Raw genomic sequence first — 43,448 nt, 5'->3', positions numbered from 1 at the left:
ATCGCGTCGCTGCCGGTGTTGTCGGTATGGCCGATGATGTTGACCGAGGTCACCGGGTTTTGCTGCAGCGTGGCGGCCAGCTTGTCCAACACCGGCTTCAGGCTGGGCTTCAGCGCGTAGCTGCCGGTATCGAAGGAGGCGTCGGCGGGGATGTTGAGCTTCAGGCGGTTGTCGGCAGTCTGACTCACGCCGATGCCGGTGCCCTTGGTCGCCTGCTCCATCGCTTCCTTCTGCTTCTGCATGTGCTGCGACCACAGGTAGCCGCCGCCCGCGCCCAACAGGCCGCCGATCGCGGCGCCGGTGGCCGCGCTGCGTCCGCCATGGCCGCCCGCGGTCAACGCGCCGATCGCCGCGCCCACGCCGGCGCCGATGGCAGCGCCGCCGCCCACGCCCTTCTGGGTGTCGCTCATGTTGGCGCAGCCGGACAGGCCGGCCACGCTCACGGCAACCAGCATCGATACTATTGTGTTCTTCATCATGTCATCATCCTTTCAACAAACCCATGACAGACCGCCGCGGACCGATACAGTTCCCCGCTCGCGGCCAAGCGCATCATTCCAGGCGGAAACCCTTCAGCTTGCGCCGCATCCGGAACAAAGCAAAGCCGATTGGCGTGTATAATACGGCCCATTCGCCAAACCTGCCCCGACACCCAGTCCGCCCGCTGGCCTTTGTGCAAGCGCCCAGCCAGAAAATCCGTCTTCGCGGTAGTATGGATGGCTGCGGCAACGCCGCCTCCGCGCGGACAACGGGAAGCAGACGCGCCGCCATTCGGGCCTCGCTCGCGGCGCAGGCCAAGCAGCTTGAACTTATCCGGAGAATTGAATGAACAGCATCACCTTTGACGGCCGCCTGGCCGCCGACGCCGAACTGCGCTACACCCCGAGCGGCGAGCCCGTCCTGTCGTTCCGCGTGGCCAGCGACATCGGCTTCGGCGAGCGCAAGAGCACCAACTGGTTCAGCTGCCAGGTATGGGGCAAGCGCGGCGAGTCGCTGAAGAACTACCTGGCCAAGGGCCAGCAAGTGACCGTGTACGGCCAACTGACCCTGCGCGAATGGCAGGACAAGGACGGCAACAAGCGCCTGTCCCCCGACGTGCGCGTCAACGAGCTGAGCCTGCAAGGCGGCCGCAGCGAAATGGGCGCCTCGTCCGGCGGCGGCATGGGTGGCGGCATGGACGACGGTTACGGCTACAGTGCCCCGGCCCCGCGCCAGGAAGCCCCGGCCGCCCCGCGCCGCCAGGAGCCGAAAGCGGCCCCGCGCATGGACGACATGGACGACGACATTCCGTTCTAACCGGAATAAAATGTTAGAGTATTAAATTAGACTGGAAATTCTCTGTGCAATCAGTAGATTGCACTTGGTTTTCCGGTCTTTTTCTTTGCGTTCAAAATTTACATCACCGGAACCGTGCAGCTGTCGTAAAGTCCCCCTATCTGACTCGACAAGAGATGCACGGTAACCCAGTTTTCCATTCGAGAAGTACGGATGCAGTCCGGTGAGCGCATACTCATGCTCGTCTCCGGTGGCCCCCTCGGACTGCCGGCCCCCCTCGCCACCCGTTACGTCCTGACCCAGTTCCGTCCCAAGGCCTGAAAGTCAGCCGCATCCGCCAACGGCTCTCCGCCTTAGCCAGTGCCTACACATTCTTTGCCAAGCATGGCATCCAACTCGATGAGCGGGCGGCCAAACGTCAGTTCTTAAGCCAGGAGGAATTGGTGGCCGATCCCATCATTGCGCGGATCGTTGACGACTCGCGCCGGGATGCCGCATTGGAGGCCTTGCAGAGCTTCCTCCTGCGCGCACGTACCGTCGCACCGGCACCCAGCCGGCCCGATGCTTCAGTTGTCCCTGGAGAACGCCTCGGCTTCACGCCAGAGCAACGTGCCCTGTTCTTACGGGTCATTCAGCCTGGCTGTTGTGACACACCATTCATCGCCGTCACGATGATCCGGAGAATCCGCGCACCTCGGCACCGGCTACCAAGATCCTCGGGCGCCTGCTGCTCCTTGATGCCAAGCTGCGTGATTCGCTCGATGAATGGATTACCCGCCACCGGGCAAATCGACAGCAGTTTCCCGCGGCAGCCAAGCATCCTTACCTCTTTGTCAATTATCGTGGCGAGCCGCTAGGCAGCCGGGGGCTCCGTCTAATCGTTGAGACGCTACGTCGCCATCATCCTGTCCTGGCAAGACTATGCCATCACCTCTTGCGTCACGACTGGAACGATCGCTGGGTCGAATTGAATGAGGAAGAAGGCGGTGATCCGGAAATAAGTCTGCGCGATCAAAAATATGCGATGGGCTGGAGCCCCACTTCAGCGATGCCATTCCGCTATGCCAGACGCGCCATCCGGTATGCCGCCAACAAGAAACTATTGCGAATACAACAGAAGGGTTGGAAGAAATGAGTCATCCCGTGCAATCCACATTCAATTTCACCGATCCCTCATGGGAGGTCAGTGACTAGACTACGGTCTTGGCCCTTTCAGGTGCAAGCATCGATACCTCGGGTACGCAATGGCGGTTGAGTGCGACGGAAGTCTTAAACTGGGACTTGATGCCATTACAACAGGGCTCGGCATTAGTATCCACCCAAGCCTATTTCTGAACTTCATCCGCCGAAGCAGCCCACGCTATGCTCATGGGCAATTCAATTGACTAAAGGCATGCTTCATTTCCGCAAATAATGTAATCACCAATATTAATGACTCCGAAAAATATGGTTTCGCATTATTTGAAGCTCTGCATATATACCTGAGAGAAAGCTTTTCCGAAGGTACAGTTTCTAATTATCTAGACGCCTACCGGCGCTGGCATCTGTGGTGCACCGATGCCCAATGCGAAGGATTCAATGAGGAAATCGCGGCGGAACTGGAGAGCCGTACTATCGGTGGCAGCTTGAAAGGCGCGGCAGTATTACGCGACGACCCCAATGAAGGCCCTCTGCGCCAAATTGAAATAGAAGCTCTGATAGCACATCTGCACCGTGCTGGCGAGACCACCGCACTGGATATTGAGCAGCTTGCCGCAGCATGGTTGTTTCTTGCCTTTGGTACAAATCCCAAAAATCTCATCCTTCTGAACGAGGAGGATTTGCTTAAAACAAAGCAGGGTGACGAAAGCACCATCTATGAACTCCGCTTGCCACGAATTAAGAAAGGCCAAGCCAATGAACGTAACGGTTTCAAAACTCGCTCGTTGCTGCCTGAAATCGGTCGCTTAGGCGGAAGTCCGTTCGAGTGAGACGACCGATAAAATGCAAAGTGACAGCTGGGCTCTGGTGTTGGTCATGAATCGCAGCGATTTTGAGCTCTGGTAGATCGAACCCTTCACCGCTCACGACGGCATGATCATCTACGGTCGTTCCGATGCGGTACTCAACCCCGGCGGCGTGCGCATCGGCACGGCGGAAATCTATCGTCAGGTGGAAGCCTTCCCGGAAATTCTGGAAAGTCTGGCGGTAGGACAAAACTGGCAGGCCGACGAGCGCGTGGTGCTGTTCGTCAAGCTTCGTCCCGGCGCCGTGCTGGACGACAACCTGATCGGCCGCCTGCGCAACCAGATCAAAAACGGCGCCAGCCCGCGCCATGTCCCGGCCAAGATCATCGCCGTCGCCGACATTCCCAAAACCGTCAGCTGCAAAATCGTGGAACTGGCTGTGAAGAACATCATCCATGGCCGCCCGGTCAGCAATGTCAGCGCACTGGCGAACCCGGAGGCATTGAAGCTGTTCGAGGGATTGGAAGAACTGAAGTCATGACAGGAAACCCGGATGCGCACTCACGTGCTTATCCGGGCGACTCACCACCCTATGTTTTACGCCGGTCTGCAGTTAAAGCGACCGACATCGCCCACCGCATTCAGAAAACCCTCGTCGTGCGAGATCAGCAGCATCGCCCCTGGGTAGGACTGCAGCACGTCGATCATATGGCCGCGCATCGTGGTATCGAGGTTATTGGTCAACTCATCGAGAATCAGCAGCTGGGGCGGATTGGCCGCAATGCAGGCCAGCGACAGCCTGGCCTTCTCTCCGCCGGACAAGGCTCGCACCGGCGTCTGCACCGCCTCGTTTTGACGGAACAGAAACGAGGCCAGATGCGTGCGCAGGTCGCCCAGCGACCAGTCCGGCACGGTTTTAGCCAAGGTTTCCAGTACCGTTTCGTCGGGGATCAGGTTGTCATAGTGCTGGTCGACATAGCCGATCTCGCTGGCAGCCGGCGTCAGCCAGTCTCCGCCCAGACGCAAGCCCGCATCGCCCAGGATGGCCCGGGCCAGAGTGGATTTGCCGCTGCCGTTATCGCCGATCAGCGCCAGCCGCTCGCCCTGCATCAGGCTGAGATGGATGCCATTCAGCACCGGCTGACCAGCGTAACCCACCGTACCGCCGCCAATCTGCAGCACCACTTGCCGGGCGCGGGCGCCATGCTTGAGGTGGAATTGCGGCACGATGACTTCCGGCGGTCGCAAGCGGGCCAGCTGCTCCGCCAGGTCCCGCTGCTCTTCGCGGATGTCGGCCTGCTTGCGGCCTGCGGTCGTATTGCCGCGCCCAAGCTTGGTCGGTGATTTGACGGTCGCCCACTTGCGGTTCTGAATGCTCTGGATGCCGCGCTGCCGCGCATGGGCCGCGCGTTCCTGCTCCTGCATCAGGGCCTCATGCGCGTCCTGCTTAGCCCGCTTGACCGCCGACAGCTGCTTCTCCAGTGCATTGCGCTGGAGCTGCTGTTCTGCGAGATAGTCGGCATAGCGTCCTTCGAACACTTCCACGCCGCCATGGCCGATATGCCACAGGATGTCGCAGGTTTCGTTCATCAGCGCATGATCGTGCGTCACCATCACCACGGTGCCGTAATAGCCTTGCAGCATACGCGACAGCGAACGGCGGTTGCTGGCGTCCAGGTGGTTGGTCGGCTCATCCAGCAGCAACAGATCGGGCGCTTGCGCCATGGCCTGGCTCAAGGCGCGGTTGACGCGCTGGCCACCGCTTAGCCCGCTTTGCGCTTCCTGAATCTGGGCGACATAGCCGATCCGCAAATCCGGCGCAGTCACAATGCTGCCATCGCTGGGCGGGAGCTCGCCCAGCAGCATGCGCAGCAATGAGGACTTGCCCGCACCGTTGTCGCCGACGATGGCGATGCGCTGCCCCCACTCGATCACAGCATTGAACTGCTTGAAACAGATTTTCTGGGGAAACGTCAGGTCGACGCCTTTTAGTTGAATCAAATGCATAGGCGCGCCTCCTGTGGAAAATCAGGGCGGCGGTGCCGCCCTGCGTTGAAAATATAGGGAAAGCCGGTCACGCGACCGCGACAGCACACTGCTCAGACAGCACCGACTCGACAAAGTCGGCAACCTCATCCGCCTGCTGCTTGATGAAGAAATGATCGCCATCGAACCAGCGTACGTCGCATGTCGCTGTGGTTTCTCCTCGCCAGGCCTCGACCTGTTCTGGCGTCACATGCCCATCGCCATGTCCCGCCAGAACCGTCAGCGGCGTATCCAGCGGCGCAAGCGGCCGATAGGCGTAGTCAGCCACCAGTTGGAAATCCGCTCGAATAACCGGCAACACCAGTTCCATCAACTCGCGGTTATCCAAGACTTCACGCGGGGTGCCATTATAATGCCGCAATGCCGCGATCAGGTCGTCGTCATTCAGCAGATGCAGGCGCTGCGCGCTGCGCTCGCACCGCGGCGCGCCGCAGCCCGAGACCAGAAGCCGGGTCGGCATGGGCCGTCCGAGCAACTGGCAACGCCGCGTGAATTCGAACGCCAGCAGCGCGCCCAGACTATGCCCGAAACAGGCGAACGGCGCATCGAGATACGGCTGAACCGCTGACAGCGCGGCGTCGACGACAGCATCGGGAGAGCGGAGCGGCGCCTCCCGCAATCGCGCGCCCCGTCCCGGCAATTGCACGGGGCACACATCGACATCGGGTCCCAAACGGTCGCGCCAGGCCAGGAAATCCGCTGCGCTGCCGCCAGCATAGGAAAAGCAGAACAGCCGCAAGCGCGCCTCGGGCTGCGGCGGCCGAATGAGCCATGGCGTCGTGGTTTTCATGGCATTGCCTCCAAATTCAAGGAAGAGAACGCCCTGTCGCCCGCCAGTGCCGACAAGGCAATGGCAGAGCGCGGCAGCGCGGGCTGAAAGACATGCCGGGTCGTTTTGTAGGGCAGCAGCCGCCGCGCGCCGACGGCTTCGAAAATCCGCCCGATGTCATAGGGCAAACCGGTTCGCCAGTCCGATACGGTTACGCGCGAATCATCGTAGTCGAGCAGAATGCACGGCACATGGGTCAAGCCCAGCAAACCCGCGGCGTGCAGGCGATGATTGCCGTCCATGATGATACCGGTCCGCCACTCCACCGGTAGCGGGGCCAGCCAGAGACCGGCGTCGGCGATCTCTCGGGCCAACGCTGCGGCGGCCGGCTTGTCGACCTCTTCGGACGGGCGCAAAAACGACAAACGGCGGATTTCAATCTCGTAAGACATAGACATGAAACTCCTCAATGCGGGTCAGGCCGGCGAGCATTCCAGAATCACGAAACCCGCCGTCGTCTCATGCCGGGCGGCCAGCGCCAGCCCCGCCGCCTGGATCAATGCCTGATATTCGTCCAGCGTGCGCTCCCGCCCGCCGCACACCACCATCATGTTCAGGTCCATCCAGCGGCCGGGCGCCAGCACTTCATCCGGCGGCAGCGGGTACTCCAGAATCAGCAATGTCGCACCCGGCGCCATCGCCCGCCGACAAGCGGTCAGCACCGCCCGCGCCTGGCCATCGTCAAAACGATGCAGGATCTGCGACAGCAAGTAGACATCCGCCTCGCCGGGCGGCGTATCCCGCACATCGCCCTCGACATAGCGCGCGCGGCCGTCCGCGTCGCCCTGAAAATGACCCTGTTCGGGCCCGAACAGGGTCGCGCGCATCGCGGGGCAACGCTTCAGCAGCGCCGAGAGGAAGCGGCCGTCCCCACCCACATCGACCAGATGCCGCCTGGCTGAAAAATCGTAGGCGTCCAGCAGGATCTGCGATCGTTGCGCCGCATCGTGCGCCATGTACTGCTGCAGTTTGCCGGGCGCTACGGACTGTTGCTCGAGGTAGGAAAAGTACCCCGTCCCATACCACTTCTCGAAACAGGCTTCACCGGATTTCACGCAGTCATAGAGGTCCGCCCAGGCGCGGTAGTGCTCATCGCCATAGATACAGGCGGCAAAGTCCTGAGAATCCGGTGCGCTGCTAATCAGCAGGCGCGACATCTCGGTGTGCGCATAGCCGTCCTCGCCTTCGCGCCGAAAGACGCCCAGCGTCTCCAGCGCCCGCAACAGCCGCCGGAGGGCATCGATGTCACAGCCCGCCTTGCGCGCCAACTGGCTGCAATCCAGCGCTTCCTGCGCCAACAGATCCGGTAGGCCCAGCCTGGCCGCGACATGTATGGCCTGGGCGATCTGATAGCCATAAATCCACTGTCTCAACTGCCGCACATCTGCTTGTCGCACTTCGGTTCTCCTGTTCAATTCGACGCCTGCGGCGCTACGACGCCCTGTACATCACCCGTTTTCTTGAGGAATCTCGCAAACATCAGGCCTGCCCCCAGCGCAAAGGCAATCAGCAAAGCCAGATTGACGCCCAGCAGGCCAAATTGAAGGGGAAAAGCCAGCACATAGGCCAGTGGCAGCCCCCCCACCCACAGCAGGGCCATGTTCGTCCACATCGGTCGCCATACGTCGCGCACGCCGCGTAGCGAAGCCAGCAGCTGGTTGCGCGCCCCATCGACCAGCTGGGTGACGGCGATCAGCAACAGCAGCTTGCTCGCCAACTGGACCTGTTCGGCGTTCCGCGCCGCCCCGACATTCAGATAAAGACCGATGACCGCCTTGGGCGCAAGCACGTAAACCAGACCCATGCCGCACACAATCGCGGCCATCACCGCAAGGCCGGTCATGCCGATCCGGCGGGTCGTTTCCTGCTCCCGCTTGCCTGCTGCGATGCTGATCAGGATGGAACTTGCCTGCCCCACCCCCATCGGAATCATCAGGGCGACCATGGAGCACTGGATCAGGATCTGCTGCACGCTCAGTGCGCCGACGCCCAGCCAGCCAACCATCAGATTGATCACGCTGAACGCCAGCAGCTCGCTGGAAAACTGCAGGGTGATCGGAACGCTGATATGGAAAAAGCCGGCCAGGCGCGACCATTGCCACCCGCCCCGGCCCGCGAATAGCCGGTATGGCGCGAAATCGCCGGCCAGCCGCAAGTAGACGGCCATGACAATCATCAGCAACCAGTTCACGATCGAAACGCCGTAGGCCCAGCCAGCCATGCCCAACGCCGGCAGACCCCAGCGTCCTTCGATCAGCGCGTAGCCCAGCCCCAGCGCCAGCAGCAGATTGAGCGCACTGAACACGAACACCAAGTGGCCCTTGCGTATGGGAAAGAAGATTTGGTGGCAACTGGCCATCAGCAAGGACGGAATGATGCCCCAAGCCATCGCCCGCAGGTAGTCGCTGACCAGCGGCAACAGCGCTTTGGGCTCGTCCAGCCAGACCAAAAGCGCCGGCAGCGACAGCAGGACGGCGGACGCGACGACACCGACGCCAATGCTGACCAGCCACGCTTGCCTGACCTCGAGCCCGACCTCGGAGGTCTTGCCTTCCCCCAACAATCTGCCGACGATGATCCCCACGGCCAGCAACGGCGACATCGCCACCACCGTCACGGTATTGCACAAGGCGGTGACCAGCGCACCGGCGGCCAGTTCATGCGTACCCAGGCGGGCAATGAACAGCATGCCGATGAAATTGACCGCCACATGCAGGATGCGCACCCCAAGAATGGGGGTCGCCAGCCGGATGATCTCGCCGCAGTAGTAAAACCGATGGGTGTGTACTTTCACAGTTCGCTTTCTGAAAACACTTTTCATGACTTTGGCATAAATGACTTCGTCATTAACAGATTAACAAGCTCCGTGCTTTTCGGGCAGGTGTAATTCCTCATGGTTTTCCACCCCCGCCGCCATGGTTCGCGCAGCGGGAACGATGATGCGCACCAGAGTGGGTCCGCCCTTGCGCGAGCGCACCAGCGCCGAATACTGCAGGCAGGCGCACAGCCGCTTTACGATCGCCAAGCCCAATCCCACGCCGGTCATATCCGCACTTGAGTCGTTGCGGCCATTGACGCCCTGATAGTACGCATTGAACACTTGATCGCCCTCTTCCTCGGCAAACCCCTCGCCGTTATCCCATACATCAATCAGGCAACCGCCGCGGTGCTGTCTGGCTGCTACCAGCACCCGGCCACGAGAAAATTTACAAGCGTTCGCCACGATATTTTCGAGTATCCGCAACAACAAACGCTCATCCGTCGCCAGCGTGATAGCCGTCGTGCGAAACCGCAGGTCCAGTCCGCGCGAGAACGCCACCTCCTCGAACTCCAGCTCCAGCCGCTGAAACAGGTCCTGCAATGGGACCTCGCGGATGGTCGGCTCGATCGCCGCCATGCGCAGTGGCGCAAACTCCAGAAAATCGCGCAGAAATTTCTGCAGATCAAACACGACGTACAACACTTTGGACAACAACCGCCGATCATCGCGCTTGCCGTCCCGCTCAATGGCATGCACCAATAACTGCAGCGCATGCAGCCGTTGACGAAAATCGTGCGAAACCTCCTGAAAAAACTGGAAATTGCCATCGGCCTGCGAGGCGAGCCGCACCTTTTGCTCCGCGATCTGCTCACTGCTGCGCTGGAGCGCGACAGCCATCCGGTCCATCCGCCGCGCACCGTGGAGAATCGACAGCCAGGCCAGGAGCGGGAGCGCCAGGCCGACCCAGGGCAACAGCCGAAACAGGCGATCCTGCGCGGCCTCCGCCGGCCGCATAACGGCGCCCTCCGGCTGCGCGACGCCCACCGTCCAACCTGTCGCCTCCAGGCGCCTGAAGGTCATCAGCCAGGGGCGACCATCCGGCCCCGCGCCGATGCTGCGGCCGCTCTCGCCACGGCGAACGCGTATCGTCCAGGACACGGGCGCCAGCAGCGGGCGTCGCCCGCCACCCGGCACATCGAGTAACGAAGCCATCACCCGGCCATCCCGATCGAATAGCAGGAAGTCCTCTCCCCCCGGCATCAGGCACACGCTCGGGGCCGCCCCTCGCTGCCCCAGCGAGGCGGCCAGCCGAACCGCTTCGTCTTGCTGATGCGACCAGGCATCCTCTCGCAACGCGGTGCGAAATACGCCCAGCGCGCCCCAACCGGTCGCCACCGTCGCCAACAACGCCAGCAAGGCCGCCCCCGCTGCCAGCCGAACAGACTGCATGCTTTGAATGCACATTCGCATGGTTCCCAGTCCGCCTGCCGTCAAGCGATGCCATGCGCGTGCAGATACCCCAGGTCCATGGCTCGGGAAAGCGCATGCGTCCGGTTATTCACCTTCAACACTCTCAGCAAGCCGGTGACATGGTTGTTGACCGTGCCGATGGTCAGCCCGAGTTGAGCGGCGATCTCTTTGGACGACAGCCCACGATGCAGCAGGCAAAGAATGTCCTGCTGCCGCCGCGTCAGACAGCATGCCGCCGGCGCCTGCCCGTCTGCCATGGAAAACACCCGGCGGCCATGCAGGACGTTGCGGATCGACAGGGAAAAATCGTCCAGTTGCGCGGCTTTGACGATGTAGCCGAGCATGCCCATCGCCTGGACCTCTGCCCGCCACTGCGCATTGTCGGAGGCCGTGACCACCGCGCAGCGTTCCGCAACGCCGAAGCGATGAAACATCCGCACCAGGGACAAGCCATGGGCATTGGGCACCCCTATGTCCAGTAGGATGCGATACCAGTCGTCTGCTTCTCGGAAAGTCTGGACGGCGTCCTCCATCGTGCCGCGGATATGAATCTCGAGATTCAAGTCCAGCTGCAGCAGCAATGATCGTGTGGCGTCCGCCACCAGGGGGTGATCCTCGACCATCAGAATCCTTTTTGCCGCCTGCTGCATCGTTTTACTCCGCATTGAGTCGCCCAGGCCGATTGGATCAGCGCCGGATAGGGTTGAATGATTATTACTTGAAATAGAAACCGCTATCCCGGCTGTTGCGTACGAGATCGGGCAACGGCTGGGACGTTATAGGGCGTCAGAAAAACCGGGTTTCAGGGCAGGAAGAAACGCGGGCTGCAGCAGCCTGCGCGGCTTGTTCCAAATGGCGCTGAGACGTATTGGGACAATCCATCCGGCGCGGCAGTATATTGGGTGAGTTGAGCATGGGTTATCGCTGATACAGGTCACAAAGGGGGAAGCTGCCATATAAAAAGGCTCTGTTCGCGTTACCTGTTGATCAGCTGCCGTCCGAGTGAGGAGGCAATAAAATCCTCTTCGCTTGGTTGATTATGAAACCACGCCAGCAAGCGCTGCCAGGCCAAATAGTTCTCAAGATACTTCGTGGCGACGCCCCGGAATTTTCCATTGAGCCAAGCCTTAAGCCGCGAGTGATAGTTGTTCACGGTGTGCACATGGAAGGCCGGATTCAACGCAGAACCATGCTTTGACGCCTTGAAATACTTCAAAGTCACGCCCAGCTCACGGGAGAGTGCGAGGTAGGCAGTGTTGCCATCGGAGCAAACCACCGCGTCGGGTTTCAGCACATCGCGCAGTGTTTGAACTAGCTCTTTGCCTTTCATGCCTGGCGTCATCACCTGATCCGCGATGAAGCCCTGCCCCCTGGCATTGGCCACCAGTACCGGCACTTGCTCTTTAGATACGCCACGCTTTTTGGCCCGACCACCGCGCTTGCGGTGTTCCTGCAACTGACGCTGGCCTTTGCGGGAATGCAAGAAATAGGTTTCATCCGCCTCAACCAAGCCTTCCACCACAACAGGCTGCTGCGGGACGATGGCCTTAAGGAAGCGGTGACGCCAGCGGAAGGCCGTGGAAACGGCAATGCCGCATGCCCGAGCGGTTTCCCGAGCCGTCATGCGGCGAGCCATGCAGGCGCTGTTGGCGGCAAACTTTTCTTTCTGATGGAGGCCAGACAAAGGCATTCCAGTGATGGCGCTGGAAGTGCGCTGGCATTGCTTGCATCGGTAGTACTGTAAACCCCGGGTGTGGCCATAGCGAACAACCATCTTGCTGCCGCAATGTCGGCAGCAAACATTGCCGCGCGCGACATCCAGCGCTCGGTAGGAGGTTCTGGCCGTTTTATGCGCGACAACAGCCGCCTCAAACTCTACTAGTTGGGCATCAGATACCGATTTCAGTTGCCGGAGGATTCTCTGAAAACGTTCTGCTCTCATAGTCAGGCTCCTTGTCTGGCTTGAGCATGGTCGATATCAACACGTTGCGCGAAGAAAGCCTATAAAAAAGCGCAGGGACTGAACAATGGAATCGAGTCATCTCAACCCCTGCATTTCAATCACTGAGATTTAATTTTACGTGATTATTTTACACATTATGCATTATGTCATTGGCACGAACAATAGTTATGTCATCACTCACATTATGCGTTTCATGACAAAAGCATAACAAGATCCCGCCCGTGGTCACGATCCCCGTCGGGAGCCCTCTTCCGCCAACTCAGTCGATCCAGCTGCCATTGACGAATCCGCGATAGTCCTGCGGCACAAACCAGAGCAGCAGAATGCTCAGACGGCCATCGTCGTGCTGTTTGTCTCGCCAATGCGGCATCTGCGGATCGATCACATGTCCGTCGCCGGCTTGCAGCATGGCTTTGTGCACGGCGGTCGGCGTTTCGACGTAGATCGGCCACGCGTTCTCCTTGTGGTCTTCAGGCCGCGTTTCCACCGGCAGCGACATCACCCAGGTAAACGCCAGCACATCATCCTGGTGCCGCGGCAAGGTGGCGCCCGATTCGTAGATGGTGAGGGCGTTATGACCCGGCTTGACCGGAACAGGCAGAACCTGGTTCAGCAGCGCGCTGATCTGGCCCTGCAGATAGAAGGTGAATTCGTCGCGGTGGGTCCAGAACCGCTGCTCAGTGGCGCCGTTGTTGCGGTCCAGCAGCAGGAATTTCTTCTCTTTCATGAAGCGCAAGTACTTGCGGCTGATCGCCAATTCGATCGGCGGCAGGATGTTTTCGAAGGTGAAGCAGCCATTTGCCCCCAGCTGCCCGCTCAAGCCCGTCAGGCGCGCCTGCCACTCGGCCTTGGCCGCCATGGTTCGTTGCGGGTCATGCAACAGGGCGCACCAGACGAACAGCCGCAGCATGGCGGCGTCGAGTTCGCGCGGCTGCCGCTGCGCGCGCATCAGCGCCTGCAGATCCTGCAACTGGGCCGCTGTCAGCCAGTACATCGAAACGATGCCCTTCACCGGATCCTGTACCCATACGCTGGGTTTGCAGGCGTCGGCCCAATCCGGATCGGGAATCCGCGACCGCAAATCGGCGGGCATCTCGCGACTCGAAAAGAAGATGGCGTCGTTCAGGCAGTACGCGTCGGCTGCGCGGTCGCATGGCGGCAGGTTCTTGCGGTAAAAATCCGGCAACTCATCCAGCAATGTTTCGCTCAAGCTGCAATGCTCGCCAAAGAAACGCTCCAGGAAGGGTTGTTTGTTCGCCGGCGTCACCAACCCATGCTTTTCCAGCCGTTTGCGCATGCCAGCGGGCAGGGCCAGGAAAACCTGCTCACTGATGCCGTTCCTGACGATGTCGAACACCTTGTCCGCAAACTTGCCCGCCCAGGCCGGCAGCACCACAGTCTCCCGCAGGTAATCGTCCCCCTGCTGTGAATAGAAGGCCATGAACACCAGCGACGCAACGTAATAGCGCCGGCCCTGGAAAACGATAGTGCGGAAACGGCCGGCGTGCAGCACGCTGAAGCCGCGCTTCAGCCGCTCGCGAAGCGTCATGCCATCCACCGAGCGCAAGAAACCGTAATCGATCAGCTGTTCCAGCAAAAACGGCGGATAGCTGGCTGCCTGGTTGTCATTCAGGCGCCCTCGGGCCAAACGAATCAGCAGCTCGCACATTTGCGGCTGTTCCTTGACGGCGAACGACACATATTTGGAACGCGTCGCATGGGTGGTGTGGTTGCGGAATCCAACGATGACTCTGCACAGATCGTTCACGATCCAATTCGGTTGCGTATGACGGTGCTGCATTACACATTTCTCCTGAATGACTTCAACTTTTCCATCAGCAAGCGTGAGCCGCCCAATGCGTGGCGGATGAAATACACACGCAGCTTCCAGCGCCGGGGCCGCGCCACGCGCCCGGTCAAATGCCTCTCCATGCCATCCAGCAAGTCCCCGATCAGGGCGTCGTGCACCCAACGCACCACGCATTGCCACATGCAAAAGTGGTAAGGGCTCAAGCGCAAGCGGGTGAAATGGGTGATCACCGCCCCACCCTGCCGCGCCGCGACACGCAAACCGTGCACGCCCTCGAATCCAATCGGCGACTCGAAGCGGAACACCAGTTCCTGCTCCGGCAAATAGCGCACCACCCGATAGCGGGTGGCGCCATGGCCGCCCGTCGCACCCACCCTGACCGGCCCCTCGAACACATCGCGCGGCCAGACCGCGTGCGGCCAACAAGGCGAAAGGGGTTCGTCGAAACGGGCCAGCAACGCGCCGACCCGCGCTGGCGGGCAGGCGACGAAGGTCTCATGCACGCTGACGACATTGGCGCGCTCAACCCAGTCGCTTGAAGCGGACGATGTCGGCATCGCTCCGGCCCTCCCTGTTGCGCATACTGTCTCTGCGGACGTCCAGCCGCGACTGCAGCGAGGCGGCGAGCCGGTCCAGATCGGCCAGACCGGGCAGCTTGCGCGCCGCGGCGATGACCTCGCGCAAAGCGGCGTCGTCCTGCAGCGTGTCGAACTGCTCATGCATTCGCGTCAGCCACTGCTCCGCCAGGCAATGCAACTCCTTGGCGATGATGCTGAAGCTGACCCGGCAGCCGTCCATCGAGCGGACCGGCTGCGTTTGCAGCGAGACCGAGCGGATCACGGTGTTTTCATTGTCTTTGGCTACATTGAGCCGCACCGGCTGCCGCATGGCGTGGCCGCCCATCATCACCGAGTAGATCCCGGACTTGACGTAGCCCCCACCACTGGGCAGTGCGCCAGGCAGCCAGTACACCGCCACATGGCGGGCGTTGAAGAAGGCAATCTCGCGCCCGCGATAGCGGATGAAGTCCGGGTGAGTGAAATTTGCGACCAGGAAGCCGCGCTCCATCGGATGCGGCATGACGGTCCGTAGCGGGCGCGGATCGTACTGGTACATTTTCTCGAACAAGAGGTAGAGCGGTTCGTCGGAAAACGTCAACCAACGGTATCCGGCCTGGCGGATCTTGCTATGAACAAAGGCAAACATCGGGTTCCTCCGCCTTCAGCTTGCTGTCGCCAGCGTGGCCAGATGCCGGATGGTCGGCTGCCGGTAAAATGCCTGCAGCCGCACCTTGCGCCCGAAGGCCTGCTCCACCTTCGCCAGCATCTGGATCACCTGCAGCGACTGGCCGCCCAGCTGGAAAAAGTCGTGCTCGATCCCGACCCCCGTCTGCTTCAGCGTCTCCTGCCAGATATCGACCAGGCGCGCCTGCACCGGATTGGCGGGCGACACCGGCGGCCCCGCTTGCTCGGCTTCTTCACCGGCCAGTCGTCGCATGTCGATCTTGCCGTTTTCGTTCAGTGCGATCGTCGGCACGATGTGCAGCGTATCCGGCAACATATAGGCTGGCAGGCTCTGGCTCAGGAACTCGCGCAGCTCCGCTCGACCGACATGCCGCTCAACGCCGTGGGCGCGTTGCAAATCGTGGTGGGCGGCCCAGATCGACGGGTCGTAGTAGCAGGCCCGGCCCGCTTTCAGGTCGACGTCCACCGGCTGCAGCAATTCCGGCAGGATGCAGGGGCCGTCCGTATCGAAGGTCGCCCCCGTCCACGCCTGCCACTCCGCCAGCGTCCCTTCCACCCGTTGCGATTTCGCCGCCACGCCCAGGTTTTTGGCACCGAGTCGTTCATGCACCCGTAGCCAGAAATCCAGCGGCTCGCCATTGGCGTCACGGGACTGCGCCCAGGCGTGCACGTCGGTATCGCCGCGCGCCAGCATGCCGACCGGCCGGACAGGGCCAAGGAAGTGATCGAGCCCGTGCATTTTGGCCAGACTGCGGAACCCCTCCACGATCTTGTTGCTGAGCCCCAAACCCTGGCAGTGACTGGCGACGATGCCGGCCATCCCGAGGATGGCATTGGGCGCGACGCCCTCGTCATGCTGCCGGAACGCCAGCTCCACCCCCTGGTCCCAGCCCTCGGGCGCGGTCTCGTCGCGGCCGTCCCAGTACAGCGGCACGCCGTTCGCGACGCAGGCCACTTTGTCGTCTTCGTCCAGCAGGCAAAACTGGTAGGACGGGAACGCTGCGTACAGGCTCTCCCAATAGCGCGCCAGCACGGGACTGCCGGCGAAATAGCGCGGCCAGGTGTCGTGGTGGATCAAGTTCATGTGCTGCCGCATGCTGGGACGCTGGGCGCAGGTGAACTGCCGGTAGCGCCGACCTTTGGCCTGGAAGACGTTCAGCGCGCTGTCGCGCAGCTCGACGAAGGCCTTGAGGCTGCCGCCGCCCTGTTCTTGCCAGACCACCGCGGCTTTGGCGACGGCAGGGTGGCGCGCCAGCGCGCTCTCGATGTCGCCCAGCTCAACGCGGTTGCCGCGCACTTTGACCTGATTGTCGATCCGGCCGATGTAATGCAGCCGGCCCTGATGATCCAGCCGGCCCAGATCGCCCGTGCGGTACAACCGCAGCGCGGGCCCGCCCGATGGCGGCGTCCACTCGAAAAAGGCCGCAGCGGTCAGCTCGGGGGCCTTCCAGTAACCCGGACTGAGACCGGGCGACGCAATGCAGATCTGCCCCACTGCGCCAGCCGGCAACGGCTGGTCGAACCGGTCCAGAACGAATGCTTTGACATTGGGCAGCGGGCGGCCGATCGGCGTCATGACGCCCTCTACGGCCTCATCGCAATCGAAGCACAGCGCATCCACCGTTGTCTCAGTCGGACCGTAATGGTTGGCCAACCGGCAGGCGAAGGCGGCACGCGCCCGCTCCCTGACCTCGCGGCTCATGGCCGCTGCGCCGCAGATGATCAAACGCAGCGCGCTGGCCGACGCCGGCTGCGCCTCGCGCGCCTCGCTCAACGCATCCAGCATCAAGGGGACCGTCTGCACCACACTGATGCGCTGGGCGTCCATCCATTCCAGCGCCTGCTGCGGCGCCTTGGCCTGGCCCTGCGGCCAGACCACGATGCATGCCCCGCAGGCCAATGGCCACAGGATGTCCAGCATCGCAGCGTCGAAAGTCGGCGACGTCCAGTACAGCATCCGGTCGCCGGCGGCCAGCGTATAGCGTTCCTGTGTCGAAACGATCAGATTGTGCAGCCCACGATGCTGAATGGGAATGCCCTTGGGCCGCCCGGTGGTGCCGGAGGTAAACAGGATGTAGGCCAGGTCGTCGGGCGCTGCGCCGCCGGACATCGGCGGCAGCGGCTCGCCGCCGATGTCCTCTACCACCAGCGTCGCCACGCCCAATGCCGCCGCTCTCTCCCGCAACGCGCTGGAGACCACCATCAGCCGGCATTCGACTTGCTCGGCCACATCGGCCAGCCGGTTGGTCGGCCATTCTTCGTTCAGCGGCACATACACCGCACCCAGCGACATCAGCGCCAGCATCGCAGCAACCTGCTCACGGCCAGCCGCCATCAACACCGCCACGCGATCGCCGTGACCGACGCCTGCCTGTCGCAACGCCCGCGCGACCTGCCCGACTCTGGCCGCCAGCTCGTCATAGCGCCAAACCACGCCGTCCTCTTCCACCGCCGGAGCGTCCGGCTGGCTGCGCGCTTGCTGCAGGAATCTATCACACACCGTCAGGGCGTCCTCGCGCGGCGCGTCCGTGCGATTGAAATCTTCCAGCACGCGCCTGGCGGCCTCCGGCGCCATCAGCGCATAACGCTCCAGCGGCTGACCCGCATCGGCGATCACCTGACCAAACAACGCCTCCAGGTCGCCAAGCATGCTGTCGATGCTCGCCTGATCGTACAAATCTGTGTTGTAAGTGCAGAAGAATTTGACGTCGCTACCCACCGGATCCAGTCCGATCGCCAAGTCGAACCGCGCACCGTGGTTCTCGGCGGCGAACACTTCCTTGGCGTATAGATTGCCGCTGCCGAGGGGAATGCTGACGAACTCGGACTTGTTGTTCTGCACCCCGGCCATGACAGAGAACAGCTTGGGACGCGACAGGTCTTTCTGGTGGCTGAGCTGCTCGATCATAGAAACGCAGGGATAGCGATAATGCTCGAATGCGCCCAGCACAGTCGTCGACACCTGGCGCAGCAATGCATCGAAAGACATGCCCGGCTCGATGCGGCAACGAATCGGCATCGGCACGGCAAAGCAGCCCAGCAACGGCTTGTCCTGGCTGTCCCGCCCCGCGATCGGGCAGCCCAGCACGAAGTCGGACTGGCCGCTGACGCGGTAGAAATACAGATCGAGCACTGCCAGCAGCAGCATGAACAAGGTGGTATTGCCGCGCGCGCAGAAGGCGCTCAACTCGCGAGCCAGCTGCCGCGGCAGCCAGTTGTTCACCGTATTGCCGTTGTAGGTCTGAATCGCCGGCCGCGCGCGGTCGGTGGGCAGCTCCAGCGGCGAGGGAACCTCGCTGAACTGTGTCAGCCAATATTGGCGGTGGCGCTCCAGCCTGCCCGCAGCCAAATCGCCATTGATCCGGTCGGCATAGTCCAGGAAGCCGACGGACAGCGGCGGAAGCGCCAGCTTGTGCCCCTCGCACTCGGCGCTGTACAGCGCGGCGAACTCTCTGATCAGGTTGAGCGTGCTGGTCTCGTCCCAGATGATGTGATGCACGGTGAAGATCAGCTGGCATTCGTCGCCGGGGTAGATCACCAGATGCAGCCGGAACAGGTTCTCGCGTTCGAAGTCGAAAGGCGCCAGCGCAAAGGCGCGCGCCAGCTGCTCCTGCTCGCCGGCCACCGCTTCCGGCGCCAGACCGCTGCGGTCGATGAACAGCGTATCGGCATCCAACTGGATCGCCGCGCCGAGATACTGCTTGGGACGCCCGTCAGCGTACGCCATGCGGATGCGGAAAACGTCATGGCGCTCCACCAGCGCCTGCCAGGCGCGCAGGAACGCACCCCGGTCCACCTTGTTCAGGAAAAAGTGGTTGAAGCTGATGTTATAGACCGCGCTGTCCGGATTGAACTGGTAGGCGTACCACTCCGGAATCTGGCTTGGGGCCAGGTCGTGCAGCGGCATATCGGATGCATGGTGGTTCATACAGACTCCTCGACGCGGACCGCTTCGGCCAGCGCCCTGATGGTGGGATGTTCGAACAACTGGGTCAGCGACAACTGTTCGCCCAGCACGTCGCGGCACTGGTTGACCACTTCCACGGCCAGCAGCGAATGCCCTCCCAGCTGGAAAAAGTTGTCGTCGATGCCGACCCGGTTGACGCCCAGCGCCGCCGCCCACCGCGCGCAGAGCGCCTCCTCCTGCGCGTTGCGCGGTGCGGCGTAGGATTGCGCGGAGCCGATTTCGAACGACGACAGCGGCGGCAGCTGCGCGCGGTCGATCTTGCCGTTGGCTAGCAGCGGCAGTTCGTCGAGCAGACAAATGCCGCTCGGCGTCATGAAGTCCGGCAAGCGCTCGGCGCAGAACTGGCGCAGCGCGCCAGCGCTGGGCGCGGGACGCTGCCGCGACACCACATAGGCGGCCAGCCGCATCTCGCCAGTCCAGTCCGGGCTGCCCATCACCAGACAGTGCTCGACAGCCGGATGCTGGCGCAGCGCCGCTTCCACCTCGCCCGCTTCGATGCGGCATCCGCGGATCTTGAGCTGGAAGTCGACCCGGCCCAACAGCTCCAGCGAGCCGTCGGTGCGATACCGCCCCAGGTCGCCGCTCTTGTACAGCCGGGCGTGAGGCGCATCGGAAAAGGGGTCGGGCACGAAGGCGGCGCGCGTGCGCGCCTCATCCCGGAAATAGCCAGGCCCGACGCACAGTCCGCCAATGTGGATCTCTCCGACCACGCCGATCGGCGACTGCCGCATTTGAGCGTCCAGCACGTGCAGCTCGGCATTGGCGATGGGCCGTCCGATGGGCAGGTAGGGATAATCCCAGCCCGGCTTGCCATCCAGACACAGGTGAGTCACGTCGTCCGAGCATTCGGTCGGTCCATAAGCGTTCATCAGCCGCGTTCCAGGAAAGACGTCGAACCAGCGCTCAGCCAGCGCCCGCGCCAGCGGTTCGCCGTTACTGATCATCCAGCGCAGCCCGGACAGCGGCTGCCCCGCCGGACGCCGCTGCGCTTCGTCCAGCAGAATTTCCAGATGCGAAGGCACGGTCTCCACAATCGAGACGTCGCGCGCATACAGCTGCCCGAGCAGCGGCGCCGGATCCCAGGCGTCGGTCCCGGTCAGCACCTCGGTTCGTCCCCCGACCAGCAACGCCGCCAGGAACTGCCACACCGAAACGTCAAAGGTCTGCACGGCGATCTGGGCGACCACATCGTCTTGACGCAGCCCCAGGTCGTCCACCTTGGCCAGCAGATGATTGATCATGCCCAGATGTGTCACCATCGCCGCCTTGGGTTCACCGGTGGAACCGGAAGTGAACAACAGGTAGGCGACCGCCTCGCCGTCGAATGGCGCGTCCTCGCACCAGCGCGACGGCAGGGACGCCAGCCCTTCGCGTTGCAGCGTCAGCACCGGCGCGCCATCCGCAATCGCGGCCGCGCCTGCCGCACTCCCCGCATCAGCCAGCACCAGAGCGGGCTGCGCCCGGGACAGCATTCGGGCGTTGCGGCTGGCGCTCTGCTCCGGATTAAAGGGAACGAAGGCCGCGCCCAGTTTGAACGCCGCCAGCATCGCGGCCAGATAGTCGACACCCCGCGCCATGTACAGTGCGACGCGATCGCCACGACGCACGCCCGCATTCGACATCGCATGCGCCAGCCGGCACGCGCGCTGCTCCAGCTCCAGATAGGTCAGCTGTTCATCACGGTGCTGTACCGCCACGGCATGAGGCCGGTCCGCTACCCAGGCGGACAAAGCGTCCAGCACACCGCAGATCACCGGCCGGGCGCGCCCCTGCCGGGACCAGCCGAGCAAGCGCGCCGACTCGTCCTGCGGCAGCATGCGCAAGCTGCTGATCGGTTGCGCCGGGTCGGCCAGGATATCGTCGAGCAGCGTGGTCAGATGGCCGGTCATCCGCCGGGCGAAATCCGCGGAAAACAGGTGGCGGTTGTACTCGATCAGTCCCGGCATCTCAGCCGCGCCATCCTCCAGCGACAGGGTGAGATCAAACTTGGTGTAACTGCTCTCGCCCGCCATCGCCTCGGCGTTCAGCTCGCCCAGCCGGAAACGCCGCCGCAGCGGCTGCTGCAACACGAATTCCACCTGGAACAACGGACTGTGGCTCGGGCTGCGCTCAGGCCTCAGACGCTCCACCACCAGGTCGAAGGGCACGTCCTGATTGGCGTAGGCGGCCAGCGCCGTCCGCTTCACTTGCTGCAGAAAGTCGGCGAAACGCATCGCCGGCGCAGGCCGACTGCGCATGGCCAGGGTGTTCACGAAGAATCCCATCAGCGGCTCGGTCTCGCGCGGGTGTCGGTTGGCGACCGGCGAACCGACGACGATATCCTCGACGCCGCAGTAGCGGGACAACAGCACATTGAACGCCGCCAGCAACAGCATGTAGGGCGTTGCGCCGTGCTGGCGGGCCAGGGCGCGCAGCCGTCCGGCCTGCCCGCTCGCCAGCATGAAGCGATGCACGCCGCCCTCATAACGCTGACGCGGCGGACGCGGCCGTTCCAGCGGCAACGGCAGCAGCGCCGGGGCGTCGCGCAGTTGCGCTTCCCAAAAATCGAGCTGCTGGCTGACCCGGCCATCGCTCAGCCACTGCTGCTGCCATGCACTGTAATCGGCGTACTGGATCGGCAAGGCCGCCAGCTGCGGCTCATGCCCGCAGCAGTAGGCCTCATAGGCCGCCGACACTTCCGTCGTCAAGACACCCAGCGACCAGCCGTCCGACACGATGTGATGCATGGTCAAAAGCAGGATATGGTCATCCTCGCCCAGTTGCAGCAGACGGCTGCGCAGCAACGGCGCCTGCGCCAGATCGAAGGGATGGTCGGCCTCTTCCCGCATCAGCGGCTCCACCTCATCCTGGTTCGCGACCTGCGTCACTGGCAGCGCGACCTCGCCCACCGGCTGTTGCTCCATGACCGGCTTGCCGTCGCGCTCTACCACACGGCTGCGCAACACTGTATGGCGCTCAAGCAGCAGGCCGATGGCGCGGCGCAGCGCCTCCACATCCAGCCGCCCCAGCAGGCGCAGCGCGCACGGCATGTTGTACACCCCGCCGGCGTCCTCCATCGTCTCGTGCAGCCACAGCCGGCGCTGGGCCAGCGACAGCGCCGCCACGGCCCCTGCCGCCGCGCGGGGGGCGATGGCGGGCCGTTGGGCGGACGCCTTTTTGGCCATCAGGACCTGCTCCAGCCGCCGCCTCTTCTCTTCCGGGCTCATTGCCTCGAAGGTTTCAACCATCTCCATTGATCTTCTTTCTTTTTGACGCCAGGCATCCTGAACCGCCTGTTAATTGCGCATGAGTGATCACCGCCGCCGTCAAACCGGCGCGCCGGTCTCCGCCTGATAGGGAGACGGGAAAAAATCGTCAACGGCCAGTGCATCGCCGGGACCTGCAGTGCGCAGGATTTCGCGCGCCACCGCCAGATCCAGCACCCCCATGCCGAATGGTGAATAAATACGCGGACGGCCAACGTCGGGCACGATGCGGCCCTCGATGGCGTCTGCGATGCCGCCCGCGATGAAATCGTGGCAGCCGGCCTGCCGGGCGGCTACGTCGAGCGATGTATTGGCCTTCAAGCAATGGGATACGTCGTCCGCCACGTTCTGCCCCCCCATCACGATTTCTGGGGACAGATCGCGCAGGGACAGGTGCAGCACCGTCGGCGCATGCGCAAACCATGCCGGCGCGTAGGGGCCGGGAGTGACGGCGGAGGTCGCGAACAGGATCATGTCGCTGCCCGGCAAGGCCGAAGCGGCATCGACCGCCGCGCCGGTCAGGCCCAGCGCGCCGCACTTGGCCAGGAACAGCGCCGCGCGTTCTTCGGACAGATCGCACAAGGCCAGCTCGCCGATGCGCCAGCCCAGTCCAATCAGCATACGGATGGTGCGGTAGGCGATCAGTCCGCACCCCACCACACCCAGGCGCTCGATGTAACCGGGCGTCGGATGCAGGCGGCAGGCGCCGACCGCCGCCGAGGCTGCTGTGCGCGCCGCACTGATGGCGCTGCCCTCCAGGCAGGCCAGCGGGTAGCCGGTCCGCCTATCGTTGAGCACCAGCATCGCCGAAGCGCGATCGCGGCCGCAGGTGACGTTGTCCGGGAAGCTGGAAATCCACTTGATGCCCGCGATCGGCTGATCGTCCTCCAGTACTGCCGGCAGCGCGATGATGCGGTTGCGGTCACTGTCGGCAAAGCGCAGGAAATAGCTGTCCGGATTGAAAGCCCGACCACGAGCATGGTCTAGATAGGCTTGTTCCACCAATTGACATACCTGCTGGGAATTCGCATCCAGCCAGCGTTCGATGGGCTTCGCCCCAATGATTTTCAGTGTGGGAAGGGAGGGGGATTGCAAGATGTTCTCCTGTCGAATGAAAAGCGTTCAGGCGGGCGCGCCGACCTTGTGGACGCTGGGCTTCGCCATGTGGTTTTCGTCCAGACGCGGATAACGGCTGGCCACCCAGTCTGGGTTGTAAACGGTATCGACATAGCGATCGCCCAGATCGGGTGAGATCGCTACGACGCAAGCGCCAGGCCCGATGTGCTCGGCATACTGTTGAACGCCACGCAGCACCGTGCCGGACGAGCCGCCGAGCAACAGCCCGGTGCGCGCCAGTTGATGGCAAGCCGACAGCGCGTCCTCCTCCCGCACCATCACCAGATCATCGAAACGGGCATGGCGGCGGATTTCGGGCGGCGTACTGGTGCCTAGGCCGGGAATGTGCCGTGGACCGGCCGGCGGGCCGAAGGTGACTGAACCGACGCTGTCGACGGCGATCACCTTGGCCGTCGGGGCATACCGCCGCAAATAGCGCGACACACCGCCCAGGGTGCCGGTGGTGCCGGCGCCGACGAACACATAATCCGGCGTAGGGAATTGCCGCAGGATGGCGGGGCCGGTCGTCAGGGCATGGGCCTCGATGTTGTCGAGATTACAATACTGGTTGAGCCAAACCAGCTTGCTGTCGCTATCCAGCATGCGCTCGATCAAGGCGATGCGGCTGCCCAGGAAGCCGCCGTTGCCGTCACGCTGGTTCACCACAATCAACGTGCCGCCATAGGCCTCGATCAGCCGGGCGGTCTGCGGCGCAATATTGGGATCGCTGACGCAAGTGAAGGGATAGCCCTTCATGGCGCAGACGACGCTGAGCGCCAGCCCCAGATTGCCGGACGAACTCTCGATCACCGCGCAGCCCGGCTGCAGACGGCCGGCGCGCTCCAGGCCTTCAATCATGCGCATGGCGGCCTTGATCTTGATCGAGCCGCTGATCGAGAAGCCCTCCAGTTTGACGTGCACCGCCGTTTGCGGCAGCCAGTCGCGCAATTGCAAAAATAAGTCGTCGAACACGAGGTCGAGGGGGGACGTGATTACCATCGTTGCTCTCTTTGATTTTCAGTGGATTGACTTGGCGGCCGCCTGGCCGGCGGCCTCCATCGCCTCAAACAAGGCTGGCGCTGCGTTCCATTTCCTCCAGCTGCCGCTGCAACAGCAACTCGGCGGTTCCAGCCACCGTCGGGCTGTCGAACACATCCTCCAGATCCAGCTGAATGCCGAAGGTCTCGTGGAGGCGCGTATTGAGCTGCGTCGCCAGCAGCGAGTGGCCGCCCAGATCGAAGAAGTCATCGGCGGCGCCGATGTCGGCGATGCCCAGCAGCGCCGACCAGATGGCGGCGACTTCGCACTCCAGCTCGCCGCTCGGTTCTTGATAGGGCGTATTCAGCGCAGGACGGGGCTGAAGCGTCGGCCCGGATGCCGGCTGCACACGCGCGGACTGCAACGCCGGTTCGTCCAACCAGTGTCGGACCGGTTCGAACGGATATGCAGGCGCCGCTACCCGCTGCCAGCCCTCACCGTAAAATCGCCGCCAATCCAGCGGAACGCCGCCCTGCCACAACGCTGCCGCTGCGGCGGCCAATTGCGGCAGACAGACGTCCGCCTTAACCTCACCGAAACAGCGCGCCTGAGCCGACGCCGGCAGCAGCGTCCGCCACTGGCTGTCCGCCATGCCCAGCAACGCCCAGTCTCCGGTAGCGACGGTCTCGCGCAATGCGGCGGCGAAAGCCTCTGCCCCGCCACTGCCCGCCCCTGGGCGGCGCGTGCGGATCTGCTGCACCGCCTCCGCGAAGCTCAACGTTCCATTCAGACACGCAGCGACGCATGCGCCGATTTCATCGCAGACGATCGTCGCCGGCAGAATGCCCCAGTGACGCCACAACGCGGCCAGTCCATGCAGCGCCGCAAAGGCGGCGACCTGCGGCTCGCACCCGGGTGCGCTCGGGTCCAGCAGCGCCACAGGGTCGATACCCAACGGCTGCAGCCCGGACAACAGCGTCTGTTGGAAAAAAGCCTGCTTGTCATACAGCACGCGCGCTGCGTCCAGCAACGTCGCTCCGCTGTCATTCAATACGAAGGCCACGCCGCGCCATGACGGCGCGGCCGTCTCGCCGCCGCGCAATTGCGCGATCGCCGCCTGACGGTTCGTCGCCACCATCGCAAAACGGCAGGCGTAGCGACTACGACCGATGCTGGCGGTGTAGCAGGCGTCGACCAGGCTCGCCTCCGGCGCAGCGGCAAGGAAGTCTGCCCATTCGCGCCGCATCCGCGCCAGCGCCTGCGGCGTCTTCGCCGACAGCGCCAAGGTCAGCGGCATGTCAGGGATCGGAGCGCGCGGCGCCGGCGCATGGGACTCCAGCACCACGTGGGCGTTGGTGCCGCCGATACCGAAGGAACTGACTGCGGCGCGCGCGGGCTGGTCGACTGCCGGCCAGTCACGCAAACAGTCGTTGACCGCCAGCCGGCCTCCATCCAGCTTGACCTTGGGCGTCAAACTGGAAAAGTTCAGCGAAGCTGGAATCTGGCGCTGGCGCAGCGTCAGCGTCGCCTTGATCAAGCCCGCCACGCCGGCGGCCGAGTTCAGATGGCCCAGGTTGGTTTTCAGCGAGCCCAGATAGCATGGCGCATCGTCCGGGCGGCCGCCGTACACCTCGGACAGCGCGGTCAGCTCGATCGGGTCGCCCAACGCCGTTCCGGTGCCATGGCACTCGACGTAGCCGATCTGCTCCGGACGCAGCTCCGCCGCCGCCAGCGCGCGGCGCAACACGGCGACTTGGCCATCTACGCTCGGCGCGGTGTAACCCACCTTGTTGGAGCCGTCGTTGTTGATCGCGCTGCCGCGAATCAACGCATAGATCGTGTCGCCATCCTGCAGCGCGTCCTCATAGCGCTTGAGCAGCACTAAAGCCACGCCCTGCCCGGCCACAACGCCAGAGGCCGCTGCGTCGAATGCGCGGCAATGGCCGTCCGGCGACAGAATGCTGTCCGGCCGATACGGATAGCCCTGCGGCTCCGCCGCCTGAACCGAGGCCCCGCCAGCCAGCGCCATGTCGCACTCGTACAGCAGCAGGCTGCGGCACGCCAGATGCACCGCCACCAGCGAGGTGGAGCACGCCGTATTCACATCCAGCGCCGGCCCTTTCAGATTAAGGCGGTAGGCGATCTGCGTGGCCATTGACGAGTTAGCGTACAACAACTGCACCTGATCGCCGGACGCCATCACCTCTGCGTTCGGCAGAATGTTGCGCATAAAGTAGCTGCTGACGTCCGCACCGACGAACACGCCGGTCTCCGCCTCCAGTTGATCCGGCGCATAGCCGCCATGCGCCAACGCGCAGTAGGCGCCTTCCAGCAGCAACCGCTGCTGGGGATCCATCAGGCTGGCCTCCCGTGGGGAAATACCGAAAAACCGGGCATCGAACAGCTGGCGTCCCGGCAGGCGGACGCCAGCCTTGACGTAATGCGGATCGGCCAGTTTCTCCTCCGGCACGCCTTGGGCGCGCAAGGCGTCATCACTGAAAAACTCGACGGCCTCGACGCCGTCGGCCAGAGCTTGCCAAAACTGCTCGGGGGTATCGCCGACCGGCAGCTTGCAAGACATGCCGACGATGGCGATTGCGTTTTCAAGCGGAGTACTCATTTGAACTGCTCCTTGCTGGTATGGCGTTTCAGCCGCGCCCGCTGGGCCGCCAACCCTGCCGCCCGGCGCGCGTGGTCATCGGCTTGAGCCGTCGCGGCGGCCGGCGGCGAGTCCAGACGGCCCGCCATGGCCTCGATAGTCGGATAACGGAAGACATCGACAATCGGCAGCGTGATATGGAAGGTCTGGCTGATGCGGTGCTGCAGCTGCATCGCCAGCAGCGAATCGCCGCCGCATTCGAAAAAGTTGTCGTCGGGACCGATCCGGCCCGAACCAAGCAGGCTGCGCCAGATGTCCAGCAACTGTCGGCGAACCGGATCGGTTGGCCGGTAGTCATCGCCGGCGTCACTGACTGACACCGCCGGCAGACGGGCAGCGTCGATCTTGCCGTTCCGGTTCAGCTCGAACGCCTGTACCGGTGCGAAATGGGCGGGCAGCATGAAGGACGGCACGCGTTCGCGCAGCTGCGCGCGCAGTTCATCGACGCCAAGGCCGCCGGTGAAATACAGCGCCACTTGCCGCCTCTCGCTCGATAGCACGACGGCGACGCACTGTTCCACGCCAGGGCAGCTGCGGGCGGCCGCTTCCAACTCGCCCAAATCGACGCGGAAACCATTCAGTTTGACGGTGCGGTCCAGCCGGCCAAGCAGGTCAAGCTCGCCGCTGGGCAGCCAGCGGGCAGCGTCGCCAGTGCGATACAGCCGGCGCAGTCGGGGCGTTGCATCGGCGGCGTCAGGCAACGCCAGCTCGATGAAGGCCGCGGCCACGCGCGCATCTGCGTCAAGATAGCCGCGCGCCAACCCCGTACCGGCGATATACAGCTCGCCGGTCACGCCGATGGGCGCTTGCCGCAGAGCCTCGTCCAGCACATAGAGCTGGGTATGGTCGATGGGCTTGCCGATCGGCACTCGCCCCCCGGCCAGACTGGCTTCGCTAATGACATGCATCGTGGTGAAGGTCGTGTTCTCGGTCGGGCCATACACATTGCTCAGATGTTGCGGCCGTCCCTGCGGGCAGCGCCATACGGCGGCCACCGTGGCAGGATCCATCGCTTCCCCGCCGATCATCAGATAGCGCAGCCGGTGGAACATCGAAGCGTGACCGGTCGCGACATAGCGGTCGAACAACCGGGTGGTCAGGAACAGCGTGTCCACCTGCTCATCCAGCAGGAAACGTTCGAACCGCCCGCTATCGAGCACGGTGTCCGCCGGCGCCAGCGTCACCGTCGCCCCGTTGAGCAGCGCGCCCCACACTTCCAGCGTAGCGGCGTCGAAACTCAGGCTGGCCGCCTGGGCCACGACATCGCCGGGCCGGAACGCGATGTAAGCGGTATCGACTACCAGGCGGATAATGCCGGCCTGCTCGATCATCACGCCCTTCGACTGGCCGGTCGATCCCGAGGTGTACATGATGTAGGCCAGATGGTCGGCCGAGGGCGTCGGCTGTGGCGCGACCGCTTCGCCCCCTTGCGGCCATGCAGGCAGCGTCAGCACGGCGGGGAGACCTGGCGTCGCCTGCAGCCACGGCTGCCGGGCCAGCGCGTCGGCGCTGCCGACCACCAGAGCCGGCGAGGCATCCGCCAGCAGACGCGTCAGATGGGCCTGCGGATAGCTGGGATCCAGCGGCACGTACGCCGCACCCAGCTTGACGATGGCCAGCATCGCCGCAATGGTGGCCGGCTCGCGGCTGGCCAGCAGGCCGATCCGGCCGCCGGCGAGCGCATCGCCATGCCGGTTCCGCATCGCTGCCGCCAGGCTATCGGCCCACTGATCCAATTCGCGATAGCGCAGTTGACGACCATCCGCCCGTAGCGCGGCATGGTCGGGATAGCGCCTGGCGACCGCCGCCGCCCGCGCCGCCAACCCGTCCGTCCCCAATGCCGCACCGCCGCCGTCCAGCCAGGCGCGCGGCGGGAAGCAGGCTTCCAGCGCCTCGGCTTCCGCAGCGGAAGCCTCGATCCCGCAGAGCCAGCGCAACGCATCCAGGAACAGCAGACCGAAACACTCGGCCTGCGCCCGCGCCAGCCGGTCGGTTCGGTGCACCAGCTCCACTTGCAGCGCGCCGGTTTCCGGATCGACGCCCGCTTGGTTGACCAGCGTGAAATTGGTCTCCTCGTAGCAATACCCCTGCGAGACCGACAACCGCTCCAGATCGCGCAGCTGGCCGAACACATGAAAATTGACGAAGTTGAACAAGGTGTCGAATAGCGGGCCCCGGCGAAGCTGGCGCTGTAGCTCACTCAACGGGAAATGGCCATAGGGCTGAACCGCAGCCTTGTACTCCACCAGCTGCCGCAACACGGCGTCAGGCGCGTCCTCCACCGCCAGCGACAGGCTGCAGGCCGCGGTATTCAGGAACAAGCCCAGCATGCCGTGATCGGCATCCTCGGCCAGCCGGCCGTGACTGGGCATGCCGGTCGTCACACGCTGCTGTCCGGTACTGCGGCTGAGCGCCAGCAGATGTGCGGCCAGCAAGACGACATCCAGCGACACGGCATGCGCCCGCGCCGTCTCGACGACCGCCTGCTGCATCGCGGTGTGAAGGGGCACGCGATGCCGGTTCAGCGCGCCGCCGCCCGTTTCGGGCACGTCTCCCGCCAGCAGCGTCGGTTCGCGTTCTTGCCAGTGCGCCAGCCAAAAATCCAGCGCGGCGCGGTCCTGCCGCAGACGGCTCGCCTCCGCCACATAGTCGCGGAACGCCCATTCCGGGCGGGCGCGCAGCGGCAACGGCCCCGCCAGCGCGGCATCATAGTCACGCAGCAGCGCGGTCAACAACGTCGCCACGCTCCAGCCGTCCAGAATGGCGTGATGGCAGATCAGCGTCAGATGGAAGCCGCCGTCGAAGGCATGAATAGCGATCCGCCACAGCGGCGCGGCATCCAGATCGAAAGGCTGTTGCAGCGCCTCCCGGAAGAAAGCCGTCAGTTCGGCGTCTATTGTTTCCGGCTCGGCGTCCGCGATGCGGAACAACCGCAACGGCAGCGGCACACCCGTCTTGACCTTCTGCCAAGCGCCAGCGGCGTTGCGCAAAAATCGTGTCCGCAGCACCGGCTGGACATCCATCAACCGCTGCAAGGCCTCCACGAACGGCGTCTCCTGAAACGGCCCCTGCACCCGGCACGACATCACATCGAGGTAGGCAGCCCCCTCTGCTTCCAGCTGCGAGTGGAACACCATGCCTTCCTGCAGCGCGGTCAGCGGATAGATATCCTCGTCGTCAGACTCGCGCCAGGCCGCCGCCTGCTCCGGCGTCAACAGCGAGAACGGGGCGGTCCGCTGACGCGGCGCATCCTGCTCCACAGGCCGCAGCACACTGGCCAGTTGGGCGATGGTCGGATGACGGAACAGATCGCGCGGGCTGAAGGTATATCCCGCCTCGCGCACCAGCCGGACCACATCCAGCACCCGCAGCGAATCGCCGCCCGAAACGAAGAAATCGGCCTGCGCGCCCAGTGCCGGCTGGTTCAACACCCGTTGCCAGATCTCCGCCAGCAGCCGCTCCTTGTCGCCGGACGGCGCGATGTAAGCCTGCGCGTCGGCGGGCGACGATGCCGCTTCCTGCCGCTGCAACGCCGCCAGATCGATCTTGCCGTTGCCGGTCAACGGCAGACGCTTCACGTGCGCCAAGCGCTGCGGCAACATGAAGTCCGGCAAGGTCTCGCGCAGCCGCGCATACGCCAGGCCGGTGTCCAGCGCCTCAGCCGCCGCGTAGTAGAGCACGATGCCGTCCCGCTCCCGGTCATGCACCGCCAGTGCGTTGACGACTTGCGGCAAACGCATCAGCGCAGCCTGCACTTCGCCCAGTTCGATGCGAAATCCGCGGATTTTGACTTGATGGTCGTTGCGGCCCAGGTATTCAAGATGGCCGTTCTCCAGCCAGCGCGCCAGATCGCCGGTCTTGTACAGCCGCGCGCCGCCCAGCAAAGCCGGGTCGCGCAAGAAGGCGCGCGCCGTCAGCTCCGGCTGGTTCAAATAGCCGCGCGCCAGACCCGGACCCGCGATATACAGCTCGCCGGCGACGCCGACCGGGCACAGCCGGCGGCGCTCGTCCAGCACCAGCGCGGTCAGATCCGGCAGTGGGCGGCCGATGTCGTTGCAGCCAGGGCGGGTCAGGCTGTCGGGCAAGACTGGCTGGAAGCTGACATGCACGGTGGTTTCCGTGATGCCGTACATATTGATCAACCGGGTCGCCGTCCCGTACTTCGCGAACCAGGGCGCCAGCGTCGCTGTCTGTAGCGCTTCGCCGCCAAAAATGACGTAGCGCAGCGCCAGGCGGTCGGCATGCCGACCCTCCTCCTCGATCAGCCGGACAAAGGCGCTCGGCGTCTGATTGAGCACGCTGACCCCATGCGTGCGCAGCAGGCCGCGGAACTGCTCCGGGTCGCGACTGGCTTCCCGGGACACAATCAGCAGGCGGCCGCCGTGGCGCAGCGCCCCCCAGATCTCCCAGACAGAGAAGTCGAATGCATAGGAGTGGAACAGGCACCAGCAATCCCGTTCCGAGAAATCGAACAGCGGCGCACTGGTCTGGAACAGACGGACGACGTTGCGGTGGCTGAGCAAGGCCCCCTTGGGCTGGCCGGTAGAACCCGAGGTGTAGATCACATAGGCCAGCTGATCGGGATCGATCGGCGGCAACGTCTCCGCCGTTTCACCGGTATACGGTTCGTCCAGCAGCACGCAGCGCGCCAGCGTCACGTGTCCGCCCAAACCGCTTTGCTGCAGATCCGCCTGCGTCGTAACCAGCAAGCCGATCCCGCTATCCTGCGCCATGTACTGCAAACGCGCAGCAGGATAGGCCGGATCGAGCGGCACGTACGCGCCGCCGGCCTTCAGAATGGACAGCATCGCCACCACCACCGACGGCCCGCGCGCCAGGCACAGGCCGACCAGCGTATCCGCAGGCATCTCCACGCCGTGCGCCAGGCGATAGTGGCTGCGCAAGCGCTTAGCCAACACATCGGTCTCATGATCGAGCGCCGCATAGCTCAGCTGCGTCTGTCCATCGTCCAGCGCGATGGCGTTCGGGAACGCCGCCGCCGAACGGGCGAAGCTGGCGATCAGATGGTCGCACCCGGTGTCCACCATCGCCTCGGCCGGCGCCAGTTGCACAGCCTCGGCCGGCGTTACGATCTGATAGTCCCCCACTGGCATGTCGCCGCTCGAGGCCGCCTGTCGGGCCAGTTGAACAAAGTGCCCCCCCATCCGCTCGATGCGTTGTCGAGTAAAGCGCGCCTCAGGGTATTCGATGCTGCCAAGCAGCTTGCCGTCCTCTTCGCGCAGGCTCAGGAACAGATCGTAGCGCGCGACGCCGCTCTCCACCTCCACGAAGGCGCTCTCTACGCCGTCCAGTTCCAGCGCATAGCGCTCGTTCGCGTTCTGCAGGGCAAACACCGCCTGCAGCAAGGCGTGCGATGGGCCGTTGCGGCCATCCTGCCCGGCGCGCAGCGCTTCGAGCGGCACGCCCTGATGGGCGAGCGCAGTCTGACTGAAACGGCTGAAGGCCTGCGCCTGCTCGGCGAAAGACTGCGCGTCATCGATCTCGATCCGCAGCGGCAGCATGCTGGTGAACAGCCCCACCACATTCTCGTTACCCGGACGGCGGTTGGCCGCCGGCACGCTGACCACCAGATCGGTCTGCCCGCAGTAGCGCCGCAACTGCAGGGCGAATACGGTGTACAGACAGTTGAACAACGAGACGCCCAGTCGCGCCGCCAGCGCCTTCAATTGCTCCGTCAGGCCGGCATCCAGCGCGAACCCGACGTGCGCGCCGCGGAAGTCCCGCTCGCGCGCCGCCGGAAAATCGGCGGGCAGGTCGAGGCCGCCATAACCGTCCAGACTTTGCCACCAAAACGCCAGCGAGGCCTGGTACGCCGGAGAGGCGAACCATTGCGCCTGTTGTTCCACCGCGTGGCTGTAGTGCTGGTCAGGTTCAGACAACGCCGCTGGCGCACCCGCGCACTCAGCGCGATACAGCGCAGTCAACTCCCGACTCAGCAGGTCCAGCGACCAACCATCGGCGACGATGTGCGGCAGCGCCAGCACCAGCCAGTAGACGTGCGGCTCGGACTGCAGCAGCTCGACCCGATACAACGGCGCGCGCGCCAGATCGAAAGGCGCCGAGATCGTCTGGCGCAGCACGGCGTCCAGCGCCGCCCGCTCAACCGCCCTCGGTCGCAGCATCGGCAACGGCCGGGGCGCGAGGCGCTGCACCGTCTGGCCATCCTTCTCTATAAAGCGCACGTTCAACATGTCATGCCGCAGCAGCAATGTCCGCAACGCGCGTGACAAGGCGTCGACATTCAGTCCTCGTCCCAGACGCTGCACCACGCTGAGGTTGAAGCTGTGACCCGCGCCCTCTTCATAACGGTCGATGAAATACAAGTGCCGCTGCTCAAGCGACAGCGGGAAGCATTCGGCGCGTTGCTGCGGCGCGCGCTCGGCAAGCGGACGCTCGCCGGCAATATGCGCCGCCAGCTCGCGCACGGTGGGGAAACGCAGCAGATGACTGAAGGACAGCGCGACGGAAAACGCCTGACTGGCCGCAATCAGCATCTGCGCCGCCAGCAGCGAGTGCCCGCCAACCGCCATGAACGGATCGGTAACGCCAATCTCCTCCTGGCGCAGCACCCGCTGCCAGATCGCCAGCAAGCGACGCTCCCAAGCGTTCTGCGGCGGAACAGCGTCGCCTCGCTGCGGCGTGACCGGATCGGGCAGCGCCTTGCGGTCCACTTTGCCGTTCATGGTCTGCGGCAACGCATCCAGCACCTGGAACGTGCGCGGGATCATATAGGCCGGCAAACGCTGACGCAGCGCCGGCAACCAGGCCGCCTCGCCCGCCTCCGCGCCCGGCTCCAACACCAGATAGGCGGCCAGCTCAACTGGCTGGCCGCACGCGCGCACCACAGCCTGCTTCACGCCGGCCAGCTGGTTCAGGCAATGCTCGATTTCACCCAGTTCCACGCGATGACCGCGCACCTTGACCTGAAAGTCCAGCCGGCCCAGATAAACCAACTCACCGCGCTCGTTCCAACAGACGCGATCGCCGGTGCGATAGAGAACCTCGCGCGCCCCGCCGCAGGGCGCCAGCTCAACAAAGCGCTCCGCGCTCAGATCGTCTCGCTGGTGATAGCCGCTGCTGACCCCTGCGCCGCCAATATACAGCTCGCCGCACGCTCCCCATGGCAGCAAGGTTTTGGCGTCGTCCAACACATAGCAGCGAGTCTCGCCGATGGGACGGCCGATCACCGCGTATTCCCGCTCATCGCGCAGCAGCTGGCGGCTGGACCAGATCGTGGTTTCTGTCGGGCCGTAAACCTGATAGACCCGGCCAGCCGCGCCCAGCAAATAACCGGCCAGCGTCTGCGACAGCGCCTCGCCGCCACACAATGCCGTCAACGGTTCCGGATAGGCTGGACGCCAGTCCGCCATCGCCAGCAGCGACCAAAATGAAGGCGTGCCCTGCAGTAAAGAGGGACGATAGCCATCCAGCGCCCTGCACAGTTCAGCAGCATCGGCGACCTCGCGGTCCAGCAACAGCAGGCTGGCCCCCGCGCCCAGTGCGGCATACAGCTCCAGGCCGAAAATGTCGAAACCGATCGCCGTCGCGCCGACCACCCGGTCCTCGCAGCCGATGCCGAGCGCATCGATAAAATCACCGATCGCATTGCCCAGTTTGCCGTGCTCGATCCGCACGCCCTTGGGCTTGCCGGTGGAGCCGGATGTGTAGATCACATAGGCCAGCGCCGCGGCCGGCGGCAAGCTCAGACCGCGCGGCGCATCCCCGTCCTCTGCCAGCAGCGCGTCGTCGATCGGCACGATGACCGGACCGTCCAGCCCATCCGGCGTCGCCATATCGGTCAACAGCGCCTGCATTCCGCTCTCGGCGCACACCTCGCGCAACCGTTCTTCTGGCATTTTGGGATCGATCGGCACATAGGCGAAGCCCGCGCCCAGCACGCCCAGCATGCACAACGCCGCTAGCGCCTTGCCCTCAAAGCGCACACCGACTAGCGCCGGCGCGCCTACCCCGTCGCGCAGGCCCAATTGCGCCAGCCGCCCAGCGACTCGGGCCGCCGCGCGCAGCGTCTCCCGATAACTCAGCGTGCGTTCCCGATACCGCAGCGCAGGCCGATCCGGATAGCGGTCGGCGGCTCGGCAGAACATCGCCACCACGCCCTCCTGCCCCACCGCCGCCGCAGGCGCGCCCTGCGCCATCGCCAGCAGACTGTCGCGCATACCGGCGTCCAGTACCGTATCGGCGTCGATGCCGCGCTCCGGCTGCGCCAGCAACCTGTCCATGGCCGCACGCAAGCTGTCCGCCAGCCGGGCAATAAAGCCCGACGCGAAAGCATCCAGCCGGTAATCGATACGGAAACGGATACGGTCCTCGCCAAGCTGATAAGCGAACGTCAGATCGCCTACCACCTGTCGTTGCGCCAGCTGCAGCGGACGCAGCGCGCCCGCGCCCAACGGTAACGGCGCTTCGTCGAAATAAGCCTCGATCACGCTGACGTTGAACAGGTTTTCTTCCGACAACCCCTGCTGACGCAACTGTTGCACCACTTCGGTCAGGGAAAATTCAGTATGCCGGCGCGCCGCCTTGCGCAAGCCGCGGATCGCCTCCACCAAGTCCAGCAACGAGCGGCCAGGCGTCACATCCAGCGGCAGCGGATAATTGTTGACGAAGCACCCCATCGCGTCGCGGGTGCCGGCCGGCCGGGAATCCACCGGATAATTCAGCACCAGTTCGTGCTTGCCGGCATACCGCCCCAACACAACGCCGCAGGCGGCGGCGATCGCCATGAACGACGTGCAGGCGTTGGCCTTGCAAAACTGGCGCAGCCTTCCCGTCAGATCGGCGTCCAACTCGAAAAGGAAGGACGCCCCGTCCGCGCCGGAAGACGCTGCTTGTACTTGCCGCGGCAATTCGACATGCAGATTGCGCCCCTGCAGCAAGGCGCACCAATACGCCACATCCTCCTGAGTTCTGCCGGGGTCAGTCACTTCAACTTGCGGCAACGCAGGCGGCGACGGCAACAGTTTCCCTGAGGAGAAGTGCAGATAGGCCCCGCGCAACAGCTCGACAAAACCCACGGCCGACGCCGCATCCGAAATGATGTGATGGAAATTCAGCGCCAGCGCCGTACGTCCCTCCGCCCGCAACAGCGCAAACCGGAACAGCGGCCCCCGCTCCAGATCGAAACCCTGCGCCAGCTCCCGCTCCAGCAGTGACGCCAGCGTCTCGTCGAACGCACCGTCGATCCGCCGTAACGCGACCTCCACATGGTCGGCTGTCATCTGAAAGATGTCCCCATCCCGCTCCGCAAAGCGGCTCCGGCATCCTGGATGGCAGTGATTGACGAAATAATCCAGCGCCGCCGACAGCGCCGTCTCATCCAGCGCCCCCTCGATCTCATACACCAGTGGCGTGTTGTACATACGGCCGCCCCGGTCCAGCGCCCACTCAAGGTAGAAGCGCTTCTGGTAGCGATTGGCGCGCAATTCAGTCATGACGGCGCTCCTCGGTCCGGATCACCACCGGCTGACTCATGGCGAGCGCGAAATGGAATTCATGCTGGAACGCGCCGTTGCTGACCTGCCAGCCGCACGCCGCGACCAGCTCGGCCAGCAGCACTTTCAGCGACAGCCGGGAAAACATCTGGCCGGTGCAGTTATTGGGACCGCTGGAGTACACCAGGAAAGGATGGCGGTAACGTTCTGGTTGTTCCTGGAAACGCTCGGGGCGAAAATGCTCGCTGTCCGCCCCCCACAGCTCCGGCAGCCGCAGCGCGTGGTACACGTCGGCCACCAGCGCCGACCCCTTGGCGACGAACTGACCGCCGACCATCGCATCGCGGGTGGCGGCGCGGAACAGGAAAGGCTGCGCCGGATGCAGTCTCAATACCTCGTGCACGCAGGCATGCAGCAACGTGTCATCGCACCGGATGTAGTCGGCATATTGCCCCTGATAGCCAGCTGCCTCACGTCGCAACGCCGCCTGGTAAGCAGGATGCCGCCCCAGCTCGTACACCAGCGCGACAAAAGAGGGAAACGGCGCGACATATCCCGCCAGCACCGCACCATTCAGACCGGTGGCGAAGGCCTCGTCCTGAATCGACTTGTAGTGCTGGTCGATATAGGTATTCAGTCGATCCGTATACTCAGTGGTGGTCAACAAGCCGGGATCGTTGCCGACCTTCTCCACCAGAATCTGTTTCAGTTGTTGAAAGCGGGCATGGAAATCGGCTGGCTGGCGATAGACCAGCGCCTCGCCCAGCATGGACACCTGTTCTTCCAGAATGTCGGCCACCCCGCCCAGATCGCCCTGGAAGCGCATCACTGCACGCAAATACACCTCGACGGTATAAGCGCTGAGTGGGCGATTGACGATGATGGCTTCGCGGCTGCCGCTCCACGACGCCGCCAGACGGCTACTCAGTTCGCGCATGACCTGGATATGGCGCTCCGGATGGCTGACCAGATGCGCAATGATGTTGCGCTTCTGCTTGGCGTCCTGACGCTCCTTGCTGATCCGGAAACGTCCCAGCGCATCCGCGATCACATGCAACTGCCGGCCTTCGCCGATCAGCTCGCCTTGCCCCATGCGTGGATGCTGCATCAGCTCTCGGATTTCATCGGCCCCCAGCAGGAAGCAGTAGTCCCCGGCGACAGTCGGCAGCCTCAGCACGCGGCGCAGGCTGCCGCCGCGTTGCCGGGCCTGAGCCGCCACATAGTCATACACGCCGGTGCGCTGACGCAGCGCCCGCGAATGACGGGATTTGTCCATCCAGCGGCCGGGCGCGCCGAACCAGCGCAGCAAACGGTGCATCCTGCTTTGCAAGACGGTGGCCGGCAGAATCGTCTGAGTCACGCCGCGCGCCCCTTCCTGATGTTGTTTATTGATCGCTTCCATGCTTGGTTTTCCGAATGGGAGAAATAGGCTTGATGTTTCAGCGCTACGCCATGCCGGCGAGCTCGGGGGGACGGTAGCCGCCCAGCTGCCGTTCGAGCTGCCGGGCCACGGCCAGCGCAATGTCTTCGCGCCAGGGTTTGGCTACAACCTGAATGCCGATCGGCAAACCCTCGGGAGATTGCCCAACACGGACCACCACCGAAGGCCAATTGACTAGGCTGTAACACATCGAATAACTGAAATCGCGGACTTCTGGATAGGAGCGGCCATGCGGCTTGGCCACGGTGGCGGCGACCGGGCACAACACCACGTCGTAGTCTTCCATGAAGCGCAACATGGCTCGCCGGCACTGGTCGAAGCGCACCCAGCTCCAGCGCAGCTCGGTGATCGACAGCCGGCAGCGCTTGGCCAGCTCATAGAATTCCAGCAACAGCGGCGACGGCTGTTTCAGGTCGAGCTTGCGGATGATGTCGACCAGCCACTCCCCTTCGTCGCCGCCCAGCAAAATGCTGTTGGAGAGCAGCTGGTCCATCTCGGGCAGCACATCCGGCCGACGCTCGGTCAGCGAAGCGATGTCGGGCCGCAACGCCTGCGCCGCGTTCTTCACCGCGGACACGACATCGTCCGTCGCCGTGGAAATGCCGTCATCGGTGTAGTACGCCGCGCGGATGCCGCGCAGATCGACCCGATCCGGCTCCTGCCACGGCACGGGCGGCGCATGCGGGTCCCAGCCATCCGGCCCCGCCAGCAGCGGGGCCACATGCACCAGATCGTCGACGTATCGCGCCATTGGGCCAAAGGAGATGAATTCGCTGAACAGCCCCATGCAGTCGAGCGGAACATGGCCGGTCAGCGGCACGCGCCCCTGCGTCATTTTCAAGGTGGCGATGCCTGTGTTGTGGGCAGGCACACGTAAACTGCCGCTGGCGTCGGAGCCGATGCCCAATGGTGAACCGCCCGCCGCGATGATGGCCGACTCGCCTCCGCTGCTGCCGCCCGGCGAGCGATCCAGATCAAAGGGGTTCCGGGTCCGGCCGTACAACACATTGTCGGTTTCATAGCCAATACTAAGCTCCGGCGTATTGGTCAGCCCCAGCACCAGCGCACCTTCCGAGCGCAAGCGGGCCACCACCGTGGCGTCCGCCTCACTGGCCTTGCCCGCCAGACCGGGACATCCCTTGTCAGGCTGATAGCCGCGCACCGCACACGTGTTCTTGACCGTAAACGGCACGCCAAGCAAGGCCTTGTGCTGCAGCCGGACGAGGTTGGCGTCGATCTGCTCCGCCTCCTGATAGGCCAGCGCCCGATTACTCTGCACCACAGCGTTCAACATCGGATTGACCCGATCGATCTGGGCGAAATAGGCATCGAGCACCTCCACCGCCCGCAACGCACGGGACTTGACTGCGCAAGCGATCGCCGATGTGCCGCAACTTAGAATGTCCATGCGCCATCCACTCCAATACAGGCAAAACCATAGAGAGATTCAGAAGTATCCACACAGGATATGCATTAAGCATACTTTCCCGCTGACATGTCTGCCTATATGCAATTCTTCATGGTTCTCATGCCATACGGCGCACGCCACGCATGGGCAGGCCCGTCCATCAGGGGCTGGCTTGCCCGTCATACGGGCCGACGTGGTCAGATCGGAAATTTCATGACGTCCGCAACATAATGCGGACAAGAGGATTACACGATGGGTATGTAAAAAGTCCTTCGTACGAGGTGGTTGCACGAAGGAGGTGGCTCAGAAAGGGGAAATCTGTCGGTTAAGACGTTAACGGCTATGCGGGTATTCGCCCCTTCGGCATCCACTGACGTAGCGCCGCTTGCGTATGCACCAGCGCTCTGGCGCCGTCTTGTACGCGGAACCCCACCGCCAACGGTCCCAACGTATGGGCCAAGCCGCTTGATTGCGGTCGCAATGCACTGCCTATCTTTGGGTATCGCCTGCTGCATGCCATTGACGACCGGCCGGTAGCTTTTGGAAGCGTCCCACCACGGCAGCCACAAGGTCATGGCCAGCCCCCACAGCAGCGTCAGACCAGCCGTCCAGTTGGTCATGGCCTGACGATCGCGCAGGTGTTTGCGGGTCAGCGCCCACAACCAGACCAGCGTGGCGGCCAAAGCGCCGCCGACCGCTATCCAGGATACATGCGGCTCATAAAAGGGGTAGTAAGCCCAAACCCCAGATTTTTTTGTCAACCCAGATATAACTCCGCCACCAGCTCACCCAGGTTGATGAGCTTGCCCTCGCTGTGGAAGGTGTAATGCCCGTTCAGCAGGATGTGCCGCCACGCCGCCGGCGACATCTGCGTGATCAGCGCCAGGACCTTTTCGTTGCCGCGCCCCTCGTACTTGGTCAGCAGCCAGGACAGGATGGCCGAGTTGTAATAAATGATGGTGTTGCAGATCAGCCTGGCGCACTGGTTGCTGATCTCGATTTCAATGTCGGTCCGGCCAGTCAGTTCCTTCTTGCCGCCGGCCTGGGCGATGGCTCCGCGCAGCTGGTGGTAGGATTCGATCCGGTTCTGTGAACGGTGGACGATGCGTTCCAGCTGCGGGTCGCGCAGGTAGCGTAGCGTGTAGAGGCTGCGCACCAGTTTGTCGAATTCAAAGAGCGCTCGCCGCGTCGGGTTTGGCACAGTGTAGGCGCATAGCTTGCGAATCAGTGTGCCCTGGATCATTTCCTTCAGCCAGAGCGTGGCGACAATCTGATCCAGGTTCGGTTTCTTGACTGGCCGAAAAGCGAACGCGGACGTTAGAGTTTGAATTTACCAAACCGGCGCGGCTTTTCTCCCGCTTTCCTTACCGGTCAACAACCCCTTAGCCAACAAAGAATTGACAGTGCGACTAGATGACAACTAGTCTACCAGCATGGAAACGTTACCACAAACTGCCAACAGCATTCGCGAAGTGGCCGCGCTGGCGCAGACTTCCGTCTCCACGGTGTCGCGGGTGCTCAACCAATCCGGCTATGTCAAAGCGGAAGTGCGCGAGCGCATCGAACGGGTGATCGCCGCCACCGGCTTTGTCCCCAGCGCGGTAGCCAAGGGCTTGCAGCGCAAACAGTCCTCGCTGGTGGGCGTGGTGATTCCCCGTATCGACTCCTACAGCATCAGCGCCATGGTGGCGGGCATTTCCGCCGCGCTGGAGGCGGCGGGCTACAGCCTGCTGCTGGCACATACCGATAATCAGGCCGAACGCGAACTCAAGGCTCTGCAACTGTTCAAGGAACAACGCGTCAATGGCGTGCTACTGCTGGCCACCGAACTGGGCGAACAACACCGCCAGGCTTTTGCCATGTTGCAACGGCCCCTGGTGGTACTGGGTCAGGATGCCTCGGAACTGGGCCTCAGCTGCGTGTTGCAGGACGAATGTGCAGCCGCCACCGCCCTGACCCAGGCATTGCTTGCACGCGGCCATCGGCGCATTGGCTTTATCGGTGTAAATGCACGCGACATCCAGGTGGGTGGCGAGCGCAAGCGCGGTTACCAGCACGCCCTGGCAGCGGCAGGCATTGCACCGGATGAAACCCTGATGACCGCACGCGGCTTTGATTTTGCCAGCGCAGCGCTGGCAGTGGATCAGCTGATGGCCCTGCCACAGCAGCCCACCGCCCTGCTGGCGGCCACCGACCGGCTGGCCATTGGCGCCATCAGCCGTCTGGCGGAATTGGGTTTGCGCGTGCCGCAAGATGTTTCGGTAGTCGGCATGGGCGATATCGATATTGCGGCCATGATGCAGCCGCGCCTTTCCACCGTGCATTACGATTATCAGGGCAGTGGCCGCCAGGCAGCGCAATTGCTGCTGGACCAGTTGCAGAAAAAAACGGCAATCAGCAGCAAGCTGGTGATGCCGTTCACCATCAAGATGCGCGATAGCGCACGGCAGTTGGCCCCGTAAAACACAGGGGCTTTTTAAAACACAAATATGGTAACGTTACCATGCGGAGGAGACAATGAATTACCAACAAATTGCCGCCGATATCCTGCCTCTGGTAGGCGGCGCAGATAATATCGACAGCATTACCCACTGCTCCACCCGGCTACGCCTGGTGCTGCGCGACACGCAAGGGGTGGACAAGGCCGCGCTGGATGCGCTGGAAAGCGTGAAAGGCAGCTTTGTCAATGGCGGTCAGTTTCAGATCGTACTAGGCCAGGGGGTGGTCAACCGGGTATGCGAGGCGCTGATCACCAGCACCGGACTGAATCAGGCCTCTACCCAGGAAAGCAAGAAACTGGCAGCGGCCCGACTGGGGCTGGCCCAACGACTGGCGCAGACGCTGTCCAATATTTTTGTGCCCATCATCCCTGTCATCGTGGCCTGCGGCTTGCTGATGGGGGTCATCGGCACCGCAAAGACACTGGGGCTGGCCAGTGATACGCCCTGGCTGCAGCTGGTGGACATGTTCTCCAACACGGCCTTCGTGTTCCTGCCCATCCTGATTGCCTTCTCCGCCGCGCGCGAATTCAATGGCAACTCCTTCCTGGCGGCCGCGCTGGGGGGCATCATGATTCACCCTGCCCTGCAGAATGCCTGGACTGTGGGCAGCGGCATTCATGAATACTGGACGCTGTTCGGCATGCATGTCGCCAAGGTGGGATATCAGGGTACGGTATTGCCGGTATTGCTTGCGGTATGGGTGCAAAGCCACATCGAACGCCAGCTGCGCCGCATCGTCCCCAACAGTCTGGACCTGATCCTCACGCCGTTTCTCACGCTGATGTGCAGCGCACTGATTGCGCTGCTGCTGATCGGCCCCTACGGTCGCATGCTGGGTGATGCCATTTCCATCAGCCTGATGCTGATCTACCAGCATGGCGGTGCACTGGCCGGCCTGCTATTTGGTGGCCTGTATTCGCTGGTGGTGATCACAGGCGTGCATCACAGCTTCCACGCCATCGAAGCGGGTTTGCTCAGCAATCCGGCCATTGGCAAGAATTTCCTGCTGTCCATCTGGTCGATGGCCAATGTAGCGCAGGGCGGTGCTGCGCTGGCGGTGTTTTTCCGTACCCAGGACAACAAGGTCAGACAGATTGCCCTGCCTGCCGCCCTGTCCTGCCTGCTGGGCATCACCGAGGCCGCCATCTTCGGCGTCAACCTGCGCTTTGTCCGTCCCTTTGTCGCCGCAGCGCTGGGTGGCGCGCTGGGCGGTGCCTGGGTGGTATTCAATCAGGTGTCGATGACTGCCATCGGCGTCACCGGCCTGCCCGGCATTGCCATTGTCCCGGCTGGCAGCATGCTGTTTTACATTGCCG

Annotated in this window: 25 protein-coding genes and 1 pseudogene (1 of these 26 cut by a window edge); 6 read left to right on the top strand and 20 right to left on the bottom strand. The window is 63.4% G+C overall.

Annotated features, from left to right (window positions below; all coding sequences use genetic code 11):
- Positions 1–479, bottom strand: a 479-nt coding sequence (locus ACY3GB_RS23035; protein ID WP_463090795.1) for an OmpA family protein, incomplete at its 3' end; no start/stop codon positions are given.
- A gap of 346 nt (positions 480–825) precedes the next feature.
- Between ACY3GB_RS23035 and ACY3GB_RS23030 the strand changes: the two genes are divergently transcribed.
- From ACY3GB_RS23030 to ACY3GB_RS23015, 4 genes are all read left to right on the top strand, one after another.
- A complete protein-coding gene (locus ACY3GB_RS23030; protein ID WP_463090794.1) occupies positions 826–1,296 on the top strand; it encodes a single-stranded DNA-binding protein in 471 nt (156 codons plus the stop codon).
- Between the two features lie 913 nt (positions 1,297–2,209).
- Entirely contained in the window at positions 2,210–2,410 is a 201-nt protein-coding gene (locus ACY3GB_RS23025) for a hypothetical protein (RefSeq protein WP_463090793.1), read from the top strand.
- Between the two features lie 490 nt (positions 2,411–2,900).
- On the top strand, positions 2,901–3,245 hold the full coding sequence (locus ACY3GB_RS23020; RefSeq protein ID WP_463090792.1) for a hypothetical protein: 345 nt from the start codon (positions 2,901–2,903) through the stop codon (positions 3,243–3,245).
- Between the two features lie 103 nt (positions 3,246–3,348).
- Positions 3,349–3,762, top strand: coding sequence for a hypothetical protein (locus tag ACY3GB_RS23015; protein ID WP_463090791.1), 414 nt, complete (start codon positions 3,349–3,351; stop codon positions 3,760–3,762).
- A 56-nt stretch (positions 3,763–3,818) separates the two neighbouring features.
- Here ACY3GB_RS23015 and ACY3GB_RS23010 read toward each other — a convergent pair whose 3' ends face one another.
- From ACY3GB_RS23010 to ACY3GB_RS22920, 19 genes and pseudogenes are all read right to left on the bottom strand, one after another.
- Positions 3,819–5,228 carry an ABC-F family ATP-binding cassette domain-containing protein gene (locus ACY3GB_RS23010; protein ID WP_463090790.1) on the bottom strand — a complete coding sequence of 470 codons (1,410 nt, stop codon included), beginning with the start codon at positions 5,226–5,228 and terminating at the stop codon, positions 3,819–3,821.
- 67 nt (positions 5,229–5,295) lie between these two features.
- Positions 5,296–6,057: a thioesterase II family protein gene (locus ACY3GB_RS23005; RefSeq protein WP_463090789.1), complete on the bottom strand. Its 762-nt coding sequence runs from the start codon at positions 6,055–6,057 to the stop codon at positions 5,296–5,298.
- The gene (locus ACY3GB_RS23000) at positions 6,054–6,488 is read right to left on the bottom strand and encodes a hypothetical protein (protein WP_463090788.1); all 435 of its coding nucleotides are present in this window, start codon (positions 6,486–6,488) and stop codon (positions 6,054–6,056) included. Before ACY3GB_RS23000 ends, ACY3GB_RS23005 begins: the two co-directional genes overlap by 4 nt.
- A gap of 24 nt (positions 6,489–6,512) precedes the next feature.
- Positions 6,513–7,493: a methyltransferase gene (locus ACY3GB_RS22995; protein WP_463090787.1), complete on the bottom strand. Its 981-nt coding sequence runs from the start codon at positions 7,491–7,493 to the stop codon at positions 6,513–6,515.
- Positions 7,494–7,507: 14 nt separating this feature from the next.
- Positions 7,508–8,890, bottom strand: coding sequence for an MATE family efflux transporter (locus tag ACY3GB_RS22990; protein ID WP_463090786.1), 1,383 nt, complete (start codon positions 8,888–8,890; stop codon positions 7,508–7,510).
- 60 nt (positions 8,891–8,950) lie between these two features.
- A complete protein-coding gene (locus ACY3GB_RS22985) occupies positions 8,951–10,321 on the bottom strand; it encodes a sensor histidine kinase (RefSeq protein ID WP_463090785.1) in 1,371 nt (456 codons plus the stop codon).
- A 26-nt stretch (positions 10,322–10,347) separates the two neighbouring features.
- Positions 10,348–10,977, bottom strand: a complete 630-nt coding sequence (locus ACY3GB_RS22980; protein ID WP_463090784.1) for a response regulator transcription factor — start codon at positions 10,975–10,977, stop codon at positions 10,348–10,350.
- A gap of 326 nt (positions 10,978–11,303) precedes the next feature.
- The gene (locus tag ACY3GB_RS22975) at positions 11,304–12,269 is read right to left on the bottom strand and encodes an IS1595 family transposase (protein ID WP_463090783.1); all 966 of its coding nucleotides are present in this window, start codon (positions 12,267–12,269) and stop codon (positions 11,304–11,306) included.
- A gap of 280 nt (positions 12,270–12,549) precedes the next feature.
- Entirely contained in the window at positions 12,550–14,274 is a 1,725-nt protein-coding gene (locus ACY3GB_RS22970) for a hypothetical protein (protein ID WP_463090782.1), read from the bottom strand.
- A gap of 348 nt (positions 14,275–14,622) precedes the next feature.
- Complete coding sequence (locus tag ACY3GB_RS22965; RefSeq protein WP_463090781.1) at positions 14,623–15,216, bottom strand: hypothetical protein; 594 nt, start codon at positions 15,214–15,216, stop codon at positions 14,623–14,625.
- A 105-nt stretch (positions 15,217–15,321) separates the two neighbouring features.
- Positions 15,322–19,272, bottom strand: coding sequence for a non-ribosomal peptide synthetase (locus tag ACY3GB_RS22960; protein ID WP_463090780.1), 3,951 nt, complete (start codon positions 19,270–19,272; stop codon positions 15,322–15,324).
- Complete coding sequence (locus ACY3GB_RS22955) at positions 19,269–22,544, bottom strand: non-ribosomal peptide synthetase (RefSeq protein ID WP_463090779.1); 3,276 nt, start codon at positions 22,542–22,544, stop codon at positions 19,269–19,271. Before ACY3GB_RS22955 ends, ACY3GB_RS22960 begins: the two co-directional genes overlap by 4 nt.
- Positions 22,545–22,616: 72 nt before the next feature.
- Positions 22,617–23,651, bottom strand: a complete 1,035-nt coding sequence (gene sbnB / locus ACY3GB_RS22950; protein ID WP_463090778.1) for a 2,3-diaminopropionate biosynthesis protein SbnB — start codon at positions 23,649–23,651, stop codon at positions 22,617–22,619.
- Positions 23,652–23,678: 27 nt separating this feature from the next.
- Complete coding sequence (sbnA, locus tag ACY3GB_RS22945; protein WP_463090777.1) at positions 23,679–24,671, bottom strand: 2,3-diaminopropionate biosynthesis protein SbnA; 993 nt, start codon at positions 24,669–24,671, stop codon at positions 23,679–23,681.
- A 64-nt stretch (positions 24,672–24,735) separates the two neighbouring features.
- Positions 24,736–27,231 carry a type I polyketide synthase gene (locus ACY3GB_RS22940; RefSeq protein ID WP_463090976.1) on the bottom strand — a complete coding sequence of 832 codons (2,496 nt, stop codon included), beginning with the start codon at positions 27,229–27,231 and terminating at the stop codon, positions 24,736–24,738.
- Between the two features lie 35 nt (positions 27,232–27,266).
- The gene (locus ACY3GB_RS22935; protein ID WP_463090776.1) at positions 27,267–36,782 is read right to left on the bottom strand and encodes a non-ribosomal peptide synthetase; all 9,516 of its coding nucleotides are present in this window, start codon (positions 36,780–36,782) and stop codon (positions 27,267–27,269) included.
- Positions 36,775–38,304: a cytochrome P450 gene (locus ACY3GB_RS22930; protein WP_463090775.1), complete on the bottom strand. Its 1,530-nt coding sequence runs from the start codon at positions 38,302–38,304 to the stop codon at positions 36,775–36,777. The genes ACY3GB_RS22935 and ACY3GB_RS22930 overlap by 8 nt, the downstream gene beginning before the upstream one ends.
- A complete protein-coding gene (locus ACY3GB_RS22925; RefSeq protein WP_463090774.1) occupies positions 38,228–39,631 on the bottom strand; it encodes an amidase in 1,404 nt (467 codons plus the stop codon). Before ACY3GB_RS22925 ends, ACY3GB_RS22930 begins: the two co-directional genes overlap by 77 nt.
- Before the next feature lie 757 nt (positions 39,632–40,388).
- A pseudogene (locus ACY3GB_RS22920) lies at positions 40,389–40,922 on the bottom strand (Tn3 family transposase); the annotation flags it as partial.
- 142 nt (positions 40,923–41,064) lie between these two features.
- Here ACY3GB_RS22920 and ACY3GB_RS22915 point away from each other — a divergent pair.
- Together ACY3GB_RS22915 and ACY3GB_RS22910 are read left to right on the top strand one after the other, a co-directional pair.
- Positions 41,065–42,093, top strand: a complete 1,029-nt coding sequence (locus ACY3GB_RS22915) for a LacI family DNA-binding transcriptional regulator (RefSeq protein WP_463090773.1) — start codon at positions 41,065–41,067, stop codon at positions 42,091–42,093.
- Between the two features lie 55 nt (positions 42,094–42,148).
- A protein-coding gene (locus ACY3GB_RS22910) for a sucrose-specific PTS transporter subunit IIBC (RefSeq protein ID WP_463090772.1) crosses the window boundary here: on the top strand, positions 42,149–43,448 show its 5' portion. It continues 83 nt past the right edge of the window; only the first 1,300 of its 1,383 coding nucleotides appear in the window; it begins with the start codon at positions 42,149–42,151; the stop codon falls past the right edge of the window.

It is taken from the genome of Chromobacterium sp. Ag138, assembly GCF_055181315.1.
The sequence above is the reverse complement of the archived record's forward strand: the minus strand, read 5'-3'. Positions and strand labels throughout refer to the sequence as shown.

Excerpts from the sequence above, each read along its gene's own strand:
- ACY3GB_RS23030 (WP_463090794.1), top strand. The coding sequence starts at position 826 with ATGAACAGCATCACCTTTGACGGCCGCCTGGCCGCCGACGCCGAACTG.
- ACY3GB_RS23015 (WP_463090791.1), top strand. The coding sequence starts at position 3,349 with ATGATCATCTACGGTCGTTCCGATGCGGTACTCAACCCCGGCGGCGTG.
- ACY3GB_RS23010 (WP_463090790.1), bottom strand. The coding sequence starts at position 5,228 with ATGCATTTGATTCAACTAAAAGGCGTCGACCTGACGTTTCCCCAGAAA.
- ACY3GB_RS23005 (WP_463090789.1), bottom strand. The coding sequence starts at position 6,057 with ATGAAAACCACGACGCCATGGCTCATTCGGCCGCCGCAGCCCGAGGCG.
- ACY3GB_RS23000 (WP_463090788.1), bottom strand. The coding sequence starts at position 6,488 with ATGTCTTACGAGATTGAAATCCGCCGTTTGTCGTTTTTGCGCCCGTCC.
- ACY3GB_RS22985 (WP_463090785.1), bottom strand. The coding sequence starts at position 10,321 with ATGTGCATTCAAAGCATGCAGTCTGTTCGGCTGGCAGCGGGGGCGGCC.
- ACY3GB_RS22980 (WP_463090784.1), bottom strand. The coding sequence starts at position 10,977 with ATGCAGCAGGCGGCAAAAAGGATTCTGATGGTCGAGGATCACCCCCTG.
- ACY3GB_RS22975 (WP_463090783.1), bottom strand. The coding sequence starts at position 12,269 with ATGAGAGCAGAACGTTTTCAGAGAATCCTCCGGCAACTGAAATCGGTA.
- ACY3GB_RS22970 (WP_463090782.1), bottom strand. The coding sequence starts at position 14,274 with ATGCGTGGTGCGTTGGGTGCACGACGCCCTGATCGGGGACTTGCTGGA.
- ACY3GB_RS22965 (WP_463090781.1), bottom strand. The coding sequence starts at position 15,216 with ATGTACCAGTACGATCCGCGCCCGCTACGGACCGTCATGCCGCATCCG.
- ACY3GB_RS22960 (WP_463090780.1), bottom strand. The coding sequence starts at position 19,272 with ATGAACCACCATGCATCCGATATGCCGCTGCACGACCTGGCCCCAAGC.
- ACY3GB_RS22955 (WP_463090779.1), bottom strand. The coding sequence starts at position 22,544 with ATGGAGATGGTTGAAACCTTCGAGGCAATGAGCCCGGAAGAGAAGAGG.
- sbnA (WP_463090777.1), bottom strand. The coding sequence starts at position 24,671 with ATGGTAATCACGTCCCCCCTCGACCTCGTGTTCGACGACTTATTTTTG.
- ACY3GB_RS22940 (WP_463090976.1), bottom strand. The coding sequence starts at position 27,231 with ATGTCTTGCAAGCTGCCGGTCGGCGATACCCCCGAGCAGTTTTGGCAA.
- ACY3GB_RS22935 (WP_463090776.1), bottom strand. The coding sequence starts at position 36,782 with ATGACTGAATTGCGCGCCAATCGCTACCAGAAGCGCTTCTACCTTGAG.
- ACY3GB_RS22925 (WP_463090774.1), bottom strand. The coding sequence starts at position 39,631 with ATGGACATTCTAAGTTGCGGCACATCGGCGATCGCTTGCGCAGTCAAG.
- ACY3GB_RS22915 (WP_463090773.1), top strand. The coding sequence starts at position 41,065 with ATGGAAACGTTACCACAAACTGCCAACAGCATTCGCGAAGTGGCCGCG.